The organism is Variovorax sucrosi (assembly GCF_051216635.1).
GTDB lineage: Bacteria > Pseudomonadota > Gammaproteobacteria > Burkholderiales > Burkholderiaceae_C > Variovorax.
This window is the reverse complement of record NZ_JBPJZU010000002.1, coordinates 559,531-615,309: the sequence shown is the minus strand read 5'-3', so window position 1 is coordinate 615,309 and position 55,779 is coordinate 559,531. Positions and strand designations below refer to the sequence as shown.

The following is a 55,779-nucleotide window of genomic DNA, read 5'->3' as shown; positions in this document are numbered from 1 at the left end:
CTGTCGAAAAGCTGCCAGCCGGTTAGGGCAGTACTGGCTTCGATACGCGCCACGCGCGCGCCGCAGCGCACGGTGACGCCGGGCTGCGCCAGCCATGCCGCCACAAGTCGCGCTGGCTTGGCCCAGCCGCCACCGGCATGCCAGAGGGCTGTCGTCTCGTCGGGCAGGCCGGCCGATCGCAGTTGCGCCGCATCGGCGCGCCACGATTCGTTCGGCCCTTCGGCCGACCAGCTCACCGGCAGGCGATCGTCGCCCGGCGCGCGGCGCTCGATGACGCCGCTGGCGCGCCAGTCGACACCTTCCTCGAGCCGGTCGTGCAACTGCTGCCAGGTCAGCCGCAGGCCGGCGCGCGTGAGACGCGAGAGCAGCGCATCGTCGGGCGACACGTGCGGCGCGAACACGGCGACCGGCACGCCCGAGGCCCCGGTGGCGGGCCGCTCGGCGGCGTCGAGCACCGTCACCCGCCAGCCGCGGCGCGCCAGGCTGGCCGCCACCGCCGCGCCCGCCAGGCCGGCGCCGATCACCGCGCAGTGACCCGGCATCACGGCCTCGGCCGCCGGCGTGCGCCGCCGCACCGTCCACGCCGGCGCGAACTCGCCCTCGAGGCCGTCGCGACCCGCCGACCCTCGCACGGTGAAACCGTTCTGCACCAGCGCGTCGCGCACCCCCTGCGCGCTGCTCGAGGTGGTGATGCGCGTGCCGAACCGGGCGAAGCGCGACACCGCCTTCAGCGTGTCGGGCGACCACAAAGTCGGGTTCTGCGCGGAGCCGGAGCCGTCGAGGCCGATGGTGTCGGCCTCGAAGCGCTGGGCGCGCAGCATCGTCTGCACCTCGCCGAGGCACAGCGTGAGCAGCACGTGGCCATCGTCGAAGGACAACCGATGGAAGCCGGGCAGCAGGCCGTGCCATTGCGCTGCGAGCAGCGCGGCGAGTTCGGCCAATTGGGGTTCGGCGGCCGCCGCGCGCAACAACTCGTCGCGCGACAGCGGATGCGCCTCGATGGCCACGACGTGCAGCATGTGTGGTCGCTGCGCGTCGTTGCGCCACGCCTGCCACGCCGCCAGGAAATGCAGGCCGAAGCCGAAACCGATCTGAAGAACGCGCCACTGCGGCCGATCGGCCCATGCCGCGGGCACGCCGTCGGCGCGCCAGGCGACCGGCTCGGCCACCGGGTCAGGCCGCGGGCGGCACGTAGCCCTGGGCGACGTCGGCGCCTTCGCCGAAGAAGTGCTTCTCCATCTGGCGCTTGAGGTACTCGCGGGCGCGCTGGTCGGCCAGGTTCAGGCGGTTTTCGTTCACCAGCATCGTCTGCTGCTTGAGCCAGGCGGCCCAGGCTTCCTTGCTGACGTTTTCCCACAACCGCTTGCCGAGATCGCCGGGGTAGGGCGGGAAGTCGAGCCCTTCGGCCTCTTTGCCGAGCTTGATGCACTGGACCATGCGTGCCATTTTGTTTGCCTTCGTGTGGGTTGTCGGGCGTGCCGCTGGGCGGAGCCTGCTTAGTTGATTTAGCTATTTAGAACTGAGAACTTGGTCGTTCCCTGTTCCTTATGCCGAATTCAGAATCGGTGACTTCATCGATATGCCCCTTGCGCAGAACAGAGAGCAGACCACCATGAGCCTTCGCCGCGACTTTATCAAGCTTTCCCTCGGCGCCGCCCTCGCGAGCGGCATGGCCCTCACGGCGGTGCCGGCCTTCGCCCAGACGGTGAACCTGCTCAACGTGTCCTACGACCCGACGCGCGAGTTTTACGTCGACTACAACAAGGCCTTCGCTGCCTACTGGAAGGGCAAGACCGGCAAGGACGTGGTGATCAAGCAGTCGCACGGCGGCTCGGGCAAGCAGGCGCGCTCCATCATCGACGGCATCGACGCCGACGTCGCCACGCTGGCGCTGGCCGGCGACACCGACGCGCTGGTCAAACACGGCGGGCTGGTCAAGGCCGACTGGCAGAAACGCCTGCCGCACAACTCGGCCCCCTACACGTCGACCATCGTCTTCCTGGTGAAAAAGGGCAACCCGAAGGGCCTGAAGGACTGGGACGACCTGATCAAGCCGGGCGTGCAGGTCATCACCCCCAACCCGAAGACCTCGGGCGGGGCCCGCTGGAACTACCTGGCCGCCTGGGAATTCGCCAAGCGCAAGTACGGTGGCGACGATAAGGCCAAGGACTTCGTCGGCAAGCTCTACAAGAACGTGCCGGTGCTCGACACCGGCGCCCGCGGCTCGACCATCACCTTCGTGCAGCGCGGCGTGGGCGACGTGCTGCTGGCCTGGGAAAACGAGGCCTACCTGGCGCTGAAGGAATTCGGTCCCGAGAAGTTCGACATCGTCGCGCCCTCGATCAGCATCCTGGCCGAACCCACCGTGGCGGTCGTCGACAAGGTGGTCGACAAGAAGGGCACGCGCGCCGTCGCCGAGGAATACCTGAAGTACCTCTACTCCGACGAAGGCCAGGACATTGCCGGCCGCAACTACTACCGCCCGACCTCCGACAAGGCCAAGGCCAAGTACGACAAGCAGTTTCCCAAGCTGACGCTGTTCACCATCGACCAGGCCTTCGGCGGCTGGGAGAAGGCGGACAAGGCGCACTTCGCGGACAACGGCTCCTTCGACCAGATCTACACCAACAAGTGATCGCCACCGAAAGCATCGTGTGACTGTTCTCCTGATTGCCGGTAGCCCGACTTCGCCCTCGCGATCGTCGGCCCTGCTCGAAGCGGTGGGCCAGCGGCTGGAAGGGCGCGGCGCCCGTATCGACCGCATCGCCGTGCGCGAACTGCCTGCGCAGCCGCTGCTGCATGCCGACTGGAGCCATCCGGCCGTCGAGCGCGTCATCGCGCAGGTTGCCGAGGCCCGCGTGGTGGTGATCGCCACGCCGGTCTACAAGGCAGCCTACAGCGGCGTCCTGAAGGTCCTGCTCGACCTGCTCGCGCAGGACGCGCTCAAGGGCAAGACGGTGCTGCCCCTGGCCACCGGCGGCAGCCCGCACCACATGCTGGCGCTCGACTATGCGTTGCGCCCGGTGCTGCAGGCACTTGCCGCCCGGCAGATCCTGCCGGGCGTCTACGCCACCGATTCGCAGGTCACGCTCACGCCCGAAGGCGCCTACCAGGTGCATCCGGACCTGGCGCGCCGGCTCGACGATGCGGCCGAGGCGCTGGCGGCCGAAGGCCTGAAGCTGGCGCCACGCCGCGGCTTCGACCCGGTGCCCTTCTCGCAGGTGCGATGTAGCGTCTGACGGGCGCGCCCGTCAGCACGTCTTTCTCTCCCATTTCACCGTTCCTTCGACAACGCCGCTGCATGCGGCGCGGGACAACGCACGCCGAAAGAAACCGAACCATGACCCGTCTTGCCATTCCTCGCCGCCGTCTGATCCAGGGCGCTGCCGCCGCCGTGATGCTGCCGGCGCTCGGCGCCTTCGCACAAGCGCCGGCGCGCACGCTGCGCATCGGCAACCAGAAGGGCATCCTGAGCCTGCTCAAGGGTCGCGGCACGCTGGAGAAGCAGCTCGCGCCGCTGAACGTGTCGTTGAAATGGACCGAGTTCACCGCCGGCCCGGTGCAGCTCGAGGCGCTGAACGTCGGCTCGATCGACTTCGGTGACGTCGGCGAGGCGCCGCCCATCTTCGCGCAGGCCGCCGGCGCGCCGCTGGCCTATGTGGCGGCAACGGTGCAGCGCCCGGCGGTGGAGGCCGTGATCGTGCCCAAGGGCTCTGCCATTCGCACGGTGGCCGACTTGAAGGGCAAGAAGATCGCGCTCAACAAGGGCAGCAACGTCCATTACTTCATCGTCAAGCTGGCCGAGAAGAACGGCCTCGCGTACAGCGACCTGAACCTGGTCTACCTGCCGCCGGCCGACGCCCGCGCCGCGTTCGAGAAGGGCTCGGTCGATGCCTGGGTCATCTGGGACCCGTTCCTCGCTGCCGCGCAGACCACGCTCGACGCACGCCTTTTGGCCGACGCGACCGGCGTGGTCGGCAATCGCGCCTACTACTTCTCGTCGCTCGACTACGTCGCGAAGAACGCCGACGTGCTGAAGATCGTCGTCGAGGAAATCAACCGCATCGACCAATGGGCCGAGGCCAACCAGGGCGCCTACGCCACCGAACTGGCCGCGTTGCTCGGGCTGCCCAAGCCGGCGCTCGACCTGTTCGTCGGCCGCAACCGCTACGGCACCACGCCGATCACCAAGGCGATCCTGGCCGAGCAGCAGCAGATCGCGGACACCTTTTTCGCGCTCAAGCTGATCCCCAAGAAAATCAACGTGCTCGACGCCGCTGCCGCCGGCATCGCCTGACGAGGAGGCCCCATGCAAGTCTTCTGGTTCCTCCCCACGCACGGCGACAGCCGCTACCTCGGCACGACCGAAGGCGCGCGCACGGTTGACCTGCCCTACCTGCAACAGATCGCCGGTGCGGCCGACCGGCTCGGCTACGAAGGCGTGTTGATCCCGACCGGCCGCTCGTGCGAAGACCCATGGGTCATCGCGTCGAGCCTGATCGGTGCGACCAGCAAGCTCAAGTTCCTGGTGGCGGTGCGGCCGGGCCTGCACCAGCCGAGCCTGGCCGCGCGCATGGCGGCGACCTTCGACCGGCTCTCGGGTGGGCGCGTGCTGGTCAACCTGGTGACGGGCGGCGACCAGGCTGAGCTGGAAGGCGACGGCGTGTTCCTCGACCATGCGTCGCGCTACGAGCAGTCGGCCGAGTTCATCCGCATCTGGCGCGAGATCATTGCGCGCAGCCACGACGGCCAGAGCTTCGACTACGAGGGCAGGCACCTGAGCGTGAAGGGCGCCAAGCTGCTGTTCCCACCGACGCAGAAGCCATACCCGCCAGTGTGGTTCGGTGGCTCGTCCGAAGCCGCGCACGAGCTGGCGGCCGAGCAGGTCGACACCTACCTGACCTGGGGTGAGCCGCCCGCCGAGGTTGCCAAGAAGATCGCCGACGTGAAGGCGAGGGCGGCGCGCAAAGGTCGCGACGTGAAGTTCGGCATCCGCCTGCACGTCATCGTGCGCGAGACCGACGACGCCGCATGGAAGGCGGCCGAAGAACTGATCAGCCGCGTCGACGATGCGACCGTGATCCGCGCCCAGGCGGCATTCGCGAAGATGGATTCGGTGGGCCAGCGGCGCATGGCCGCGCTGCACGCCGGCGGTGCCAAGCGCAAGCGCGAGGACCTGGAGATCAGCCCGAACCTCTGGGCCGGCGTTGGCCTGGTGCGCGGCGGTGCCGGCACCGCGCTGGTGGGCGATGCGAAGACGGTGGCGGCACGCATCGAGGAATACGCCGCGCTCGGCATCGACAACTTCATCTTCTCCGGCTACCCGCACCTGGAAGAGTCCTATCGCTTCGCCGAACTCGTCTTCCCGCTGCTGCCGCGCAAGCAACGCCCCGGGCTGCCGGGCCAGACGCTGACCGGGCCTTTCGGCGAGGTGGTCGCGAACCTCGATGCGCCGTCGCGCCTTCTTTCCCAAAGCTGAGATCCGCATGACCGAACAAGTACAACCCTTGCCGGCGACCCGTGCGCCATCTTTCGCCGGCCTCAAAGGCTTCGGCGCCAACGTCGCCGGGCGGCTCGTGCCGTGGATCGTGCCGGTGACGCTGATCGTCGTCTGGCAGATCGCGTCGTCGCTGGGCTGGCTGTCGACACGCGTGCTGCCGGCGCCACTCGATGTGCTCAAGGCCGCGTGGACGCTGACCGCCTCGGGCGAGCTTTGGACCCACGTCAAGGTGAGCGCCGGCCGCGCGCTGGCGGGGCTCGCGATCGGCGGCGGTCTGGGCCTCGCGCTGGGCCTGCTCACCGGCTCGGTCAAGTTCTTCGAGACGCTGCTCGACTCGACCATCCAGATGGTGCGCAACATCCCGGCGCTGGCGCTGATCCCGCTGGTGATCCTGTGGTTCGGCATCGACGAGACGGCCAAGCTCTTCCTCATCAGCGTGTCGGTGTTCTTCCCGATCTACCTGAACACCTTCCACGGCATCCGCAACGTCGACCCGCAGCTCATCGAGATGGGCCGCACCTACGGCCTCAGCCGTTGGCAGCTGTACCGCGAAGTGATCCTGCCGGGCGCGCTGTCGTCGATCCTGGTCGGCCTGCGCTTTTCACTGGGCCTGATGTGGGTGATCCTGATCGTGGCCGAAACCATCTCGGCGCAGGCCGGCATCGGCTACCTCACGATGAACGCCCGCGAATTTTTGCAGACCGACATCGTGCTGGTCGGCATCCTGCTCTACGCGCTGCTCGGCAAGCTGGCCGACCTGTTCGCGCGCGGCCTCGAACGCTGGTGGCTGCGTTGGCACCCCGGCTACCAGTCCAAGTGACGCCTGAGAGAAACACCCCATGACCTCATCGCTTTCAATCACACGCCGTGGCGCGCTTGGCACGTTGGCTGCGCTCGGCGCCGCCTCCACCTTCGCGCAGGCCCCATCGACCGTTCGCATCGGCTACCAGAAGTCGTCGACGCTGATCGTCGTGCTCAAGACGCAGGGCACGCTCGAACGGCAACTCGCGCCGCTGGGCGTCAAGCCGAGCTGGCACGAATTCACCAGCGGGCTGCCGCTGCTGGAGGCACTCAACCTCGACAACCTCGACTTCAGCGCCGACGTGGCCGACACCGTGCCGGTGTTCGCGCAGGCGGCCGGTGCGCAGGTCACCTTCGTCGCGCAGGAGGCACCGTCGCCATCGGCCCAGGCCATCCTGGTGCGCGAAGACTCGCCCATCAACACGTTGGCCGACCTCAAGGGCAAGAAGATCGGTTTTGCCAAGGCGGCCGGCGCGCACTACCTGCTGATCGCTGCGCTCGACAAGACCGGCCTCTCGCTCAAGGACATCGAGCCGGCCTACCTCACGCCGGCCGACGGCCGCGCGGCCTTCGAGAAGGGCGCGATCGATGCGTGGGTCGTGTGGGATCCGTTCCTCGCCGCCGCGCAGCGCCAGGCCAAGGTGCGCGTGCTGGCCGACGGCACGGGGATCGCGTCGTACCAGCGCTACTACCTCGCGAGCACCCAATTCGCGAACGCCCGTGCCGATGTGCTGGGCGTGATCTACGCCGAACTGGCCAAGGCCGGCCAGTGGGTCAAGGCGAACCCGAAAGACGCCGCGGCCTTGCTGGCGCCGGTGTGGGGCATCGACGCCGCCACCGTCGAGCAGGCCAACTCGCGTCGTAGTTACGCCGTGCGGCCAGCGGTGCCGCAGGGGTTGACCGAGCAGCAGAAGATCGCCGACGCCTTCTTCGCCGAGAAGCTGTTGCCGAAGAAGATCGACGCGCTCGCATCGCCGCTATTCAAGCTGGGAGCCGGCGCATGAGCGCCGTGTTCGACGCGCCGATCATCGCCGGCGGCGTGAAGCTCGAAGTGCGCAACGTGCACAAGCGCTACGGCGAACGCGAGGTGCTGCGCAACACGCAACTTACCATCGAGCCGGGCCAGTTCATCGCCATCGTCGGGCGCAGCGGCTGCGGCAAGAGCACGCTGCTGCGGCTGGTCGCGGGCTTGGAGCCCGCCACCGACGGCACGCTGTCGACCGACGGCCGCGCCATCGACGGCCTGCACGACGACACGCGGATCATGTTCCAGGAGGCGCGCCTGCTGCCGTGGCGCCGCGTGCTGGACAACGTGACGCTCGGCCTGCCGGCGCACCTGCGTGCACGGGGCCGCGAGGTGCTCGCTCAGGTCGGCCTGGCCGACCGCGAAAACGAATGGCCGGCGCGCCTGTCGGGCGGCCAGCGGCAGCGCGTGGCCCTGGCCCGTGCGCTGGTGCATCACCCGCGGCTGCTGCTGCTTGACGAACCGCTCGGAGCGCTCGACGCGCTGACGCGCATCGAGATGCACCGCCTCATCGAGCGCCTCTGGCAGACGCACCGCTTCACCGCCTTGCTGGTCACGCACGACGTGCAGGAAGCCGTGGCGCTGGCCGACCGCGTGATCCTGATCGAGGACGGCCGCATCGCGCTCGACGAGAACATCGCCCTCGCACGGCCGCGTTCGCAGGGCGACCCGGCCTTTGCCGCCATCGAGAAACGCATCCTCGACCGCGTGCTGCAGAAGCCCGCTGCCGAAGACCCGCAATCCGCCAACGACACGCGCTGGGCCGACGGCCCGGCCCACGTGCTGCGCTGGGCTGTCTGATTTTCAGTTTTCCATCCAACCGAAAGAACACCATGTCCATCCAAGCCATCAACGTCCGCAACCAGTTCAAGGGCAAGGTCAAGGAAATCATCCGCGGCGACGTCGTCTCCGAAGTCGATGTCGAGACGCCCTGGGGCATCGTCACCTCGGTCATCACCACGCGTTCGGTCGACGAACTGCAGCTCAAGCCCGGCTCCGACGTGGTCGCGCTGGTGAAGTCGACCGAGGTGTCGATCGCGAAACTCTGAGGCACTGCGAGGCGACCCGGGCTCGTTGACAGGCCCTAGAAGCGAAGGTCCGCCGTGGCCACCAGGCGCACGCGCGGGCCGAAGCTTTCGATATTGCTCAGCGTGATGTTGTGGTGCGCGATCACCTGCGGTGCCGAAAGCGCCGCGTTGCCGGCCGAGGTGTGTGCGTCTTCCACCAGCGTCACCGGATAGCCCAGCGCGAGGGCGCGCCGCGTCGTCGTGTCGACGCAGAACTCCGTGTGCATGCCGCAGATCACGAGTTCGGTGACGCCGTGCTGCTGCAGCAGCGCTTGCAGCGTCGTGCGATGAAAGGAGTCGGCAGCGGTCTTGCGCACGCGCAGGTCGGTCGACAGCGCCTCGAGGCCCTGCGCCAACTGCCAGCCGGCGCTGCCGTGCGCGAGCGCGCCGTCGCCCGACTCGTGCTGGATGAAGATCACCGGCCGGCCCGCGGCGCGGGCCTTGGCACTCACCTGGTTGATGCGCTCGATGGTCCGCGGCGCGTCGAAGGCAGCGCCTTCGCCCTCGCAGAGGCCTTGCTGGACATCGATGACGAGGACGGCGGTGTTCATGCCGCCGAGTATGGCAAAGACGTTCAGGCCTGCGTGGGCGCCTTCGTCCCCACGCCCCAGTAGAAGGTCGGCCGCGTGCCGTTCAGCGCGTTGTCGCCGATGGCGCGAGCCTTGTAGATCACCGGGTTGTGCGAGGCCAGCGTGCGCGCGTTGCGCCAGTGGCGGTCGAGCCGCCTGCTTTCCTGCAGCGCGGTCGCGCCGCCCACGTCGAACAGCCGGGTGGCCGCGCCCAGCACGGCGTCGGTGACGACGACCTGGGCCTTGCCGGCGCGCAGTTCCACGTCGATGAGCAGCGTTTCGGACAGCGGCTCGCCTTGCAGGCGCAGCCGGTCGATCTCGCCGAGCCCACGGGCCACCTCGCGCGCGGCGAGCGTGGCGACGAAGGCGGTGCTCGACAGCTGGCCGATCACCTGTTGCACCAGTGGGTCTTCGCGCGGCACCGCGCCGCTGCCGTGGCTGAACACGCGCTTGCGCGGCTGCACGAAGGCGACCGCGTCGCGCTCGATGGCGCGCGCGATGCCGGCCAGCGTGGCGATGTGGAAGAGCTGGAACACCGCGGTCATCGGCGTCGCGCCGGTGCGCGAGAAGTCGATGATGTGCGCGCCCTCGATCGGCACGCGGTCGAGGCGCGTGGTGCCTGAAGCCGTCAAACGTTGGCCGAAGCCGTTCCAGTCGTCGATGCGCGTCACGCCCGGCGCATCGGTGCGCACCAGGGCCAGGGTGCGCCACTGCGCCGGGTCGGTGTCGTCGCGCTGCACGGTGACGGCCACCCAGTCGGCATAGAGCGTGCCGGTGCTGTAGAACTTCTCGCCGCTCAGCAGCCAGGCGCCGTTCTCGCGGAACACGCGGGTCTGCAACTGGCCGAGCGCGCCGTCGCCCGCCTCGGTGGTGGCGTTGCCGAAGATCGCGCCGTCGGCCACGCGCCGCAGCCAGGGCGCGCGGTGCTCGGACGTGAATTCGACCAGCACGCGCTCGACGAAGCCGAAGTGCGCTCGCAGGGCCTGCGGCAGGTTGGAGTCGGCCTCTGCCAGCTCGATGATCAGTTCGTACAGCTGCTCGGGCGTGGCGCCCAGGCCGCCGTGTTCGCGCGGCACGCGCAGTGCGCCGAAGCCGGCCTCGCGCAGCCAGTCGATGGCGTCGTGCGCGAGGGCGCGGTCGTGTTCGCGCTGCGCCGCGCCTTCGGAGATGCGGGCAAAGACAGGACGGAATCGCGCGGCGAGTTCCGCGTCGTTGGGGGGGCGATGAGGCATGGGTGAGATCGATGTCAGACGGAAACGGAAACGAGGTGCCGCGCGGCAGAGGCATTCGGAGCGATGGGTTCCGTGGGCAGCAGGCGATGGCCCGGGTAGCCCGGCAGCGCGATGCCCAGGTGCTCGCGCAGCGTGCGGCCGCTGTACGCGGTGCGGAACAGACCGCGCTTCTGCAGGATCGGCACCACGCCGTCGATGAAGTCCTGCAGGCCGTCGGGCAGCTGGTCGGGCATCAGGTTGAAGCCGTCGGCCGCGCCGGCGCGGAACCAGTGTTCGATGTCGTCGGCGATCTGCTCGGGCGTGCCGACGATCACGCGGTGGCCGCCGCCTCCCGCCAGTTCGCGCACCAGCTGGCGCACGGTGAGGCCCCCGCGGCGCGCTGCGGCGACGGTGGCGTTGAAGAAGGTGTGGTTGCCGTTGCCGCCGCCGGGCAGGACCAGGTCGTCCGGCAGCGTCTTGTCGAGCGGCAGGCGATCCGGCGTGGTGCCGAGGATGCCGGCCAGCCGCGCGACGCTGTAGTCCCAGGGGATCAGGTCGACCAGTGCGTCGCGGCGCGCGCGTGCCTGCGCTTCGGTGGCGCCGATGATGGTCGTGAGCCCGGCGAGCACCTTGACCGCGTCGGGGCCGCGGCCTAGTTCGGCGGCACGCTGCTTCAGGCCGCGCGCGTAGTCCAGCGACTCCTCGAAAGACTGCGAGGCGGAGAACACCGCTTCGGCATGGCGCGCCGCCAGCTCGCGGCCATCGGCCGAACCGCCGGCCTGCACCAGCACCGGATGGCCCTGCGGCGTGCGCGGCAGCGTGCCGGGGCCCTGCACCGCAAAGTGCTCGCCGCGGTGCGCGATGGGCTTCACCTTGACCGGGTCGATGAAGCGGCCGTCGGCCTTGTCGCCGACGAAGGCGTCGTCGGCCCAGCTGTGCCACAGCGCCTTCACGACGTCGGTGAACTCGCTGGCGCGGCCATAGCGTTGCGCGTGGTCGGGTACCGCATCGCGGCCGAAGTTGCGGGCCGAGGGCAGGTCGGCGGTGGTCACGACGTTCCAGCCGGCGCGGCCGCCGCTCACATGGTCGAGCGTGGCGAAGCGGCGCGCGATGTTGAAGGGCTCGTTGTAGCTGGTCGAGGCCGTGCCGATCAGGCCGATGTGCGTGGTCGCCGCGGCGATGCTGGCCAGCAGCACCGTCGGCTCCAGCGCGGTGATCGGGCGGAAGTGGATCTGGTCGACGATGGCCGCGTTGTCGGCCAGGAACACCGCGTCGAGCTTGCCGGCTTCGGCAATCTGCGCCACGCGCACATAGTGAGCGACATCGACGAAGGCGTGCGGGTCGCTCTCGGGGAGCCGCCAGGCCGAGGGCACGAAGCCGGAATGCAGGATGTTGACGTTGAGGTGGAGCTGGCGAGGCGGTGCGGTGGAAGATCGGCTCATCGGGCGGTTCAGGAAGGTGGCGGCGGCCCGCGAAGGGCCGGACAGCGGGCCACTCTAGGACCGCGGCCGACGCCTTCCAACGAAGATTTGCGCACTTGCATATCTGCGGACCGCATAGGCGGGCCCGCGCATCGACTTCCGATTCAACCGCTTCACTGCGCCGGACAGGTCGCGCCGCTGGTGGCGATCAGGCCGCGCAGTTGCAGGGTGCTGGCCGTGTCTTCCGGTCCGAAGGTGTTGCGGGTGAAGGCGCAGCCATAGGTCGGCTGCGCCACGGTGGTCGGCGTCACCACATCGTCGCCGCTCGGCTTCACGCCGTCGCGTTCCCATCGCACCATCGCGTCGAAGGCTTCGGTCTGCTCGACGACGGTGAAGTCGCAGTGGGTGGCGCCGCGGATGGCGCGCTGCACCAGCCACTGGCTGTTGCCCTTGGCGGCGACCCGTTTCTGGTAGATCTGCTCCATGCTGAAGGGCACGTACAGGTCGCCCAGCGTGTGCAGCGTGACCACCGGAATCCTGATCTCGCCGTTCGTCACCGGGATCCAGCGCAGGCCGTCGCGCCGCAGGCGATTGGCCTCCGGGTTCGCCGTCAACTTCTGCGCAGCGCTGTTCAGTGCGGCGCTGGTGGCGGCGTCGTTGTCGACCGTGTAGACGAAGCGGCGGGTGTCGATCACCGGCTTGTTCAGAATGCCGTTGATCGTGCCGTCGCCCCCGAACACGCCCCACACGGCGGAGAACGAGCCGCCGTACGCCAGGCTCAGGTCGAACAGCGGGCGCTCGCCGCCCGTCAGGTTCTTGAGCACCGACTTGTAGCGGTTGCCCAGCGCGGTGGTGGTCACCGGCGCGGCCGGGAACTGGGTGAACAGCGTGGACGTGACCTGCGGCTGGATGTCGGTCCACTGCGTGAAGGGATGGTTCGGGACGCCGGCCAGGACCTGCGCCGTCACCTGGGCGCCGGCGAAGTAATCGAACAGTTCGGTGTCGCCGAGCACGCCGCACATCGGAACCGCGCCGTGATAGCGCACCCGGTTGTTGGCGGTGGCGTAGGCCTCGTCTTCGATGGCGGCGGCCGTGATGTGTCCGCCCATCGACACGCCCGTGATGTAGATGCGGCTCGGCGCGGCCAAAGGGCGGCCGTTGTCGGCGGCGATCTTGTTGAAGGCCAGGGCGAGGGCGTTGGTGTCTTCCACGCCGGCGCGCACGTCGTAGTAGTTCTTGGTGTAGCTCGAGGCGGCCCAGGCGTAGCCGTTGGCAATCAGGTAGCGGCGGATCTGCGGGTTGTTGACGATCAGCGTGTCGCCGGTGCCGGCATAGCCGTGGGCGTACATCACCAGCTTGCCGTTCCAGTTGAGCGGCACCTCGACGCGGTAGGCCGCGCCGCCCAGCACGCCGGCCCAGCGGCTGGTGCTGCCGGGGTTGACGGTGTCGCCGGTCGCGCCGGCCAGCGGGGCGAAGGTGGTGGCGCTCGGTTCGGCCGGCACGTAGGACTTGCGGCTGTCCTGCGCGCGTGCTTCTTCCGGTGCAGGCGACGGCGCGAACGAGCCGCCGTCGCTGCCGCCACCGCAGGCGGCGAGGGCGACGGTGGCCAGGAGGGCGAGTGCGAGGGGGCGGGCGCGCGTCGGTTGCATGGGGGATGTCTCCGTGGTGATGGGCGATGGGTCGGTGCGCCGGTGGCGGCTTCGGCACGACCGTGCTTTTGCGTGCCCAGCGTAGGGGCCCGAGGCGGCGGTGCGCCAAGGGCTTTCCCGGAGCCGGTATCGCGTGGGCGACAACCCGGCGCTACAGTGCCTGCATGCCCCGACTGCTTGCTTTCCTGCCTGTCCTCGTCCTGTGGGCGGCTTGTGCGGCCGACGATGCCGGCGCGCAGGTGGTCCGCTGCGTCGACGCGTCGGGCAGCGTGAGCTACACCGACGGCAGCTGCGCACGCGGCGACCGCCGCTCGGACCTGATGCTCGGCCCGGAGGCGACCCAGCGCGCCGGCGAGCCGGAGCGCGATCGGCGCCAGGAGCAACTCGACAGTGTCGAGCGTGCCACGCGGCTGCAGCGCGAGTCGGTCGAGACGGTGCAGCGCCAGTCGGCGCCCTCCGGCGGCAGCGGCCTGGTGGTGATCGATCCGCGGGCCGAGCAGCGTGCGCAAGCCGAACGCGAGCAAGCCGAGCGCCGGCAACGCGAAGCGCAACTGAGCGCCGACGAGCCCTGGCGCCAGGGCTATGCCGGGGGCGGCTACGACCCGCGCCCGGCGGCCCCGCCGCGCGACATGCGCCCGCGGCTGCGCCACTGCGATGCCGCCGGCTGTCGCGACAACATGGGCAACCACTACGACCCGAAGGGCAACGTCGACCGCTTCGTGCGGCCCGACGGCCGCACCTGCCGGCCGGTCAACACCACCGTGGTCTGCCAGTAGCGCGCTTTTGCGCTACAACCACGGGCTGTTCCTCATCGCCGCGCCTCGGGCGCGGAGCCGACCATGCATTCCTTCGACGTCGACGACATCGTTCGTGGCCTGCGCGAATCGCGCATTGCGTGGCGCGATTCGCAGAAGCGCTCACGCGAGCCGGTGGGCCGCGAATTCCCGTCCCGCGAAGGCCTCGCCACGATCGTCGAGGCGCTCAAGGGCGCGCTGTTCCCGATGCGGCTGGGCCCGCCCGATCTGCGCCACGAGAGCGAGGACTTCTATGTCGGCCACACGCTCGACGCCGCGCTGCTCGGGTTGCTCGGGCAAGCCAAGCTTGAGCTGCGCTACGTCGGTCGGCAGCAGGCCATCGACGAGGCGGCCATCGATGCGCGCGCCACCGCCGTGGTGCGGGCCTTCGGCGCTTCGCTGCCGACCATCCGTCGGTTGCTCGACAGCGACGTGCTCGCGGCCTACCAGGGCGACCCGGCGGCGCGCAGCGTCGACGAGGTGCTGCTGTGCTATCCGGGCGTGCTGGCGATGATCCACCACCGGCTGGCCCACCGGCTCTACGAGCTTGATCTGCCGTTGCTCGCGCGCATCGTCGCCGAACTCGCCCACGGCCAGACCGGCATCGACATCCACCCCGGCGCGACCATCGGTGCCGGCTTCTTCATGGACCACGGCACCGGTGTGGTCATCGGCGAAACGGCGGTCATCGGCGAGCGCGTGCGCCTGTACCAGGCCGTGACCTTGGGTGCCAAGCGCTTTCCGACCGATGCCGACGGCCACCTGCAGAAGGGCCTGCCGCGCCATCCGATCGTGGAAGACGATGTGGTGATCTATGCCGGTGCCACCATCCTCGGCCGCGTGCGGCTCGGCCAGGGCGCGACCATCGGCGGCAACGTGTGGATCACCGACGACGTGCCGCCCGGCGCCAGCGTGACGCAGGCCAGCCTGCAGAACCGACCCTGCCCCTGAGGGCGCCAGCGTGAGCCGGCGGCTCGGATTTCATCTGTCACACAGAGGGTCCCGGCGGTGTCGCCACTGACATGGAGGAGGGCCATACTGCATGGGTCACCTTCTTTGAGGACCTCGCCATGACTGCCGCCATGAACCCTCTGCTCGTGCCGGACCCGGCCACCGATCACATCATCGGACCCGTCGATGCGCGCGCCACACTGATCGAGTACGGCGACTTCGAATGCCCATCGTGCGTCCAGGCCTACCCGGCCGTGAAGATCATGCTGAACCAATTCGGCCGGCAGGTGCGCTTCGTTTTCCGGCACTTCCCGTTGCGTGAGGTCCATCCGCACGCGGAACTGGCCGCCGAGGCCGCGGAAGCGGCCGGCGCGCAGGGCAAGTTCTGGCCCTTCCACGATCTGCTCTTCACCCATCAGCACCGCCTGGGCGAAGCGCACCTGCGCGAGCATGCGCAGCAAGCCGGCCTGGACATGGCGCGCTTCGAGAACGAGATGCGCGACCATGTCTACCTGCAGCGCGTGCAGGAGCAGATGCAGGCGGCCGAGCAGCTGCGCGTGCGCGCCACGCCGACCTTCTACTTGAACGGTGCCTTCGTCGACGTGTCCTTCGGGCTCGCGCACCTGCAGCAGGCCATCGAGCGCGCGCTCGCGCCGGCATGAACACCCTCCTTTTCCAACCCCTCGTTCCGGAGCACCCATGAGCCAATACAAGATCGCCGTCCTCATCGGCAGCCTGCGCAAGGATTCCTTCAACCGCAAGCTGGCCCTGGCACTGGCGCACCTGGCGCCGTCGGACTTCAGCTTCGAGCACGTCACGATCGGCGACCTGCCGCTGTACAACCAGGACGACGATGGCAACCAGGCACCGGCGGTGAAGCGGATCAAGTCCGAGATCGCCGCGGCGCAGGGCCTGCTCTTCATCACGCCCGAGTACAACCGCTCCTTCCCCGGCGTCTTGAAGAACGCGATCGACCATGCGTCCCGGCCCTATGGGCAGAGCGTCTGGGGCGGCAAGCCCGCCGGTGTGATCGGCGTGTCGGTGGGCGCCATCGGGACCGCGCTGGCGCAGCAGCACCTGCGCAACGTGCTGGCCTACCTCGACGTACCGACGCTGGGCCAGCCCGAGGCTTTCATCCAGAACAAGGAAGGCCTGTTCGACGACAAGGGCCATGTGTCGGAGGCCAGCAAGCAGTTTCTGCAGGGCTGGATGGACCGCTACGTCGACTGGGTGAAGCGGCACAACCTGGCGAAGCTGGCCTGAGCGAAGCGGCACCGGGCGCGCGCGGCGCGGTGGCTGCGCGCTGACACGCGCACGGGCCCGACCATCACAGCCGCGAGCGCCGCGGCGGCCCGAGACTCGGCGCATTCCTCGACAGGAGTAGACCGATGACCGAGCCCACGCCCGACACACCGACTCTCACCCACGAAACTGGCGCGGAGCCCTCGCTGCACCGCGTGATGGGCCCCTGGCTGCTGCTGCTTTTCATCGTCGGCGACATCCTGGGCACCGGCATCTATGCGCTGACCGGCCAGGTGGCCAAGCAGGTGGGCGGCGTGGTGTGGCTGCCCTTCCTGGTCGCCTTTGCGGTCGCGCTCGTGACGGCGTTCAGCTATCTCGAACTCGTCACGAAATACCCGCGCGCCGCCGGCGCCGCGCTGTACACGCACAAGGCCTTCGGCATCCACTTCATCACCTTCATCGTCGCCTTCGCGGTGATGTGTTCGGGCATCACCTCGGCCTCGACCGCCTCGCGCGCTTTCGCGGCGAACCTGTCCAGCGCTTTCGGGCTCGGCATGGGTGCTGGCGGCTGGGGCGTCACGGCCGTCGCGCTGGGCTTCATGGCGATGGTCGCGTTGGTCAACTTCCGCGGCGTGGGCGAGAGCGTCAAGGCCAACGTGGTGCTGACCTGCGTGGAACTGACCGGCCTGCTCATCATCATCTTCATCGGTGCCTGGGCGATTGCGTCGGGGCAGGGCGAGGTGTCGCGTATCACGCAGTTCAAGGCGACGACGGACGGTGGCGGCGCCTTCTGGTCGGTGATCGCAGCGACGACGCTGGCCTTCTTCGCCATGGTCGGCTTCGAGGACTCGGTCAACATGGCCGAGGAATGCAAGGACCCGTCGCGCATCTTTCCGAAAGTGCTGCTGGCCGGGCTGGCTATCACCGGCGTGATCTATGTGCTGGTCTCGATCTCGGCCATCACGCTGGTGTCGCCGGAAGATCTGGGCGAGGGCGAGACGCCGCTGCTGAAGGTGGTGCAGGCCGGTGCGCCGAACTTTCCGGTGTGGATCTTCGGCTTCATCACGATGTTCGCGGTGGCCAACAGCGCGCTCATCAACATGCTGATGGCAAGCCGGCTGGTCTACGGCATGAGCCGTGAGAAGGTGCTGCCCGATGCACTGGGCAAGGTGCATGCGAAGCGGCGCACGCCCTACATCGCGATCGGGTTCACGACCCTGCTGGCCTTCGGTCTCATCGGCTTCGTGGGCGGCGTGCCCGCGCTGGGCGGCACGACGGCACTGCTGCTGCTGTGCGTCTTCACGGTCGTGAATGTCGCGGTGCTGGTGCTGCGGCGCGAGAAGGTCGCGCACCAGCATTTCCGCACGCCGACCTTCCTGCCGGTGGTCGGCGCACTGTCATGCGCGTTCCTGGTGGGGCCGTGGACGGGCCGCGCGGTGGTGCAGTACCAGATTGCGGCCGTGCTGCTGGCCATCGGCGTCGTGCTGTGGGGGCTGACCGTGCTGGTCAACCGCCACAGCCGGCGGCCAGGCGCTCAGGCGGCGAGCGTGGCGACGCCCTGATTCGCGGCTTCGGCGCTGGCGGTGCGGATCTCGGCGCGGGCCGATTCGATCGCCGCTGCCTTGGCCGCTTCGCCCATCGCCAGGCCTTCAGCCCGAACGATGCGCACGTCGGTGATGCCGAAGAAGCCGAAGACCACCTTCAGGTAGCTTTCCTGATGCTCCATGGCCCGGCCGCCTTCGCTGGTCGAATACATGCCGCCGCGCGTCGACGCGACGATGACCGTCTTGCCGCCGGCCAGGCCGACCGGGCCCTTCTCGGTGTACTTGAAGGTGCGGCCCACTTGCGCCAGGCGGTCGATCCAGGCTTTGAGCTGGCTGGGCACCGAGAAGTTGTAGAGCGGGGCGCCCACCACGATCACGTCGGCGGCCAGGAACTGGCTCACCAGCTTCTCGGACACGGCGTTCTCGCGCTTCTGCGCTGCGGTCGGCTCGGCCACGGCCACCTTGATGCCGAGGGCGTTGGCGTCGAAGTGATTGGGGGTGTCCACGGCGAGGTCGAGGTGCTCGACGGTGGTGTCCGGATGGACGCGGTGCCATTCGGCCACGATTTCGGCGGTCAATTGGCGGGAGACGGAGTTGGTGCCCAGCACGCTGGAATCCACACGCAGCAGTTTCATGATCGTTCGCTCACTTTCGGTTGAAGCGTCGGCGCGGAAGGCCGGCATGCGGACAATTCTATTTTTGTGGCGAGTCGGCGATAAGTCGGTGAATTTGCGCCAGATAGTCCTGAATTTGGGACAATCTTGCCGATGCAAGATCTCAATGACATGGTGTTCTTCGCCGAGGTGGCGGAGTGGGGTGGCTTCACCGCCGCCAGCAAGGCGCTCGGTGTGCCGAAATCCCGGCTGTCCCGGCGGGTGGCCGACCTGGAAGCGGGGCTGGGCGTGCAACTGCTCCAGCGCAGCACCCGCCGCCTGTCGTTGACACCGGCGGGCGAGGTCTACCTGCGCCACTGCGTCGAAATGCGCGACGCGGCCCAGGCGGCCGCCGAAGCCGTGTCGCAGGTGCAGACCGAGCCGCGCGGCACGGTGCGCATCAGCTGCCCGGTCACGCTGGCCCAGGCCAGCGTCGGGCCACTGCTGCCGCTGTTCATGCGGCGCTTTCCGCTGGTGCGGGTCCAGATGCGGGTGCTGAACCGGCCGGTCGACCCGGTCGAGGACGGCGTCGACCTGGCGCTTCGGGTGCGCACGGTGATCGAGGACAGCGCCACGCTGGCGGCACGCCGCTTCGGCATCAGCCGCGGACTGCTGGTCATTCAGGCCGAGCGCATGCGCCACCTGGGTCCCATCAAGGGGCCGGAGGATCTGATGCGCATCGACACGGTGGCCATGGCCACCAGCGATGGCCGCGCGACGCTGCCGCTGCACGGGCCCGACGGCACGCTGCACCAGGTGCCGCACCAGCCGCGCTACGTCGCGGACGACCTGTCGGCGCTGAAATCGGCCATCGTGCAGGGCGTCGGCGCCGGCATGCTGCCCGACTACATGTGCCGTGACGAACTGAGGTCCGGCGAACTGGCGGAGCTGCTGCCCGGCTGGACGCCGCCGGCCGGCATCGTCCACGCGATGTTCGCGCCGCGCCGGGCGCAGGTGCCGGCGGTGCGGCACCTGATCGATTTCCTGGCGGCGCACCTCGACGGCGACGAGCCGCACGCGCTGGCGCCCGGCAAGGAGCTGGAAGCGAAGGCCCGGCCTTATTCCTGAATCGGGATAAACAAACAAGTAGATATTCGTTTGTTATCCGAGCAAGACTTCCCACAATCGGCTCCCACCCATTGAGGAGACGACCATGGCCACTTTGCGACTCGGCGACACCGCCCCCGATTTTCAACAGGATTCCAGCGAAGGCCCGGTCAGCTTCCACCAGTGGGCGGGCGATTCCTGGGTGGTGCTGTTCTCCCACCCGGCCGACTTCACGCCGGTGTGCACCACCGAGCTGGGCAAGACCGCCGCCCTGGCGACCGAATTCGCCAAGCGCGGTGTGAAGCCGATCGCGGTCAGCGTCGATCCGGTCGACAAGCACCGGCAATGGATCGCCGACATCAACGAGACCCAGGACACCACGGTCAACTTCCCGATCCTGGCCGACGCCGACCGCAAGGTGGCGAACCTGTACGACATGATCCATCCGAACGCGTCGGCCACGGCCACCGTGCGCAGCGTGTTCATCATCGACCCGAAGCACGTCGTGCGGACCACGCTGACCTACCCGGCCAGCACCGGGCGCAACTTCGACGAGATCCTGCGTGTCATCGATTCGCTGCAACTGACCGACAGCCACAAGGTCGCGACGCCCGCGAACTGGAAGGACGGCGACGACGTCGTCATCATCCCGAGCATCCAGGACCCGGCGGAACTGGCGGAGCGCTTCCCCAAGGGCTTCACGGCGGTGCGTCCGTACCTGCGCGTCACCCCGCAACCGAACAAGTGACCCACCGCGTCGTCATCGTCCCCGGCTGGCGCGACTCCGGGCCCGGCCACTGGCAGAGCCTGTGGGCCGAGGGCCTGGACGGTGCCGTGCGCGTGGAGCAGGACGACTGGGTGTCGCCGCGTCGTGAATCGTGGGTGCGGGCGATCGGCGACCTGATCCTCGCGCAGGATGCGCCGGTGGTCGTGGCCGCGCACAGCCTGGGCTGCATCGCGACGACGCACCTGCCGCCCCAGGTGGTGGCGCGCATCGCCGGCGCGCTGCTGGTGGCACCGGCCGACCCGGAGCGCCGCGCCGCGCTCAACGACTTCGCGCCGGTGCCGTACGCCAAGCTGCCCTACCGCAGCGTGGTGGTGGCCAGCAGCGACGACCCCTTCTGTCCCGTGCGCCTGGCCGGCGCCTATGCCCGCGCCTGGGGCAGCGAATTCGTCCGCATGCAGAATGCGGGGCATATCAATGTCGACTCCGGACACGGCGACTGGCCCCTCGGGCTGGCGCTGCTTCAGTCGCTGACCGACACGCCGAGCCAGCTGCTGGCCGGCCACAACGCTACCGACAACCTGGCCACCCTATGACTTCCAGAATCAAGACGATCTTCGCCGCCGTGGCCTTCGCCGCGACCGCTTCCGGTGCGCTTGCACAGACCACGACGCTGCTCAACGCGTCGTACGACGTGGCCCGCGAGTTCTACAAGGACATCAACCCGGCCTTCATCGCCAGCTACAAGAAGGCCACCGGCAAGGACGTGAAGATCGACCAGGCCCATGGCGGCTCCAGCGCGCAGGCCCGTGCCGTGGCCGATGGCCTCGACGCCGACGTGGTGACGATGAACACCACCACCGACGTCGACTTCCTCGCCGGCGTCGGCGTGGTCGCCAAGGACTGGCAGAAGCGCTTCCCTGACAACGCGTCGCCGACCACCTCGACCATGCTGTTCCTGGTGCGCAACGGCAACCCCAAGGGCATCAAGGACTGGGAAGACCTGACCAAGCCGGGCGTGCAGGTCATCGTCGTCAACCCCAAGACCGGGGGCAACGGCCGCTACGCCTACCTGGCCGCCTGGGGCTATGTGAAGAAGAAGGGCGGCACCGACGCCCAGGCCGCCGAGTTCGTCGGCAAGCTCTTCAAGAACGTGCCGGTGCTGGGCAAGGGCGGCCGCGATGCGACCACCATCTTCCTGCAACGCAACATCGGCGACGTGCTGATCACCTTCGAATCCGAAGTGCTGTCGATCGACCGCGAATTCGGCGCCGGCAAGGTCGACGCGGTGTACCCGTCGATCAGCGTGCTGGCCGAGAACCCGGTGGCGATCGTCGAGCGCACCGTCGCCAAGAAGGGGACGGCCGAGGTGGCCAAGGCCTACCTCGATTTCCTGTACTCGGAAGAGGGCCAGGAGATCGCCGCCAAGCATGCGCTGCGCCCGCGCTCGCCGGCCGTGCTGAAGAAGTACGCCGGCACCTTCAAGCCAGTGCAGCTCTTCACCGTGGCAGAACTGTTCGGCAGCCTGGGTGAAGCGCAGAAGGTGCACTTCAACGACGGCGGCCAGTTCGACAAGATCTACACCCCCGGCGCGAAATGACCGCCGAAGTACGAACCGGAAGCGCCGCGCGATGAGCGGCGCCCCATCCTCGGCGCTGTCGTCTGCGGCAGCGCCGATTTCGCGTGCCGGCGGCACCCGTGGGGCCCGTCGGGTGCTGCCGGGCTTCAACCTGACGCTCGGCTACACGGTGCTGTACCTCAGCCTGATCGTGCTGATCCCGCTGTCGGCGCTGTTCGTACGCACCTTCTCGCTGACCTGGGAGCAGTTCTGGGTGGCCGTGACCGCGCCGCGCGTGATGGCGTCGTACCGCCTGACCTTCGGCGCGTCCTTCATCGCCGCGCTGGTCAACCTGGTGTTCGGGCTGCTGGTGGCCTGGGTGCTGGTGCGCTACAAGTTCCCCGGCAAGAAGATCGTCGATGCGTTGGTCGACCTGCCGTTCGCGCTGCCCACCGCCGTGGCCGGCATCTCGCTGACCGCGCTGCTGGCCGGCAACGGATGGGTGGGGCAGTACCTCGAGCCGCACGGCATCAAGCTGGCGTTCACGCCGGCGGGCATCGTGATCGCGCTGATCTTCATCGGCCTGCCTTTCGTGGTGCGCACGGTGCAGCCGGTGCTCGAAGACACCGAGAAGGAACTGGAAGAAGCCGCCACCTCGCTCGGCGCGACGCGGTTGCAGACCTTCATCCGCGTGATCCTGCCGTCGATCCTTCCTGCCCTGCTGACCGGCTTCGCGATGGCCTTCGCGCGCGCGGTGGGCGAGTACGGCTCGGTCATCTTCATTGCCGGCAACATGCCGATGATCTCGGAGATCACGCCGCTCATCATCATCGGCAAGCTGGAGCAGTACGACTACGCCGGCGCGACCGCGGTGGCATTGGTGATGCTGGTCATCTCCTTCCTGCTGCTCTTGGTGATCAACGCATTGCAAGGCTGGCAGCGCCGGCGCTCCGCGACCTGATGTTATGAGTGCTCCCCAAAAAGTCATCCGCCGCGCACGTGCCGGCACCACCGAGGCGCCGTGGGTCCGCTGGACGCTGATCACGCTGGCGCTGCTGTTCATGTTCCTGTTCCTGGTGCTGCCGCTCGCTTCGGTGGCGGCCGAGGCGCTGCGCAAGGGCTTCGGCGCCTACGTCGACGCGCTGAAGGAGCCCGACGCCTGGAGCGCGATCCGCCTGACGCTGATCACCGCCGCCATCGCCGTCCCGCTGAACCTGGTGTTCGGCGTCGCGGCGGCCTGGGCCATCGCCAAGTTCGAGTTCCGCGGCAAGGCCTTCCTCACGACCCTGGTCGACCTGCCGTTCGCGGTGTCGCCGGTGGTGGCGGGCCTGATCTACGTGCTCATCTTCGGCGCGCAGGGCTGGTTCGGCCCATGGCTCGCGGCGCACGACATCAAGATCATCTTCGCGGTGCCCGGCATCGTGCTGGCGACCGTGTTCGTGACATTTCCCTTCATCGCCCGCGAACTCATCCCGCTGATGCAGGCGCAGGGTACCGACGAGGAACAGGCCGCCATCGTGCTCGGCGCGACCGGCTGGCAGACCTTCTGGCGCGTCACGCTCCCCAACATCAAGTGGGGCCTGCTGTACGGCGTGATCCTGTGCAATGCGCGGGCCATGGGCGAGTTCGGCGCGGTGTCGGTCGTCTCCGGCCACATCCGCGGCCAGACCAACACCATGCCGCTGCATGTCGAGGTGCTCTACAACGAATACCAGTCGGTTGCGGCCTTTGCCGTCGCGTCGCTGCTGGCCATCCTGGCGCTGGTCACGCTGGTCATCAAGTCGGTGATCGAGTGGCGCCACGAGCGCGAGATGAAGGCCATCGCGGAACTGCCGCCCGAACGGCCGCCGTCGGCCACCGCGGCCTGAGGAGAACAGAAAAATGAGCATCGAAATCCGCAACGTCAGCAAGCAGTTCGGCGATTTCCGCGCCCTCAACGACGTCAACCTCGACATCCAGTCCGGCGAACTGGTCGCCCTGCTCGGCCCCTCGGGCTGCGGCAAGACCACGCTGCTGCGCATCATCGCGGGGCTGGAGACAGCCGACGCCGGCAGCATCCTGTTCTCGGGCGAAGACACCACCGACGTGCATGTGCGCGAGCGCCAGGTCGGCTTCGTGTTCCAGCACTACGCGCTGTTCCGCCACATGACGGTGTTCGAGAACGTGGCCTTCGGGCTACGCGTGAAGCCGCGCAAGGAACGCCCGTCGGACGCGCAGATCAAGCAGAAGGTGACCGATCTGCTCAAGCTGGTGCAGCTCGACTGGCTGGCCGACCGCTACCCGTCTCAGCTCTCCGGTGGTCAGCGCCAGCGCATCGCGCTGGCCCGTGCGCTCGCCGTCGAGCCGAAGGTGCTGCTGCTCGACGAGCCGTTCGGCGCATTGGATGCGAAGGTGCGCAAGGAACTGCGCCGCTGGCTGCGCCGCCTGCACGACGAACTGCACGTCACCTCGATCTTCGTCACGCACGACCAGGAAGAGGCGCTCGAAGTGGCCGACCGCGTGGTGGTGATCAACAAGGGAAAGATCGAGCAGGTCGGCTCGCCGCAGGAGGTGTGGGATCACCCGGCCAGCCCCTTCGTCTACGGCTTTTTGGGCGACGTGAACCTGTTCCACGGCCGCGCCCACGAGGGCGAGGTGCAGCTCGAAGGCATCCGCCTGCAGGCGCCCGAGCACAGTGGCGTGCAGGACAGCAAGGCGCTGGCCTATGTGCGCCCGCACGACCTGGCCATCGAGCGTTACGTGACCGGTTCGGCATCGGACAGCGCATCGCGCGGCCTGGTCGCCACGATTTCGCGTGCGATCGTGGTCGGACCGATCGCGCGGCTGGAACTCGAACCGGTCGAAACGAATCCTGATAATCCTGCGTCCGGAACCATCATCGAAGCGCAACTCCCTGCGCAACAGTTCCGGGACCTGGGCCTCGCCGAGGGCGACACCGTCGTCGCCACGCCGCGCAAGGCCCGGGTGTTCGTGGAAGAAGATTGGGTGTCTCCTTGATCGACTGGTATTTCGGCGCTCCGCGCCGTGCGTTCGCGCTGATCTGCCTGGCCTGCGTGGCCATGCTGGCTTTCGGCATGTACCTTCAGCATGTGGTCGGCCTCGAGCCGTGCCCGATGTGCATCGTGCAGCGCTATGCGCTCATCCTCGTGGCGGTGATCACCGGGCTGACCGCGTTGGCGCGCGGGCGCGGCCTGCAGGCGACCGGCGCCGCGCTGGCGCTGATCGTCGCCGTCGGCGGCGCCTACACCGCCGCGCGCCAGAGCTGGCTGCAGTGGTACCCGCCGGAATTCGGTTCCTGCGGGCGTGACATCTACGGAATGATCGAGACCTTCCCGCTGCAGCGCGCGATTCCGATGATCTTCCGCGGCAGCGGCGACTGCACCAAGATCGACTGGACCTTCCTGGGCCTGTCGATCGCCAACTGGTCCTTCGTCTGCTTCGTCGGCTTCGCGCTGCTGCTGCTCGTGCTGCTGCTCAAGCGCGGCCCCCGCCGCACCGCCTGAGCATCAGGCGCCGGCCACGGCCGGCAACAGCGCCCCGACCGCGGCCAGCGCCGCGTTGCGCCGGTCGAGCGGCGCCTGGGTCTGGGTGAGGTAGGCCGTGACCAGGATCGGCGTGTCGCGGCCCGGCGGCCAGACGATCCCCACGTCGTTGTTGGTACCGAAGGCGCCGGCACCCGTCTTGTCGCCGACCCGCCAGCCGGCCGGCAGCCGGGCCCGCAGGCGCTCGTCGCCGGTCTTGTTGGCCAGCAGCCAGTCGCGCAGCTGGTCGCGCGACGGGGGCTTCAGCGCCGCACCGAGCAGCAGCGTCTGCATCAGGCCGAGCATGGCGGCCGGCGTGGTGGTGTCGCGCGGATCGCCGGTCAGCGCCTCGTTGAGCGAGGGCTCGTTGCGGTCCAGCCGGGTGATCGGATCGCCCAGCGATCGCGCGTACGCGGTGAGCCCGGCAGGGCCGCCGAAGCTGGCGAGCATCAGGTTGGCGGCGGCGTTGTCGCTCTGCGTGATGGTCGCCTCGCACAGCGCGCCCATGGTCAGCGTGCCGCCGACGTGCGGCTCGGTCAACGGCGAGTGCGGCACGATGTCTGAGCGACCCACCGGAATGGCGCGGTCGAGCCGCTCCTGGCCCGCATCGACGCGGTGCAGCACCAACGCTGCGGCGAGCAACTTGAAGGTGCTGCACATTGCGAAGCGCTCGTCGGCCCGGTGCACGACGCGGCGGCCGGTCGCGGTGTCGAGGATGCACACGCCCAGGCGGCCGCCGCTGGCGCGTTCGATGCGCCGGAGTTCCGCCGCGAGTGCGCGGCCGGGGTCTCGGCCGTTCGGATCCTTGGCGCCCGCGCCCGCTGCCAGGGTGGCGAGCCCGGCGCCCAAAGCCATAGAAAAAATTCGTCTCTGCATGCGTTGCTTTTCTCGGAGAGTGGAGGGAGCGCTGGACGATAGCGAGCGATCGCCGTCGCATCCAATGCAAAGAATGAGGCCGAGCCATAAGAAAATTTGGGGCTAAAAAGCCTGACCATGCAACTTCCACTCAATGCCCTGCGTGCCTTCGAGGTGTCGGCGCGCCACCTCAGCTTCACCCGTGCGGCGCTCGAACTGCACGTCACCCAGACCGCCGTCAGCCAGCACGTCAAGAACCTGGAAGACCGCGTCGGCGCACAACTCTTCCGGCGCCTGCCGCGCGGCCTGGCGCTGACCGACGAAGGCACCGCGCTGCTGCCGGTGCTGGCGCAGTCCTTCGGCCGCATCGCGACCGTGCTGGCGCAGTTCGGCGAGGGCCGCGCGCGCGAGCCGCTGACACTCGGTGTGGTCGGCACCTTCGCGGTCGGCTGGCTGATACCGCGGCTGCAGGATTTCCAGCAGCTGCATCCCTTCGTCGATCTGCGGCTCTTCACCCACAACAACCGGGTCGACCTCGCCGGTGAGGGCCTGGACTGCGCCATCCGCTTCGGTGACGGCGCCTGGCACGGCACGGAGGCCGAGGCGCTGCTGCCGGCGCCCCTGTCACCGGTCTGCGCGCCGGCGCTGGCGGCCGGCCTGCAGAAGCCGGCGGACCTGTATGGTGCGACGCTGCTGCGCTCTTACCGCAGCGATGAATGGGCCGGCTGGTTCGCCGCCGCGGGCCTGGAATGCCCGGTGGTGCGCGGCGCAGTGTTCGACTCCTCGCTGACGATGGCCGAAGCGGCGGCGCAGGGCGCGGGCGTCGCGCTGCTGCCGGTGGCCCTGTTCGGCCGCGAACTGCGGCAGGGCCGGCTGGTGCGGCCCTTCACCGTCGAGACGCAGAACGGCCGCTACTGGCTCACGCGCCTGAAGTCCAAGCCCGAGAGCGTCGCGATGCAGGTGTTCCGCGATTGGTTGCTGCAGGCGGCCGCGGCCTGAACCGCGCGGCGCCTCAGAGCGGCAGCGTGTCGAAGGCCCCGTAGGCGGTGCCCAGCCAGGTCTTCACGCGCTGGCGCTCGAGCAGGCCGAGGGCGTGCGGGCCTTCGCGGTCGTTGACGGCCTTCCAGAAGCTGCTGTTCTGCGCATCGATCTTGCGCATGCTGGCGTCGTGCAGGCGCGGCAACGCGATCACGCGGGCGCCGTGGGCCACGGCCTTCTGCAGCGACTGCGAGCCGAGCAGCATGCCGAAGTCGCTGCCGCGGCCGTAGTTCTGCACCACGATGTAGTTGGGGCGGTCGCCGAAGGTGTCGATCAGCGTGCCCAGCAGGTCGGTGGAGTCCTTGCCGTCGTCCAGCACGTGCCAGAAATTGACCGCCACGCCGAGGTCGGCGAAGACGTCGAACAGGTCGGATTCCTTGATCCAGCGCGACAACGGCGCCAGGGTCTGCGCCGCCAGGTCGACGATCACGCTCTGCTGCGGGTTGTGCTCGAAGCCGTTGACCACCTTGTCGAGGCCCTCGAAGCTGTCGACCACCACCGGCGAGGCGAAGCCTTCGTAGAAGCGGGTGAAGGAACTGTGCGAACGGTCGGTGTCGAAGCCGGTGAAGGGCCGGCTGTGGTCGATGAAGTACTGCGCCAGCACCCGCGACGTGACCGACTTGCCGACGCCACCTTTTTCGCCGCCGATGAAATTGAGGGAGCTCATGAGTTGTGCCTGGAAGAAGAGGAAGAGGGGATGCAGAAGGCTGCAAAGCATTTTAGGTGCCACCTCGCGGCGCACCGACGGCCGCTAGGGCTTTGCCAGCGACAGGAAGGGCCCGAGGCTGCCCATGATCCAGCCCTGGGCGAAGTCGAGCGCCGCGCGCCGGTACTTCTCGTCGGCCTGCGCGGCCAGCAGATCCAGCCGCGCCACGACCTTCGAAAGCTCGCGGTCGACCAGCAGGTTGCGCCCGCGCTCGCTGATCTCGGTGGCCAGCAGCAGCGGCTGGCCGTCGGCGCCGGTCTTGGAGCCGATCAGCCACAGCGAGATCTCCATGTTGCGGGCGGCACGGTAGCTGTTCTCGGCGTTCACGCCGTCCACCATGGTCTGTTCCCAGGTGTTGCCGTTGGCTTCCTTGAGCATCGTCGCCCAGCCATAGACCAGTGCGGCGATGCGGTCGCCCGCGTAGCCGGGTTCGAAGGCGAGGCGCACGGCATCGATGCCGCTCTTGCCGTCCTTGCCGCCGAGGCCCGGCAACGGCGTGGCCTGCGTGACGGCGTCCCAGGTGCGTTGGATGGCGTCGTCCGCGCTGGCGGCGCTCTTGCGCCACTCGCGCGGGTTGCGCCGGTACAGCGACTGCTGCACCCGACGGAGCGACTGCAGGTTGTCGCGCAGCGCCAGGTTGGCGATGCGGTTCGCGCTGGACTGCATCCATTCGCGGCTGTCGTAGTTTTCGGCCCGTTCGGTGGAGCGGGTGGTTGCACAGCCGGCCAGACCGAGCGCCGCGGCAACGGCACCGGTCAGCAACGCACGACGACCGGTGAAAAATGGGCGCCGATCATGGGGCGGCAAGGGGGAATCGCGCATGGTGTGCACGGTATCATCGCGGGCTCGGGCGGCAGCCGGCGGGCTGTGCAAAATTCCTTACAAATCAATACCTTGGCCTCAGAGCCAAAGCGGAACGACCCCTCGTGCGTCTCAATTCCATCAAGCTTTCCGGCTTCAAGTCGTTCGCCGAACCTACCAATTTCCTGCTGCCGGGCCAACTGGTCGGCGTGGTGGGGCCCAACGGCTGCGGCAAGTCGAACATCATGGATGCAGTGCGCTGGGTGCTGGGCGAGTCGCGGGCGTCGGAGCTGCGCGGCGAGTCGATGCAGGACGTGATCTTCAACGGCACGACCACCCGCAAGCAGGCCAGCCGCTCCAGCGTCGAGCTGGTGTTCGACAACGCCGACCACCGCGCCGGCGGCCAGTGGTCGCAGTTCACCGAGATCGCGGTGCGGCGCGTGCTCACCCGCGACGGCAACAGCAGCTACTACATCAACAACCAGCCGGTGCGCCGGCGCGACGTGCAGGACGTGTTCCTCGGGACCGGTCTCGGCCCGCGCGCCTACGCCATCATCGGCCAGGGCACGATCAGCCGGATCATCGAATCGAAGCCCGAAGAGCTGCGCCTGTTCCTCGAAGAGGCCGCGGGCGTCTCCAAGTACAAGGAGCGCCGCCGCGAGACCGAGAGCCGCCTGGGCGACACGCGCGAGAACCTCACGCGGGTGGAAGACATCCTGCGTGAACTCAACGCCAACCTCGAGCGCCTGGAAAAGCAGGCCGAGGTGGCGCAGCGCTACAACACGCTCACGGCCGACGCCACGCGCAAGCAGCACCAGCTGTGGTTCCTCAAGCGCAGCGAGAGCGAGGCCGACCAGGCCAGGATCCAGGCCGACGCCGGCAAGGCGCTGAACGACCTCGAATCGCGCACCGCCGACCTGCGCCGCATCGAGTCCGAATTGGAAACGGTCCGCCAGGCGCACTACGCGGCCGGCGACCAGGTCAACCAGGCCCAGGGCAAGCTCTACGAGGCCAGCGCCGAAGTCGGCCGGCTCGAAGGCGAGATCCGCTTCGTGGTCGAAGGCCGCCAGAGGGTCGAGCAGCGCCTGATCCAGTTGCGCGAGCAGATCGGCCAATGGAGCGGCCGCAAGGAAGACGCCGAGGCCGAGATCGAGACGCTGGCGGGGCAGGGCGTCGATGCCGAGGAACAGGCCGAATTGCTGGCCGCGCAACTCGAAGAACACGACGCGCGCATGCCCGAGTTGGAAGACGCGCAGCAGCGCGCGCAGGACGAGGCCAACGCGCAGCGCGCGAGCGTCTCGCAGGTGCAGCAGCAAATCCAGGTGCTGGCCGCCGACCAGCGCAACATCGAGGAGCAGAGCCGCCAGTTGACGATGCGCAGCGAACGCCTGCGCGCCGACAAGCAGGCGCTGGCCGCGCCCGATGAAGCGAAGCTGCAGGACCTGCAGGCCCAATTCTCCGCCGCGCAGGAAGCCGCCGCCGAAGCCGACGCCCGCCTGCAGGACCTGCAGGAATCGGTGCCGCAGCTCGACGACGACCGCCGCACGAAGCAGCAGGCCGTCAACACCGAAGGCGCCCGCCACACCGAGCTGTCGGCGCGCCTCGAGGCGCTCAAGGCGCTGCAGGAAAAGGTCAAGACCGACGGCAAGCTCGCCCCCTGGTTGGCCAAGCACGGCCTCGACGGGCTGCAAGGGTTGTGGAGCCGCATCCACATCGAACAGGGCTGGGAGAACGCGCTCGAATCAGCGCTGCGCGAACGCCTGGGCGCGCTCGAGGTGTCGCGCCTGGACATGGTCCGTGCCTTCGGCAACGACGCGCCACCGGCCAAGCTGGCCTTCTACAACCCGCCGTCGGCCGGGGTGCCCTCGGGCAGCGCGACGCTGCCGCGCCTGTCGGACCTGCTGCGCCTGAACGATGCCGGCCTGCAGGCACTGCTGGTCGACTGGCTGCACGGCTGCTACACCGCATCGAGCTTCGAAGAGGCGTTGGCGCAGCGCGAGACGCTGCAGCCCGGTGAAGCCATCTTCGTGCAGAGCGGCCATGCCGTGACCACACACAGCGTGAGCTTCTACGCGCAGGATTCGGAGCAGGCCGGCCTGCTCGCGCGCCAGCAGGAAATGGAAAACCTGGAGCGCCAGCTGCGCGCCCAAACGCTGATCAGCGACGAGGCGCGGACGGCGCTGGTGCGTGCCGAAGCGGCCTACGCCGACGCGGCGCAGCGCCTGGTCAGCGTGCGTCGCGAGGCCGCCGAAACGCAATCGCGCTCGCACGAGCTGCAGGTCGAGACGCTGCGCCTCACGCAACTGGCCGAGCAGACCCGTGCCCGCAGCGAGCAGTTGGCCGCCGACCTCGGCGAGGTCGACGCGCAACTCGAGGAACTGCAAGAACGCCGCATCGCCGCCGAAGGCCGCTTCGAAGAACTCGACATGCAACTGGCCGACGCGCAGGAGCGGCATGCGCAGCTCGACGAGCGCGTGATCGAGGCCGGCCGCGCGCTGGCCGCCAGTCGCGACCAGCACCGCAGCCTGGAACGCCAGGCGCAGGAAGCCACCTTCACCCGGCGCAGCGTCGAGGCCCGCCGCGGCGAACTCAGCCGCGCCATCGAGACGGCGGCGCAGCAGACCGTGTCGCTGGCCGACGAGCAGGAGCGGGCGCAGGCCGAACTGGGGCGCCTGTCCGACGCGGCGGCACAGGCCGGCTTGCAGGACGCGCTGTCGCTCAAGCTCGAGCGCGAGACCGCGCTGGGCGCATCGCGCAGCCAGTACGACGATCTCACGATGAAACTGCGCGCCAGCGACGAACGCCGCCTTCAGCTGGAGCGCGAGCTCGATCCGCTGCGCCAGCGCATCACCGAATTCCAGTTGAAGGAACAGGCTGCGCGCCTGGGCGTCGAGCAGTACGCCACGCTGCTGGCCGACGCGCAGGCCGACCTCGAAGCGGTGGCTGCATCGATCGAGACCGACAAGGTCCGGCTGGTCGGCCTGCAAAGCGAGATCGAGCGCATCCACCGCGAGGTCGCGGCGCTGGGCGCGGTCAATCTCGCGGCACTGGAAGAACTGGCAACGGCCAGCGAGCGCAAGATCTTCCTCGACGCGCAGTCGGCCGACCTGAACGAGGCCATCACCACGCTGGAGGACGCCATCCGCAAGATCGACGGCGAAACCCGCGAGCTGCTCGGCGGCACCTTCAAGATCGTCAACGAGCACTTCAGCCGGATGTTCCCGGAACTGTTCGGTGGCGGCAACGCGCGGCTGGTGATGACGGGCGACGAAATCCTCGACGCCGGCGTGCAGGTGCTGGCGCAGCCTCCGGGCAAGAAGAACCAGACCATCCATCTGCTCTCGGGCGGCGAGAAGGCACTGACCGCCATCGCGCTGGTCTTCGCGATCTTCCAGCTCAACCCGGCACCGTTCTGCCTGCTGGACGAAGTGGACGCGCCGCTGGACGACGCCAACACCGAACGCTACGCCAAGCTGGTGACCGCCATGAGCAAGAGCACGCAGTTCCTCTTCATCAGCCACAACAAGATCGCGATGGAGATGGCCGAGCAGCTCATCGGCGTGACCATGCAGGAGCAGGGCGTGTCGCGCATCGTGGCGGTGGACATGGAATCCGCCGTGTCGATGGTCGAAGCCTGAACCAAGCCCCGCCATGAGCAGCCTCACCATCGCACTCGCCGTCCTCGGCGGTCTCTTTCTTGCCGGCGTGGTCGGCTACGACGCCTGGATGTCGCGCCGCAACGCACCGCGCCAGCCCGACGCGCCCCTTCCCACCGGCTTCGACGAGCCGCCGCCGACGAGCGCCGACGAAGAGCCCGTGCTGCATGTCGAGCCGCACCCCACGCCCGGCAACGAACGGCACGAGCCGCTGTTCGACCCCGACCTGCCGGCGCCCAGCGCCTTGCCGATGCCGCTGGCCGACCGTCGTGGCGGGCTCGATCCGCTGATCGACGTGATCGCGCCGGTGTCGCTCGATGGACTGGTCTCGGGCGATGCAGCCATTGCCGCCATGCCGGCGACCCGACGCGCCGGCAGCAAGCCGGTGGCGATCGAAGGCCTGAATGAACACAACGGCGAGTGGGAGCCGCCGGTGGCCGGCCAGCGCTACGGCGCCTTCCAGGTCGGCGTGCAATTGGCCAACCGCACCGGCGCGCTCAACGAGATCGAGTACTCCGAGTTCGTGGTGAAGGCGCAGGCCTTTGCCGATGCGCTGAACGGCGCACCGGAATTTCCCGAGATGCTCGACGAGGTGGCGCGCGCCCGCGAGCTCGACCAGTTCGCCAGCGCCCATGATGCGCAACTGGCCTTCGTGCTGCGCGCCCGCCACGCGGCCTGGAGCCCCGGCTATGTGCAGCAGAACGCGGCGCGGCTGGGTTTCGTCGCCGGGATGATCCCGGGCCGCATGGTGCTGCCCGCGGCCGAGGCCGGCCTGCCGCCGATCATCGGCCTGTCCTTCGACACCCAGGCCGCGTTGGCGGACGACCCGGCACAGTCGGCCATTCGCGAACTCACGCTGAGCCTCGACGTACCGCAGGTCGACCGCGGTGAGCGGCCTTTCGCGCGCATGCGCGACGCCGCCGCGACGCTGGCGCGGGAGATGGACGGCGTGGTGACCGACAGCGATGGTCAGCTGCTGCGCGAAGAGACGATGGACGCCATCGGCGCCGACCTCGAGCAGCTCTACGACACGCTGGATTCGCGCGACCTGGCGGCGGGGTCGCACCTGGCGCGGCGCCTGTTCAGCTGACATCTTTTCTGGAGACACCGCCATGACGACGCGTGAAGACGCGGCGCGCGAGGTCGCCGCCTTGAGCGACCAACTGCACCGCCACGCCCATCTCTACTACGTGCTCGACGCGCCCGAGCTGCCCGACGCCGAGTACGACAAGCTGTTCCAGCGCCTGCAAGCGCTCGAGGCCAAGTATCCCGAACTGCGTACGGCCGATTCGCCCACGCAACGTGTGGGTGGCCAGGTGCGCGACGGCTTCGTCAAGGTGCGGCATCGGGTGCCGATGCTGTCGATCCGTACCGAGACCGACATCACACCCGGCGGCGCGAGTGCCTTCGACGCCCGCGTGCGCAAGGAGTTCGGCCTGCTCGACGACGTCCCACAGGTCGAGTACGTCTGCGAGCTGAAATTCGACGGCCTGGCGATGAACCTTCGCTACGAAGACGGCGTGCTGGTGCAGGCAGCCACGCGGGGCGACGGCGAGGTCGGCGAGGACGTGACGCAGAACATCCGCACGGTCCGCGAGATTCCTCTGCGGTTGAACGGGCACGCACCGCCGGTGGTCGAAGTGCGCGGCGAGGTCTACATGAAGCGGGCCGATTTCGACGCGCTCAATGCGCGGCAACGCGAGCGGATCGCGGCCGGCCAGAAGAACGAGAAGGTGTTCGTCAACCCGCGCAACGCGGCCGCCGGCGCGGTCCGGCAACTCGACCCGGCCATCGCGGCGTCGCGGCCGTTGAGCTTCTTCGCCTATGGCCTGGGCGAGGTGAGCGCGCCTGAAGAAGGCGGCCCCGACCACCCCACCCAGTTCGACTGGCTGCAGCAGTTCCATGCCTGGGGATTCCCGGTCGCCAGCCAGACCGCGCGCGCACGGGGTGCGATCGAATTGATCGCCTTCCACGAGAACATCGGCCGACAGCGCGATGCCTTGCCCTACGACATCGACGGCGTGGTCTACAAGGTCGACAGTGTGGTGCTGCAGCGTCAGCTCGGTTTCGTCTCGCGCGAGCCGCGCTGGGCCGTGGCGCACAAGTACCCGGCGCAGGAGCAGCTCACCGAGGTGTTGGCGATCGAGATCCAGGTCGGCCGCACCGGCAAGCTGACGCCGGTGGCCAAGCTGGCACCGGTGTTCGTCGGCGGCGTGACCGTGACCAACGCCACCCTGCACAACGAGGACGAGGCCCGCCGGAAGGATGTGCGGGTGGGCGACACCGTGATCGTGCGGCGCGCTGGCGACGTGATTCCCGAGGTCGTGGGCGTCGCTCCCGACAGTCTGGCCAAGCCGGACGCCGAGCGGGGGGCGCTCTTCACCATGCCGCGCCAATGCCCGGTCTGCGGCTCCGATGCGCTGCGCGAGGAAGACGAGGTCGACTACCGCTGCACCGGCGGCTTGTTCTGCCCGGCGCAGCGCAAGGAGGCCATCCTGCATTTCGCGGCGCGCCGCGCGCTGGACATCGAGGGCCTGGGCGACAAGCTGGTCGAGCAACTGGTGGATGCGCAGTTGATCCGCACGCTGCCTGACCTCTACAAGCTGGGCTTCACGACGCTCGCGGGGCTGGACCGCATGGCCGACAAGTCGGCCGCCAACATCGTCGCGGCGCTGGAAACGTCCAAGCAGACGACGCTGCCGCGTTTTCTCTTCGGGCTCGGCATCCGGCATGTCGGCGAGAGCACTGCCAAGGATCTGGCGAAGCACTTCGGCAAGCTCGACGCCATCATGGATGCGCCCGAAGAGGCGTTGCTCGAGGTGAACGATGTCGGGCCGGTCGTGGCAACCAGTCTCCGTACTTTCTTCGACCAGCCTCACAACCGCGAAGTGGTCGAGCAGTTGCGCGCCAGCGGCGTGACCTGGGAAGAGGGCGAGCCGGCGGCGCGCACGCCCCGTCCCCTGGCGGGCAAGACCTTCGTCATTACCGGCACTTTGCCTACGCTCAGCCGCGACGAGGCGAAGGACAAGTTGGAAGAGGCAGGGGCCAAGGTGGCAGGATCGGTCAGCAAGAAGACCGATTGCGTCGTGGCCGGTGTGGAGGCAGGCAGCAAGCTCGACAAGGCCCAGGCGCTGGGCGTGAAGGTGGTCGACGAAGCGGGCATGCTCGCAATCCTGGCCGAGGGATGGCCCGAGGCGTGACGAAGTCCTGAGCCTGCCAAGTCGTTACCGCACGGTTACCTAACTTCACCGGACCGACGTCAACAACGCGATGTCCGGGGCGTTTACTAGGGAGCAGACAAGGAGTCAGTCATGATCAATATTCGATGGATTTCGGCCGGCGTCGCGATAGGCGGCGTGCTGTTGTTGAGCGGGTGCGTTGCGGTTCCCGGCTCGTACGGCTACGACAACAACGCCTACTACTCGCAGCCTTCGTATTACGGCGAACCGGTACCGGCGGTCGCCCCGTCCGTCTACATCCAGGGCGGTACCTATTACGACCGCGGCTACTACAACCGGGACAACCGGGGCTACTACGATGCCCACGATGGGCGGAATCGACGCGATGGACCGCCACGGGGCTACGACGGTGGTGGCCGCCGCTACGACGGACGCGAGCCCGACCGCGGTCCCCGGCCCAGTGTCAATCCGAGACCGAGGCCAGAAGTCAATGTCCCCGGACAAAGCCCCCGAGTGACCGGCTATCCCCCGTTCCAGAGTCCCGCCGATCGCGCGGCACAAACGAGTGTGCCGCGTTCAAGACCGGTTCCTGCTCCTGGGGACCAGCCGTAGCTCATGCGGGTCAACATGATCGACGAATGACGATTCGCGACATCCTGAAGATGGGCGACCCGCGGCTCTTGCGCATCGCGCAGCCGGTGGCCGCCTTCGACACCGACGAACTGCACCTGCTGGTGCGCGACATGTTCGAGACCATGCACGCCGTGAACGGCGCAGGGCTCGCAGCGCCGCAAATCGGCGTCGATTTGCAGTTGGTGATCTTTGGTACGGGCGGCATCAATCCGCGTTACCCGGACGCGCCGGTGGTGCCGCAGACTGTGTTGCTCAATCCCGTCATCTCCCCGCTCGGCAACGAAGAGGAAGAGGGCTGGGAGGGTTGCCTGTCGGTGCCGGGCTTGCGCGGCGTGGTGCCGCGGTTCTCGGCCATCCGCTACACCGGCTTCGACCCGTATGGCGATCCGATCGATCGCACGGTGAGTGGCTTTCACGCCCGGGTGGTGCAGCACGAGGTGGACCATCTGCTGGGCAAGCTCTACCCGATGCGGGTGCGCGATTTCTCGCGCTTCGGCTTCACCGAGGTGCTGTTCCCGGGCCTGGACGCGGCCACGGACGATTGAAAGCACGAAGCCCGCAGCGATGCGGGCTTCGTGTCTTTCAGTTGTACTTGCCGCTGCTGCCGCCGACGCTCAGGCGCCCCGCACCCAGCAGCGCAACGGCGATGGCTGCAAAAAGGAACATCCCTTGGAGTTCGAGCGCCCAGCCGCCGTTCTTGCCGAGCGTGAGCAGGTCCTTCGTGTGGACCAGCCAGATCGCCACCACCATGTTGATCGCGATGATCCAGGCCGCGGGGCGGGTGTACAGGCCGATGATCAACAGCACGGGCGCGACGATCTCGCCGATGTAGACCAGATAGGCGAGCGCACTCGGCAGGCCGTGCGACGCAAGCATGCCGCCGACGCCGCTGACGCCCGAACTCAGTTTGGCCACGCCGTGCAGCAGGATCAGGATGCCCAGGGCGAGGCGGAGAACGAGCTTGCCGGTGTCATCGGAACGGGTCATGAGAAAGTCCTTTCGAGCAGAGAAAGCCGGGATTGTGGTCGATGTTTGCGACATTTCACAGACCTGTGTCCGTAGGTTGCGGATCCGCCGATCGTCGGACCCGGACCGCGCCGCCCAACGTGCCGTTCAGGCCGACAAAACCTCGATGAGTTCGGTCTCGATCGCCAGCTGCGCGCGCTGCCCCTGCAGCTCCGGCCCGCTCAGCAGGAAGGTGTCTTCCACCCGCTCGCCCAGCGTCGTCACCTTGGCGAGTTGCAGGCTCAGGTGATGCCGCGCCAGCACGCGCGCCACCGAATAGAGCAGGCCCGCGCGGTCGCTGGCCGAGATGTTGAGCAGCCAGCGCTGCGCCTTCTCGTCCGGCAGCAGGCTGATGCGCGGCTGGATCGGAAAGCTGCGCACCCGGCGCGACACGCGGCCCTTGCTGGGTGGTGGCAGCGGGCCGGCTTCGGCCAGCGTTTTCGTGAGGCCGCTCTCGACCATGCTGATCAGGTCCCGGTAATGTTCCGGCGTGAAGGCCGTGACCACCTGGAAGGTGTCCAGCGCATAGCCATTGGTGGCGGTGTGGACCTTCGCATCGAGGATGCTGAAGGAGGCCTGGTCGAAGTAGCCACAGATGCGCGCGAACAGCTCCGGCTGGTCGGGCGTGTAGACCACCACCTGCAGGCCTTCGCCCACCGGCGACAGCCGGGCGCGCACGATCGGCGGCGCCTTCGGGTCGATCGGCACGCCCAGGTGCGGCACATGGCGGGACAGCTGCTTGGTGTGCCAGGCGATCTCGGAGGCGTCGTGCCGCATGAAGTAGCCGACGTCCAGCGTCTCCCAAAGCGCCTTGTGCACCTCGAAGGGCAAGGCATGCAGGGCGAGCTGCACCAGCGCTTCGCGCTTGCGCAATTCCACCTCGGCGTCGGGGTCGGGCATGTGGCCACCCAGTGCGCGCGAGGTGTAGCGGTAGAGGTCTTCGAGCAGCTTGCCCTTCCAGGCATTCCACACCCGCGGCGAGGTGCCCCGGATGTCGGCGATCGTCAACAGGTACAAGGCCGTCAGATAGCGTTCGCTGCCCACCCGCTTGGCGAAGTTGGCGATGACCTCGGGGTCGCTCAGGTCCTGCTTCTGCGCCACGGTGCTCATCGTCAGGTGTTCGGCCACCAGGAACTCGATGAGCTTGCTGTCTTCCCGTTCGATGCCGTGCTGCTGGCAGAAGCGGTGCACATCGCGCGCGCCGAGCGTCGAATGGTCGCCGCCGCGGCCCTTGGCGATATCGTGGAACAGCGCGGCCACGTACAGCACCCACGGCTTGTCCCAGCCGGCCGCGAGCTGCGAACAGAACGGATATTCGTGCGCATGCTCGGCAATGAAGAAGCGCCGCACGTTGCGCAGCACCATCAGGATGTGCTGGTCGACCGTGTAGACGTGGAACAGGTCGTGCTGCATCTGGCCGACGATGCTGCGGAAGGGCCGCAGGTAGCGGCCCAGCACGGACGTCTGGTTCATCAGCCGGAAGGCATGCGTGATGCCGCGCGGCTCCACCAGCATTCGCATGAAGGTGACGTGATTCACCCGGTCGTTGCGGAATTTGCTGTCCATCACCGAGCGGGCGTTGTAGAGCGCCCGCAGCGTGCGCGCCGACAGGCCCTTCACGCCGATCGTCTTCTGGTAGAGCAGGAAGGTTTCGAGGATGGCGTGCGGATCCTTCAGATACAGGTCGTCGCTCATCACCTCGATCATGCCGGCCTTCTCGAAGAAGCGGTCGTTGATGCGGGTCGGCTCCTCGGCCTGCGGCTGCAGCCGTTCGGCGATGTTGAGCAGCAGGATCTGCGTGAGCTGCGTGACCGCCTTGGCGGCCCAGTAGTAGCGGCGCATGAGCGCCTCACTGGCCTTGCGCTGTGACAGGGCCTCGTAGCCGAAGGTGGCGGCCACGGCCGTCTGCAGGTCGAACACCAGCCGGTCCTCGCGGCGGTTGGCCGTGACGTGCAGGCGTGCGCGGATCAGGCACAGCAGCGCCTCGTTGCGCTTGATCTGCTGCACCTCGAAGGCGGTGGCCAGGCCGTTCTTGGCCAGGTCTTCCCAGCGCCGGCCGAAGCCCGCGGCCTTGGTCATCCAGAGCACCGTCTGCAGGTCGCGCAGGCCGCCTGGCGATTCCTTGCAGTTGGGTTCGAGGGCGTAGGGCGTGTCGTCGAACTTGTGGTGCCGGTGACGCATTTCCTGCGACTTGGCGGCGAAAAAGGCTTGCGGGTCGATCGCGGTGCAGAAGCGCCTGCGGAAGGCGGCGTAGAGCTTCTTGTCGCCCGTGATCAGGCGCGATTCGAGCAGGGATGTCTGGACCGTGACGTCCTTGCCGGCTTCGTCCAGGCACTCGCCCAGCGTGCGCACGCTCGAGCCGATTTCCAGGCCGACATCCCAGCAGCGGCCGATGAAGGCTTCGAGCCGCGCCGGATCGATGTTCGATGCATGCACCTCCGGCAGCAGCAGCAGCACGTCGACGTCGGAGTAGGGAAACAGTTCGCCGCGCCCGAAACCGCCGACGGCGACCAGCGCCAGCTCGGAGCCGAAGCCGGCGTCGTTCCAGAGCGCGATCAGGGCCTTGTCGGCGCAGCCGGCGAACTCGCGCAGGGTGCCGTGCACGCTGCGGGTCGGCGCGTGGCCATGCCGCAGCGTCTCGAACAGCGCCATCTTCTGCGCGCGATAGGCCTCCCGCAGCGAGGAAACGTCGACTGCGTCAGCGACTTCGATCACGCCCTGGCTCCGCCGCTCAGGTGGCGGTCGACGACACGAAGGGGGGCAGTGGCGGGCTGCCGGCCGACAGGGTCAGCACCTCGTAGCCGGTTTCTGTGACGAGCACGCTGTGCTCCCACTGGGCCGACAGCGAATGGTCGCGCGTGACGATGGTCCAGCCGTCGTACTTGCCACCCTTGGCGTCTTCCTTGATGTCGCGCTTGCCGGCGTTGATCATCGGCTCGATGGTGAAGATCATGCCGGGCTCCAGGCGCTCCAGCGTGCCGGGGCGGCCGTAGTGCAACACCTGCGGTTCTTCGTGGAACTTGCGGCCTACCCCGTGGCCGCAGAACTCGCGCACCACCGAATAGCCGTGGCCTTCGGCGAACTTCTGGATCGCGTGGCCCACATCACCCAGGTGGGCACCCGGGCGCACCTGCAGGATGCCATGCCACATCGCTTCGAAGGTCACCTGGCACAGGCGCTTGGCGGCGATGGAGGCATCGCCGACGATGAACATCCGGCTGTTGTCGCCGAACCAGCCGTCCTTGATGACGGTGACATCGATGTTCATGATGTCACCCTTCTTCAGGGGCTTGTCGTTCGGGATGCCGTGGCACACCACGTGGTTGACCGAAGTGCAGAGCGATTTCGGGAAGGGCGTGCTGCTGGCGCCCAGGTAGCCCACCGTCGCCGAGGTGGTGCCTTGCTTGGCCATGTACTCGGCGGCCAGACGGTCGATTTCATTCGTGGTGACGCCGGGTTTCACGAACGGCGTGAGGTAGTCCAGCACCTCCGACGTCAGGCGGCCGACCGCGCGCATGGCCGCAATGCCAGCCGCGTCGTGTAGGGTAATGCTCATCACCCGATTATCCCATCCGGGACCTGCGCAAGCTGCCGGCCGCCCGCATGGCCTCTGCGGCCCTCGGCAGCGTCGGGGACGGCGTCTCGGGCGGTCCCCGGTCGCCTAAAATGCCGGGTTTCCACGGAGGGCCCCAGTCAGCGGCCCGCCAGCGTGTCTTCTTCATTCACCACCACCAGCCAGCTGGCCCCGCCAGCCCCTCCGACCGTGACGCAGCCATCCCACACCGCCCAACCCGTCGTGACCGTGTTCGAGGGCGGCAGCGCGCTCAGCGACTTCCGCGCGCGCCAGCTGCTGCCGAAACTGCAGGCCATCGAGCCGAAGATCGGCGCGATCTCGGCGCGCTTCGTGCACCTGGTCGTGACCGATGCGGCGCCCGACACCGCGGCCCGCGAGCGCTTCGCCGCACTCCTGACCTACGGCGAGCCCTTCGAGGCGCCCAAGGCATCGACGGAGATCATCGTCACGCCGCGCCTGGGCACCGTGTCGCCGTGGGCGTCGAAAGCCACCGACATTGCCCATAACTGTGGCCTGGCGCTGCGCCGGGTCGAGCGCGTCACGCTGTACCACCTGGACTTGAAGACGCCGCTCATTGGCAAGGCACCGACGCTCGATGGCGGCCAGCGGATGGCCGTGGCGGCGCTGCTGCACGACCGCATGACCGAGTCGGTGCTGCCTGGCATCGACGGCGCCGCGGCGCTGTTCGCCGAGCTGGAAGCCCAGCCGATGGCGCAGGTCGACGTGCTGGTCGGTGGCCGCGCCGCCCTCGTCGACGCCAACAGCACCTTCGGCCTGGCGCTGGCGGAGGACGAAATCGACTACCTGGTCGACGCCTTCACCCGGCTCGGCCGCAACCCCAGCGACGTCGAACTGATGATGTTCGCGCAGGCCAACAGCGAGCACTGCCGCCACAAGATCTTCAATGCCGACTTCGTGATCGACGGCGAGAAGCGGCCGATCAGCCTGTTCGGCATGATCCGCAACACCGAGAAATTGAGCCCGCAGCACACCGTCGTCGCCTACGCCGACAACGCGTCGATCATGGAAGGCACGCAGATCGAGCGCTTCGTGGCGGCCGATGGCGGGGCCAGCGGAAGCTACAAGAAGCAGCGTGCGCTGAGCCATGTGCTGATGAAGGTCGAGACGCACAACCACCCGACCGCCATCTCGCCATTCCCCGGCGCCTCGACCGGTGCCGGCGGCGAGATCCGCGACGAGGGCGCGACTGGCCGCGGCTCCAAGCCCAAGGCCGGGCTGACGGGCTTCACCGTGTCGAAGCTCTGGCCGGAAGAGGGTCACTACGGCAAGCCCGCGCACATCGCGAGCCCTTTGCAGATCATGACCGAGGGCCCGCTGGGCGGCGCGGCCTTCAACAACGAATTCGGCCGGCCGAACCTGCTGGGCTACTTCCGCGAGTACGAGCAGGCGATCACGAGTGATGCCGACACCGTGCAACGCGGCTATCACAAGCCCATCATGATCGCGGGCGGCCTGGGCAGCATCGATGCCGACCAGACGAAGAAAATCCTGTTCCCCGCCGGCTCGCTGCTGATCCAGCTGGGCGGCCCCGGCATGCGCATCGGCATGGGCGGCAGCGCTGCCAGCTCGATGGCGACCGGCGCCAACGCGGCCGAGCTCGACTTCGACTCGGTGCAGCGCGGCAACCCCGAGATCGAACGCCGTGCGCAGGAGGTCATCAACCACTGCTGGCAGCAGGGCGCGGCCAACCCGATCCTCGCGATCCACGACGTGGGCGCCGGCGGCCTGTCGAACGCCTTCCCCGAGCTGACCAACGACGCCGGCCGCGGCGCGCGCTTCGACCTGCGCGGCGTGCCGCTCGAGGAATCGGGCATGGCGCCGAAGGAAATCTGGTGCAACGAAAGCCAGGAGCGCTACGTGCTGGCCATCGCGCCCGAATCGCTGGACCAGTTCAAGGCCTTCTGCGAGCGCGAGCGCTGCCCGTTCGCCGTGGTCGGCGTGGCGACCGAAGAGCGCCAGTTGCGCGTGGTCGACGAAGGCGCCGAAGCGCAGCCCGTCGACATGCCGATGGACGTGCTGCTCGGCAAGCCGCCGAAGATGCTGCGCGACGTGAAGACCGTCGCGCGCCGGTTCAAGCCGCTCGACCTCACCGGCGTCGAGCTGCAGAAGGCGGCCATCGACGTGCTGTCGCACCCGACCGTCGCGTCCAAGCGCTTCCTCATCACCATCGGCGACCGCACCGTCGGCGGCATGAGCCACCGCGACCAGATGGTCGGCCCGTGGCAGGTGCCCGTGGCCGATTGCGCCGTCACGCTGGCCGACTACAGCGGCTTCGCCGGCGAGGCGATGAGCATGGGCGAGCGCACGCCGCTGGCCGCGCTCGACGCGCCGGCATCCGGTCGCATGGCGGTGGCCGAAGCCATCACCAACCTGTTGGCCGCACCGATCGAGCTGTCGCGCGTCAAGCTGTCGGCCAACTGGATGGCGGCCTGCGGCGAACCCGGCGAAGACGCCGCGCTGTACGAGACGGTCAAGGCGGTCGGCCTCGAACTGTGCCCGGCGCTGGGCATCTCGATCCCGGTCGGCAAGGATTCGCTGTCGATGCGCACCCAGTGGTCGGACGGCGACGAAAAGAAGAAGGTCACCTCGCCGGTGAGCCTGATCGTCACCGCGTTCGCCACGCTGGCCGACGTGCGCGGCACGCTCACGCCGCAGCTTGATAGAGACGAGGCCGACACCACGCTCGTGCTCATCGACCTGGGCCGCGGCCAGCACCGCATGGCCGGCAGCATCCTGGCACTGACGCTGGGGCAGAGCGGCTGCAACGTGAAGGACGGCGTGCCCGACCTCGACCATCCCGAAGACCTGGTGAACCTGGTCAAGGCCGTGAACGCGTTGCGCGCCGACGGCAAGATCCTCGCGATGCACGACCGCAGCGACGGCGGCCTGTTCGCCACCGCCTGCGAGATGGCCTTCGCCGGCCACGTCGGCGTGGCGCTCAATGTCGACATGCTGGTCACCGAAGGCGACGGCATTTCCGACAGCCGCATGGAAACCGGCGACGCCAAGAACTGGGCGCAGCAGGTCAGCGCGCGGCGCGAAGAGCTCACGCTCAAGGCGCTGTTCAGCGAAGAGCTGGGCATGGTGCTGCAGGTGCGCACCGCCGACCGCAACGATGTCATGCAGCTGCTGCGTGCACACGGCCTGAGCGCGCACAGCCACTTCGTCGGCAAGACGCGACCCGACAGCTCGACCATGGACGTCGGCAAGGGCAAGCTCGAAGTCTGGCGCGATGCCAAGTCGGTGTTCAGCGCCAGCCTGCACGACCTGCACCAGGTGTGGGACTCGGTCAGCTGGAAGATCGCCCGCGAGCGTGACAACCCGGCCTGCGCCGACGCGGAACACGCGGCGGCCGGTGTGCCGCAGGACCCCGGCGCGCATGTGGCGCTCGCGGCCGGTGCCATCGATGCATCGATCACCGCGCCCTTCCTCAATCTGGCGGCGCGGCCCAGGGTTGCGATCCTCCGCGAGCAGGGCGTCAATTCCCACGTCGAGATGGCCTACGCCTTCACAGAGGCCGGCTTCGAGGCGCACGATGTCCACATGACCGACCTGCAGACCGACCGTGCCGACCTGGCCGACTTCAAGGGCGTGGTCGCCTGCGGCGGCTTCAGCTACGGCGACACGCTGGGCGCGGGTATCGGCTGGGCGCGCAGCATCACCTTCAACCCGAAGCTCACCGAGCAGTTCCAGGCCTTCTTCGGCCGCGGCGACACCTTCGGTCTGGGCGTGTGCAACGGCTGCCAGATGTTCGCCGAGCTGGCCGACATCATCCCGGGCGCCGAGGCTTGGCCGCGCTTCACCACCAACCAGAGCGAGCGCTTCGAGGCGCGCCTGGCGATGGTCGAGGTGCTCGAATCGTCGAGCCTCTTCTTCGGCGGCCTGGCCGGCAGCCGCCTGCCGATCGCGGTGGCGCATGGCGAGGGCTATGCCAACTTCAAGCACCGCGGCGATGCGACCAAGGCCATCGCTGCGATGCGCTACGTCGACCACCAGGGCCAGCCGACGGAGCAGTACCCGTTCAACCCGAACGGCAGCGCCGGCGGGCTGACGGCGGTGACCACGGCCGACGGCCGCTTCACCGCCGTGATGCCGCACCCGGAGCGCGTGTTCCGCAACATCCAGATGAGCTGGACCTCGGGCGACAAGAACGACTTCAGCCCCTGGATGCAGATCTGGCGCAATGCGCGCAAGTGGGTGGGCTGACGCAGCCCGGGTTTTCTCTCGTTTCGTGTGCGTTGGCGCACCTCTTTTGGCAACCGGCACGGGCGCCTGCGCCGCGAGGAGATGCGGCGTGCTCGATGATCGAACCATGCTGAATCGCCGTGACTTCGTGGGCGCCCTGGGCGCCGTCCTTCCGCTGGCCGATGGGCTGGCGGCCGAGCCTTTCCGGGCGCTGAAGAAATCACCGCGCATGCCGGTGCTTTTTCTCGGCCACGGCAGCCCGATGAACGCGATCGGCGACAACGCCTACCGACGCAGCTGGCAGGCGCTGGGTACGGAGTTCGGCACGAAGTACCCGACACCGCAATTGATCTTGTGCGTATCGGCCCACTGGCTCACGCGCGGCGGCTGGTTCCTCACCGGCATGGCGAAGCCGAAGACGATCCACGACTTCGGCGGGTTCCCGCAGGAACTGTTCGACCAGCAGTTCCCTGCGCCCGGTGCACCCGCCGCGGCGGCGGAGATCGCCCAGGCGGTGCGCCAGCCGATGAGCGGCGCGGCGCTCGGCATCGACAGTGAGGAATGGGGCTTCGACCACGGCACCTGGTCGGTGCTCAAGCCCATGTTTCCGAAGGCGCAAACCCCGGTGGTCCAGCTCGGCATGGACTACAGCCGTGCGCCGGCTGAGCACGCCATGCTTGGCCAGCAACTCAAGGCGCTGCGCGAACGCGGCGTGCTGATCGTCGGCAGCGGAAACCTGGTTCACAACCTGCGTGTCAGCCGCCGCGGCACGGCATCGAACCAGGCCTACGACTGGGCGCACGAGTTCGACCGCGTCGTGACTGGCCAGCTGGAGAAGGGCGACCACGCCGCATTGCCGCGCTTCCAGTCGCTGGGTGCGCTGGCGCAGCAGGCTCATCCGACACACGAGCACTACTTGCCGCTGCTCTACGCCGCCGGGGCCGTTGATGCCGGCAAGGAAGCGCCGCGTTTCTTCAACACCGATTTCCAGTCGGCATCGATCTCCATGCGCTCGGTGGTTTGGGGCTGAAGCGCCTCCGGCCGTTTCCGATCAGCGTGTCCCGCAGTAGCACGCGAGCAGCGGCCGGGCCATCTGCGGATCGGTCGATTGCGCCGGATCCCACTTCCACATCGACAGGGTGCCCATGATGGCGGAGCGCTCCACGCCGCCGTGCTGGGCGTAGAAGCGCGTCTGCACGTTCTGGGCGCGGCGCCCGGCGCAGTCGATGGCGACGAGGTACGCCAGAGAGCGGTAGCTGCCGAGGATGCCGGCGCTGCGTTCGTTCGCCAGATCCACCAGCACCAGCACGGCGGGGTAGGCGCGGTCGTCGTCGGTGTTCAGGTTCTCCACCTCGGTCAGGCCGCTGCGATCGACGTGGATGCCGCGCACGTCGCGTCCGAACTGGATGGCTTCCAGCGGCTCCCAACGCGCAGCCGAGGGTGACGGCTGGGCGTGGGCGAGGAGACCCAGCAGACCGATTGTCAGTGGGGCGAGGCGCAGGCTGCGGTGAAACGGAGTCATGCGCTCTTCTCCATCTCCAAGGGTGGGTATAAAAGAAAAGGCGGCATCGAGCCGCCTTTGCGCATAAAGGAGCGCGTCGTTTACTCGACCTTCGCCTTGGCGCGCAGTTCTTCCTGGTACTTCTGCAGGCGCTGCTGTTGCAGCTGCTGCGTCACCTGCGGCTTCACTTCTTCCAGCTTCGGCAGTTGCGCCTGGCGGATGTCGTCGACGCGGATGATGTGGTAGCCGAACTGCGACTTCACCGGCGCCGGCGTGGTCTCGCCCTTGTTGAGCTTGATCATCGCTTGCGAGAACTCGGGCACGAAGCTCGCGGGGTTGGCCCAGTCGAGGTCGCCGCCGTTGGCGCCCGATCCCGGGTCCTTGCTCTGCTTCTTGGCGATGTCCTCGAACTTGCCGCCCTTCTTGAGGTCGGCCAGGATCTTCTTGGCCTGGTCCTCGGTCTCGACCAGGATGTGGCGGGCCTTGTATTCCTTGCCGCCGTTGGCAGCGACGAACTTGTCGTACTCGGCCTGCACGTCGGCGTCGGTCACCGGGTTGGTCTTGCGGTAGTTATCGAACAGCGTGCGAATCAGGATGGCCTGGCGCGCGAGTTCGATCTGGCTGCGGTAGTCGTCGCTCGCGTCCAGGCCTTGCTTCTGGGCTTCCTGCATGAAGACCTCGCGTGCGATGACTTCCTCGCGCAGCTGCGGTTCCATTTCGGGGGTGACGGGGCGGCCGGCACTGGCCAGCTGCTGGGCCAGCACGTCCATGCGGGCTTTGGGCACGGCCTTGCCGTTGACGATCGCCACGTTCTGCGCGAAGGCGCCAGCGGAGGCAGCGCTCAGCACGACGGCGGCCGCCAGGGTCTTCAGGGTGTGTTGCTTCATGGGAGGGGTCCTAAGGACTCGCAGGGTGAGGGCGCGAAAGGCGCAGGATGAAAGACGAGATCGGTGCCGCTGGCGCTGCCGTGCTGCTGTGAAAGGGACGAGAAAGACGGCAGGGAGTCAGAACGGGCAGGGAGTCAGAACACGGGCAGGGAGTCAGAGCGTTTCGATGGCGATGGCATGGACGCCGTCGGCGATGAAAAAGTGCAATGCATCATACACAAGCCGATGCCGCGCCACGCGGGGCTGGCCGGTGAAAAGCGGCGAGGCGATGCGGACCCGGAAGTGGGTGCCGTAGCCTTCGGCACCGGCACCCGCATGGCCTGCATGCGCGGCGCTTTCGTCGATCACTTCGAGCAGCGTGGGCTGCAGCTTCTCGCGCAGCGCGGCGTCCAGCTCGGCAGCAGTGTGCAGCGTCATGCGGCGGGCGTGTCTTCGGACTTCAGGTGCGGCGAGATGTACAGCCCCTGCGCGATCAGGAAGACGATCGGAAAGGCATAGCCCCAGAGCTTGAAGTTCACCCAGGCTTCGGTGCTGAAGTACAGCGCCACGTAGGCGTTGATGGTCGACATGAACAGGCAATAGCCGATCCAGGCGATGGTGAGGTGGGTCCAGATGCGCTGCGGCAACTGCAGCTGCGCGCCGAGCATCACCTGCAGGAAGTTCTTCCGGAAGCCCCACAGGGCGACGGTCAGCGCGATCGCCATGGCACCGTAGAGCACCGTCGGCTTCCACTTGATGAAGCGGTCGTCGTGCAGCAGCAGCGTCAGGCTGCCGAACAGCAGGATGAGCACCAGCGTCGCCTTCTGCATCGTCGGCAGCTTGCGGTCGATCGCATAGATGATCGCCGACTGCAGCACGGTGGCGCCCATCAGCACCGCGGTCGCCATGTAGATGTCGGCCAGCTTGTAGGCGCCGAAGAACAGCAGGATCGGGAAGAAGTCGAGGATCAGTTTCATGTCGGGGCGCTGCGCTCAGTCCTTTTGCGGCTCGAAGGCGAGCGACGCGGAATTCATGCAGTAGCGTAACCCGGTCGGCGTCGGGCCGTCCGGAAACACATGTCCCAGGTGCGCGCCGCAGTTCGTGCAGACGTTCTCGGTGCGCACCATGCCGTGCGAACGGTCGACGATGTCGGTGATGGCGCCGGGTACCGCCTCTTCGGAAAAGCTCGGCCAGCCGCAGCCGGCGTCGAACTTGGTGCCCGACTCGAACAGCTTGGCGCCGCAGCAGACGCAGTGGTAGCTGCCGTCTTCCCAGTGCGCTTCGTACTTGCCGGTGAAGGGGCGTTCGGTGGCGGCATGGCGGGTGACTTCGAAGGCGACGGGCTCGGCGCCCTTCTCGGCCAGGGCGGCCTTCCATTCGGCATCGGTCTTCTGGATCTTGGGGGTCATGAGGAGCAACTGATTTCGATGGTGGATGCCCAGTCGGGCGGGAATCCGGCGTAGGCCTCGTGGCCGGCATGGTCGTCACATGGGGACTCGAGCAGCATCAGCAAGGTCGCGACGCTGGAGAAGTCCTGGCGCTGCGCCGCTTCGATCGCCTCCTGCCCGAGGTGGTTCCGCAGCACGTACTTCGGATTGGCCGTGCGCATCAGCGCGGCCGACTCGGCGGCGCCGATGGCGCCGCGCCGCTCGGCGAAGGCCAGCAACCAGGCGTCGATGCCGGTGCGATCGATGAACAGTTCGCGCACCGGCTCGAAGTCCCCACCCGCGACCGCGTCCGACAGGCGGCGCCAGAAGATCGTCCAGTCGGTGCGTTCGGCGGCCAGCAGGCGCAGCACGTCGTCGATCAGGCCGCGGTCCTGGGCGTCGGCCGAAGGCAGGCCCAGCTTGCGGCCCATGCGCCGGTCGAACTCGCGCGGAAAGGCCGTCTTGTACGACTCGAGCGCGGCGATGGCGATGTCCTGTTCGCCGATCAGCGGCAACAGCGCCTGGGCCAGGCAGAAGAGGTTCCAGTACGCCACGTTGGGCTGCTGGTTGAAGGCATAGCGCCCGCCCGTGTCGCTGTGGTTGCAGATGTGGCCGGGGTCGAAGCCGTCGAGGAACTGGAACGGGCCGTAGTCGATGGTGAGCCCCAGGATGCTCATGTTGTCGGTGTTCATCACGCCGTGGCAGAAGCCGACCGCCTGCCATTGCGCCAGCAGCGCGGCGGTGCGCTCGCTCACCGCTTCAAGAAAAGCCGCGTAAGCGTTGCCGCCGAAGCGCGCGGTCGTGCGGCAGGCCGGGTAGTGACGGTCGATGACGTGGTCGGCCAGCTGGCGGAGTTCGTCGATGCGGTCGTTGGCGGCGAAGTGCTCGAAGTGTCCGAAGCGGATGAAGCTCGGTGCCACGCGGGTGACGACGGCTGCGGTTTCCAGTTCCTCGCGGCGCACGCGCTGGTCGGAGCCGGTGACGGCGAGCGCCCGGGTGGTCGGAATGCCCAGCCCGTGCATCGCCTCGCTGCAGAGGAATTCGCGGATGCTCGATCGCAGCACCGCCCGGCCGTCGCCCATGCGGGAATAGGGCGTTCGCCCCGCACCCTTGAGCTGCACCTCGAACCCGGCATCGGTTTCGCCCAGCAGGATGGCGCGGCCGTCGCCGAGCTGCCCGGCCCAGACGCCGAACTGGTGACCGCTGTAGACGCTGGCCAGGGGCGTCATGCCGGGCAGCAGCGCATTGCCGGTCAGCACTTCCAGTGCCTCGTCGGCACGGAACCAGTCGGGATCGAGACCCAGCAGGCGCGCCGCCGCCTCGCTGCGGCCGACCCAATACGGTGCGGGCAGCGGGGTGGGTTGCAGTTCGGTGAAAAAGGCGGGCCCGAGCGTGTGGAACCCCTCGGTCCAGCGCAGGCCGGTGGCCGTCGCGAGGCTGCTGTCGTCCGCAAGCAAGTTCATGGGTCGATTGTCCCGCAGTGCTCGAAACCCCATGCAACGAAGGCCATGGCCGCGCAGCCACCTGCGCGACCCGCTACGGGCATTCCCCCATCGGTCGCATGCTGCGGTGCGCAATACTCCGCAGCAATTCTTCCCCGATCCCTGGAACAAGGAGCCGCCCGATGCTGGGTTTGATGCAAGACCAACCGCTGATGATCTCGTCGCTGATCGAGTTCGCCGAACGCCACCACGGCGACGGCGAAATCGTCTCGCGGCGGGTCGAGGGCGACATCCATCGCTACACCTGGGCCGACGTGTCGCGGCGTGCCCGCCAGGTGGCGAACGCGCTCGACGGCGAAAGCCTGCTCTTCAGCGACCGCGTCGCCACGCTGGCCTGGAACGGCTACCGGCATCTCGAGCTTTACTACGGCGTGTCGGGCTCGGGTCGGGTGCTGCACACCATCAACCCGCGGCTGCACCCCGACCAGATCGCCTGGATCGCGAACCACGCCGAAGACCAGATCCTGTGCTTCGACCTCAACTTCCTGCCGCTGGTGCAGGCAGTGCACGCCCGCTGCCCGATGGTGAAGAAGTGGATTGCCCTGTGCGACGCCGACAAGCTGCCGGCCGACAGCGGCATCCCCGGTCTGCTGAGCTACGAAGCCTGGATGGGCGTCCAGTCGACCGACTACGACTGGCCGCGCTTCGACGAGAACTCGGCCTCGAGCATGTGCTACACGAGCGGCACCACCGGCAACCCGAAGGCTGCCCTCTACAGCCACCGATCGACCCTGCTGCATGCCTACGGCGCCGCGCTGCCCGACGTGATGAGCATCTCCGCGCGCGATTCGGTGCTGCCGGTCGTGCCGATGTTCCACGTCAACGCATGGGGCATTCCATACTCGGCCGCGCTGACCGGCTGCAAGCTCGTCTTCCCCGGCCCGGCGCTCGACGGCAAGTCGGTGTTCGAGCTGATCGAAGCCGAGGGCGTGACCTTCGCCGCCGGCGTGCCGACCGTCTGGCAGATGCTGCTGACGCACATGAAGCCCGGCGGCCTGCGCTTCTCGACGCTCAAGCGCACGGTGATCGGTGGCTCGGCCTGCCCGCCGGCCATGATCCACGCGTTCCAGCAGGACTACGGCGTGGACGTGTTGCACGCCTGGGGCATGACGGAGATGAGCCCGCTCGGCACCCTGTGCACGCTCAAGAACAAGCAGCTGACGCTGCCGGCCGATGCGCAGGATGCGATCCGGCAGAAGCAGGGCCGGGCCATCTTCGGCGTCGACATGAAGATCATCGACGGCAACGGCGCCGAACTGCCCTGGGACGGCAAGGCCTACGGCGACCTGCTCGTCAAGGGACCATGGATCGTCAAGGAGTACTTCAAGGGCGAGGGCGGCGACCCGTTGGTGCCCGACGGGCAGGGCCAAGGCTGGTTCCCGACCGGCGACGTCGCGACCATCGATGCCGACGGCTTCCTGCAGATCACCGACCGCAGCAAGGACGTGATCAAGTCCGGCGGCGAATGGATCAGTTCCATCGACATCGAGAACATCGCGGTGGCGCATCCGGCCGTGCTGATGGCGGCCTGCATCGGCGTGGCCCACCCGAAGTGGGACGAACGCCCGGTGGTGGCGGTGGTCAAACGGCCGGGTGCCGAGGTCACGCGCGAAGAGCTGCTGAAGTTCTACGAAGGCAAGACGGCCAAGTGGCAGATCCCCGACGACGTGCTTTTCGTCGAGGCGATCCCCCTCGGCGCCACCGGCAAGATCCTGAAGACCAAGCTGCGTGAGCAGTTCAAGGGCTACCGGCTGCCGGGGCTCTGACGACAGGAGGTGGCACGGCCGCGAGTTGCTACCGGGCGGTAGATCGCGCAGCCCGCCGACTGTCGCGCGCGCGATAGAAAGGGGCTCAGCCGCTGCAGCGTTGCGGGCAATCCCTGAGCGGCCCGCCTTCAAAGACTTGTAATCTCGATCGCGGTCGACCACCGACTCAGGAGACAAGACATGCAATTCCGAGTGAAGTTTCTCGCCGCCTCGCTCATCGCCGCCAGCGTGACCGGCGCATGGGCCCAGAACGGCGAAACCGTCAAGATCGCCTGGCTCGATCCGTTGTCGGGCCTCATGGCCGCAGTGGGCACGAACCAGCTCAAGACCTTCCAGTTCCTGGCGGAGGAGTTCAACAAGAAGAACGCCGCCGGTGTGAAGTTCGAGATCATCGGCATCGACAACAAGCTGAGCCCGCAGGAAACCACCAGCGCGTTGCGTTCGGCCATGGACCAGGGTGCCCGCTACGTGGTGCAGGGCAACGGCTCCGGCCCGGCGCTGGCCATCATCGACGCGCTCGAGAAGCACAACGCCCGCAACCCGGGCAAGGAAGTGCTCTACATCAACTATGCGGCGGTCGACCCCGACCTGACCAACAGCAAGTGCAGCTACTGGCACTTCCGGCTCGACGCCGACACTTCGATGAAGATGGAGGCGCTGACCACCTTCATGAAGGAGCAGCCCGACATCAAGAAGGTGTACCTGATCAATCAGAACTACTCGCACGGCCAGCAGGTCTCGAAGTTCGCCAAGGAAAACCTCAAGGTCAAGCGGCCCGACGTGGAGATCGTCGGTGACGACCTGCACCCGCTGGCCCAGGTGCGCGACTTCGCACCCTACATCGCGAAGATCAAGCAGTCGGGCGCCGACACGGTGATCACCGGCAACTGGGGCTCCGACTTGGCGCTGCTCATCAAGGCGTCGAACGACTCGGGCCTGAACGTCAAGTTCTACACCTATTACGCCGTGACTACCGGCACGCCGACGGCCATGGGCGCCGCGTCGGACGGCAAGGTCTACCAGGTGGGCTACAGCCACTACAACGCCCCGGGCGTCATGGTGCCGCTGATGACCGAGTACAAGAAGCGCTTCAACGACGACATGTACACGACCGACATCTATACCGTGTACGCGATGCTCAGCGAGGCTTTCGTGCGCACCAAGTCGACCGAACCGCTGAAGGTCGCAGCGGCGATGGAAGGCATGAAGTTCAAGAGCTTCAATGGCGATGTCGAGATGCGCAAGGCCGACCACCAACTGCAGCAGGGGCTCTACATCACGCGATGGCAGAAGGCCGACGCGAAGAACCCCTACAGTCCGGAGAACACCGGCTACACGCTGGCGCCAGTCAAGTATTACGAGGCCTACGTGGCGAGCACGCCGACCACCTGCCAGATGAAGCGGCCCTGACACGCGCGAGCGCAAGAGCGCGAAGGCCCGCTGTCGTGACGCGGGCCTTTTTGTTTTCAACCCGCCCCAGGAAATGATCGAACGTCGATGAACGTGGAATTCTTTGCCATCTCTCTGCTCAACGGCGTCAGCTACGGGCTGCTGCTGTTCATGCTCAGCTCCGGGCTCACGCTGATCTTCAGCATGATGGGCGTGCTGAACTTCGCGCACACCAGCTTCTACATGCTGGGGGCCTACCTGGCGTACACCATCTCGGGGCTGGTGGGCTTCTGGCCGGCGCTGGTGCTCGCGCCGCTGGTGGTCTTCGTGCTCGGTGCCGCATTCGAGCGCTACAGCCTGCGGCGGGTGCACAAGTTCGGCCATGTGCCGGAGTTGCTGGTCACCTTCGGCCTGTCTTACCTCGTCCTGGAGGTGGTGCAGTTGCTGTGGGGGCGCTCCACCGTGCCCTACGGCCTGCCGGCGCAACTGCAGGGTCCGCTCTTCACGCTCTACGGCACCCAGTTCCCCAAGTCGCGATCCTTCATCATGGCGGTGGCCCTGCTGATGCTGTTGGCGGTGTGGCTGCTGCTCACGCGCACGCGCATCGGGCTGGTGATCCAGGCGGCGCTGAAGCACCCCGAGATGGTCGAGGCGCTGGGCCACAACGTGCCGCGCGTCTTCATGGGGGTGTTCGGCGGCGGCGCGGCCCTGGCCGGGCTGGCCGGCGTGATCGGCGGTAACACCTACGTCACCGAGCCGGCCATGGCCGCCTCGGTCGGATCGATCATCTTCGTGGTGGTCGTGGTGGGGGGCATGGGATCGCTGGCCGGCGCCTTCCTGGCGTCGCTGCTGATCGGCATCATCCAGACCTTCGCCGTCGCCATGGACTATTCACTGGCCACGGCACTGCAGGGCTTGGGCATGGCTGTCACCGACCAGACCTTCGGCTACGAGCTGATGAAGCTCACCATCTCGCAGGTGGCCCCCATCCTGCCGTACCTGTTCCTCGTGCTGATCCTGATCTTCCGCCCCAAGGGGCTGTTGGGAACGCGGGAAGACTGACATGAATGCCATCGCAACCCCTTCGACCGCGTCGGCGCCTGTGCGCTACTACCGCTTCCGGCCCTGGAACATCGGCCGCTGGCTGATCTGGTCGCTGTTCGCCATTGCGCTCGTCGTGGCGCCGATGCTGTTCCGCAGCAGCCTGGCGCTGACCATGCTTTCTCAGATCGGCTACCTCATCATCATCTGCCTGAGCTACAACATGCTGCTGGGGCAGGGTGGGATGCTCAGCTTCGGGCATGCGGTCTACACCGGGCTGGGTTCCTTCATCGCGATCCACACGATGAATCTCGCGGCCAAGGGCAGCCTGCCGGTGCCGCTGGTGCTGATCCCGCTGGTCGGCGGGCTGGGCGGCATGTTCTTCGCCATCCTCTTCGGCTACGTGACGACCAAGAAGGCGGGCACCACCTTCGCGATGATCACGCTGGGCATCGGCGAACTCGTCGCCTCGATGGCGCTGATGTTCCCGACCTTCTTCGGCGGCGAGGGCGGCATCACCACCAACCGGGTGTACGGCGCGCCTTTCCTGGGCTTCACTTTCGGCCCGCAGGTCCAGGTGTACTACCTGATCGCGGTGTACTGCTTCGTCTGCACTGCGCTGATGTATGCCTTCACGGGTACGCCGCTCGGCCGCATCCTGAACGCAGTGCGCGACAACCCGGAGCGGGTGGAATTCATCGGCTACAACACCCAGCGGGTGCGCTACTTCGCCTTCATCATCGCGGGCTTCTTCGCCGGCATCGGCGGGGGGCTGGCGTCAATCAACTTCGAGATCGTGAACGCGGCCGACAGCCTCAACGGCATCCGCTCCGGCGGCTACCTGCTCTTCACCTTTCTGGGTGGCGCAACCTTCTTCTTCGGGCCGATCATCGGCGCAGTGCTGCTGGTGCTCGCGTCGATCCTGCTGTCCGAACTGAGCAAGGCCTGGCTGCTGTACCTGGGCCTGGTCTTCCTTTTCATGGTGATGTTCGCGCCGGGCGGCGTGGCCAGTCTGGTCATGATGAACCTGCGCGTCGCCAAGTTCGGCAGGTTCAAGCCTTTCTGGTCGCTGTACGCCGGGTTGATCGCCACGGGTGCCTTGCTGGTCGCGGGTGTGGCCGGCGTGGTCGAGATGATCTATCACATGCAGCTCAACGCCGCGCTCGGGCCGACGCTGCAATTCTTCGGGCTGACGCTCGACACGTCCAACCCGACAAGCTGGGCGATCGCGATCGGGCTGATGGTGGTGGGCGGTGGCTTGCTCGAGATCGTGCGCCGTCGCTTCGTCCGTGCCTGGGGGCAGGCGCAGGAAGAGATCGAACGCGAGATCAAGCGGCGGGAGGTCGTGGCATGACCTT

52 protein-coding genes (2 of these 52 cut by a window edge) are annotated in these 55,779 nt (G+C 67.8%); 33 read left to right on the top strand and 19 right to left on the bottom strand.

The window, feature by feature from the left end:
• Positions 1-1,169: the 5' portion of an FAD-dependent 5-carboxymethylaminomethyl-2-thiouridine(34) oxidoreductase MnmC1 gene (gene mnmC1 / locus ACSFBE_RS05935; protein WP_435489449.1), read on the bottom strand. Its footprint begins 622 nt before the window's first position; the window shows 1,169 of its 1,791 coding nt (coding positions 1-1,169); its start codon is at positions 1,167-1,169; its stop codon lies off the left edge, out of view.
• A gap of 4 nt (positions 1,170-1,173) precedes the next feature.
• On the bottom strand, positions 1,174-1,446 hold the full coding sequence (locus ACSFBE_RS05930) for an oxidative damage protection protein (protein ID WP_262078033.1): 273 nt from the start codon (positions 1,444-1,446) through the stop codon (positions 1,174-1,176).
• A gap of 166 nt (positions 1,447-1,612) precedes the next feature.
• Between ACSFBE_RS05930 and ACSFBE_RS05925 the strand changes: the two genes are divergently transcribed.
• The 8 genes from ACSFBE_RS05925 (at position 1,613) to ACSFBE_RS05890 (ending at position 8,374) form a co-directional block, all read left to right on the top strand.
• A complete protein-coding gene (locus tag ACSFBE_RS05925) occupies positions 1,613-2,635 on the top strand; it encodes a sulfate ABC transporter substrate-binding protein (protein WP_435489448.1) in 1,023 nt (340 codons plus the stop codon).
• 19 nt (positions 2,636-2,654) lie between these two features.
• Positions 2,655-3,239 (top strand): NADPH-dependent FMN reductase, encoded by a 585-nt coding sequence (gene ssuE, locus ACSFBE_RS05920; protein ID WP_435489447.1) that lies wholly within the window; start codon positions 2,655-2,657, stop codon positions 3,237-3,239.
• 101 nt (positions 3,240-3,340) lie between these two features.
• Positions 3,341-4,297 carry a sulfonate ABC transporter substrate-binding protein gene (locus tag ACSFBE_RS05915; RefSeq protein ID WP_435489446.1) on the top strand — a complete coding sequence of 319 codons (957 nt, stop codon included), beginning with the start codon at positions 3,341-3,343 and terminating at the stop codon, positions 4,295-4,297.
• A gap of 12 nt (positions 4,298-4,309) precedes the next feature.
• Complete coding sequence (ssuD, locus tag ACSFBE_RS05910; protein ID WP_435489445.1) at positions 4,310-5,479, top strand: FMNH2-dependent alkanesulfonate monooxygenase; 1,170 nt, start codon at positions 4,310-4,312, stop codon at positions 5,477-5,479.
• 7 nt (positions 5,480-5,486) lie between these two features.
• Positions 5,487-6,320 carry an aliphatic sulfonate ABC transporter permease SsuC gene (gene ssuC / locus ACSFBE_RS05905; RefSeq protein WP_435489444.1) on the top strand — a complete coding sequence of 278 codons (834 nt, stop codon included), beginning with the start codon at positions 5,487-5,489 and terminating at the stop codon, positions 6,318-6,320.
• 19 nt (positions 6,321-6,339) lie between these two features.
• Positions 6,340-7,305: an aliphatic sulfonate ABC transporter substrate-binding protein gene (locus ACSFBE_RS05900; RefSeq protein ID WP_435489443.1), complete on the top strand. Its 966-nt coding sequence runs from the start codon at positions 6,340-6,342 to the stop codon at positions 7,303-7,305.
• Complete coding sequence (locus ACSFBE_RS05895) at positions 7,302-8,126, top strand: ATP-binding cassette domain-containing protein (protein ID WP_435489442.1); 825 nt, start codon at positions 7,302-7,304, stop codon at positions 8,124-8,126. Before ACSFBE_RS05900 ends, ACSFBE_RS05895 begins: the two co-directional genes overlap by 4 nt.
• Before the next feature lie 32 nt (positions 8,127-8,158).
• On the top strand, positions 8,159-8,374 hold the full coding sequence (locus ACSFBE_RS05890; RefSeq protein ID WP_183026473.1) for a TOBE domain-containing protein: 216 nt from the start codon (positions 8,159-8,161) through the stop codon (positions 8,372-8,374).
• Positions 8,375-8,409: 35 nt separating this feature from the next.
• Here ACSFBE_RS05890 and ACSFBE_RS05885 read toward each other — a convergent pair whose 3' ends face one another.
• The 4 genes from ACSFBE_RS05885 to ACSFBE_RS05870 form a co-directional block, all read right to left on the bottom strand.
• Entirely contained in the window at positions 8,410-8,943 is a 534-nt protein-coding gene (locus tag ACSFBE_RS05885; protein WP_435489441.1) for a cysteine hydrolase family protein, read from the bottom strand.
• A gap of 23 nt (positions 8,944-8,966) precedes the next feature.
• Positions 8,967-10,193, bottom strand: coding sequence for an acyl-CoA dehydrogenase family protein (locus ACSFBE_RS05880; RefSeq protein ID WP_435489440.1), 1,227 nt, complete (start codon positions 10,191-10,193; stop codon positions 8,967-8,969).
• A gap of 14 nt (positions 10,194-10,207) precedes the next feature.
• Positions 10,208-11,614, bottom strand: a complete 1,407-nt coding sequence (locus ACSFBE_RS05875) for an LLM class flavin-dependent oxidoreductase (RefSeq protein ID WP_435489439.1) — start codon at positions 11,612-11,614, stop codon at positions 10,208-10,210.
• A 152-nt stretch (positions 11,615-11,766) separates the two neighbouring features.
• The gene (locus ACSFBE_RS05870) at positions 11,767-13,242 is read right to left on the bottom strand and encodes an alpha/beta hydrolase family protein (protein WP_435489438.1); all 1,476 of its coding nucleotides are present in this window, start codon (positions 13,240-13,242) and stop codon (positions 11,767-11,769) included.
• Positions 13,243-13,406: 164 nt separating this feature from the next.
• On the opposite strand from ACSFBE_RS05870, the gene ACSFBE_RS05865 reads away from it, so the two are divergent.
• The 5 genes from ACSFBE_RS05865 to ACSFBE_RS05845 all read left to right on the top strand — a co-directional run bounded on the left by ACSFBE_RS05865 (position 13,407) and on the right by ACSFBE_RS05845 (position 17,791).
• Positions 13,407-14,018: a hypothetical protein gene (locus tag ACSFBE_RS05865; RefSeq protein WP_435489437.1), complete on the top strand. Its 612-nt coding sequence runs from the start codon at positions 13,407-13,409 to the stop codon at positions 14,016-14,018.
• Between the two features lie 63 nt (positions 14,019-14,081).
• On the top strand, positions 14,082-14,987 hold the full coding sequence (gene epsC / locus ACSFBE_RS05860; protein ID WP_435489436.1) for a serine O-acetyltransferase EpsC: 906 nt from the start codon (positions 14,082-14,084) through the stop codon (positions 14,985-14,987).
• A gap of 131 nt (positions 14,988-15,118) precedes the next feature.
• Positions 15,119-15,649 (top strand): DsbA family protein, encoded by a 531-nt coding sequence (locus tag ACSFBE_RS05855; protein WP_435489435.1) that lies wholly within the window; start codon positions 15,119-15,121, stop codon positions 15,647-15,649.
• Positions 15,650-15,686: 37 nt separating this feature from the next.
• On the top strand, positions 15,687-16,250 hold the full coding sequence (locus ACSFBE_RS05850) for an NADPH-dependent FMN reductase (protein WP_435489434.1): 564 nt from the start codon (positions 15,687-15,689) through the stop codon (positions 16,248-16,250).
• Positions 16,251-16,375: 125 nt separating this feature from the next.
• Positions 16,376-17,791, top strand: coding sequence for an APC family permease (locus tag ACSFBE_RS05845; RefSeq protein ID WP_435489433.1), 1,416 nt, complete (start codon positions 16,376-16,378; stop codon positions 17,789-17,791).
• On the opposite strand, the gene ACSFBE_RS05840 is transcribed toward ACSFBE_RS05845, so the two are convergent.
• Positions 17,764-18,408, bottom strand: coding sequence for an FMN-dependent NADH-azoreductase (locus ACSFBE_RS05840; RefSeq protein ID WP_435489432.1), 645 nt, complete (start codon positions 18,406-18,408; stop codon positions 17,764-17,766). The two genes, ACSFBE_RS05845 and ACSFBE_RS05840, sit on opposite strands and share 28 nt — an antisense overlap.
• Positions 18,409-18,540: 132 nt before the next feature.
• On the opposite strand from ACSFBE_RS05840, the gene ACSFBE_RS05835 reads away from it, so the two are divergent.
• From ACSFBE_RS05835 to ACSFBE_RS05800, 8 genes are all read left to right on the top strand, one after another.
• Positions 18,541-19,494, top strand: a complete 954-nt coding sequence (locus tag ACSFBE_RS05835) for a LysR family transcriptional regulator (RefSeq protein ID WP_435489431.1) — start codon at positions 18,541-18,543, stop codon at positions 19,492-19,494.
• Between the two features lie 85 nt (positions 19,495-19,579).
• Positions 19,580-20,221 carry a peroxiredoxin gene (locus ACSFBE_RS05830; protein WP_435489430.1) on the top strand — a complete coding sequence of 214 codons (642 nt, stop codon included), beginning with the start codon at positions 19,580-19,582 and terminating at the stop codon, positions 20,219-20,221.
• Positions 20,218-20,793, top strand: coding sequence for an RBBP9/YdeN family alpha/beta hydrolase (locus ACSFBE_RS05825; RefSeq protein WP_435489429.1), 576 nt, complete (start codon positions 20,218-20,220; stop codon positions 20,791-20,793). The genes ACSFBE_RS05830 and ACSFBE_RS05825 overlap by 4 nt, the downstream gene beginning before the upstream one ends.
• On the top strand, positions 20,790-21,797 hold the full coding sequence (locus ACSFBE_RS05820; protein ID WP_435489428.1) for a sulfate ABC transporter substrate-binding protein: 1,008 nt from the start codon (positions 20,790-20,792) through the stop codon (positions 21,795-21,797). The genes ACSFBE_RS05825 and ACSFBE_RS05820 overlap by 4 nt, the downstream gene beginning before the upstream one ends.
• Positions 21,798-21,828: 31 nt before the next feature.
• Positions 21,829-22,716 (top strand): sulfate ABC transporter permease subunit CysT, encoded by an 888-nt coding sequence (gene cysT / locus ACSFBE_RS05815; protein ID WP_435489427.1) that lies wholly within the window; start codon positions 21,829-21,831, stop codon positions 22,714-22,716.
• A gap of 4 nt (positions 22,717-22,720) precedes the next feature.
• On the top strand, positions 22,721-23,623 hold the full coding sequence (cysW, locus tag ACSFBE_RS05810; RefSeq protein WP_435489426.1) for a sulfate ABC transporter permease subunit CysW: 903 nt from the start codon (positions 22,721-22,723) through the stop codon (positions 23,621-23,623).
• A 13-nt stretch (positions 23,624-23,636) separates the two neighbouring features.
• On the top strand, positions 23,637-24,752 hold the full coding sequence (locus ACSFBE_RS05805; RefSeq protein ID WP_435489425.1) for a sulfate/molybdate ABC transporter ATP-binding protein: 1,116 nt from the start codon (positions 23,637-23,639) through the stop codon (positions 24,750-24,752).
• A complete protein-coding gene (locus ACSFBE_RS05800) occupies positions 24,749-25,258 on the top strand; it encodes a disulfide bond formation protein B (protein ID WP_435489465.1) in 510 nt (169 codons plus the stop codon). Before ACSFBE_RS05805 ends, ACSFBE_RS05800 begins: the two co-directional genes overlap by 4 nt.
• Before the next feature lie 3 nt (positions 25,259-25,261).
• Here ACSFBE_RS05800 and bla read toward each other — a convergent pair whose 3' ends face one another.
• A complete protein-coding gene (gene bla, locus ACSFBE_RS05795) occupies positions 25,262-26,131 on the bottom strand; it encodes a class A beta-lactamase (RefSeq protein WP_435489424.1) in 870 nt (289 codons plus the stop codon).
• A 138-nt stretch (positions 26,132-26,269) separates the two neighbouring features.
• Between bla and ACSFBE_RS05790 the strand changes: the two genes are divergently transcribed.
• The gene (locus ACSFBE_RS05790; RefSeq protein WP_435489423.1) at positions 26,270-27,130 is read left to right on the top strand and encodes a LysR substrate-binding domain-containing protein; all 861 of its coding nucleotides are present in this window, start codon (positions 26,270-26,272) and stop codon (positions 27,128-27,130) included.
• A gap of 13 nt (positions 27,131-27,143) precedes the next feature.
• Here ACSFBE_RS05790 and ACSFBE_RS05785 read toward each other — a convergent pair whose 3' ends face one another.
• Together ACSFBE_RS05785 and ACSFBE_RS05780 are read right to left on the bottom strand one after the other, a co-directional pair.
• Positions 27,144-27,836, bottom strand: a complete 693-nt coding sequence (locus ACSFBE_RS05785; protein WP_435489422.1) for a P-loop NTPase family protein — start codon at positions 27,834-27,836, stop codon at positions 27,144-27,146.
• An 84-nt stretch (positions 27,837-27,920) separates the two neighbouring features.
• On the bottom strand, positions 27,921-28,697 hold the full coding sequence (locus ACSFBE_RS05780) for a hypothetical protein (protein ID WP_435489421.1): 777 nt from the start codon (positions 28,695-28,697) through the stop codon (positions 27,921-27,923).
• A gap of 104 nt (positions 28,698-28,801) precedes the next feature.
• Between ACSFBE_RS05780 and smc the strand changes: the two genes are divergently transcribed.
• The 4 genes from smc (at position 28,802) to def (ending at position 36,689) form a co-directional block, all read left to right on the top strand.
• Entirely contained in the window at positions 28,802-32,314 is a 3,513-nt protein-coding gene (smc, locus tag ACSFBE_RS05775) for a chromosome segregation protein SMC (protein WP_435489420.1), read from the top strand.
• A 13-nt stretch (positions 32,315-32,327) separates the two neighbouring features.
• Entirely contained in the window at positions 32,328-33,422 is a 1,095-nt protein-coding gene (locus tag ACSFBE_RS05770; RefSeq protein ID WP_435489419.1) for a cell division protein ZipA C-terminal FtsZ-binding domain-containing protein, read from the top strand.
• Between the two features lie 22 nt (positions 33,423-33,444).
• Positions 33,445-35,532, top strand: a complete 2,088-nt coding sequence (gene ligA, locus ACSFBE_RS05765) for an NAD-dependent DNA ligase LigA (protein WP_435489418.1) — start codon at positions 33,445-33,447, stop codon at positions 35,530-35,532.
• A gap of 617 nt (positions 35,533-36,149) precedes the next feature.
• Positions 36,150-36,689 carry a peptide deformylase gene (def, locus tag ACSFBE_RS05760; RefSeq protein WP_435489417.1) on the top strand — a complete coding sequence of 180 codons (540 nt, stop codon included), beginning with the start codon at positions 36,150-36,152 and terminating at the stop codon, positions 36,687-36,689.
• Positions 36,690-36,726: 37 nt separating this feature from the next.
• On the opposite strand, the gene ACSFBE_RS05755 is transcribed toward def, so the two are convergent.
• From ACSFBE_RS05755 to map, 3 genes are all read right to left on the bottom strand, one after another.
• Positions 36,727-37,131 (bottom strand): DoxX family protein, encoded by a 405-nt coding sequence (locus tag ACSFBE_RS05755; RefSeq protein WP_435489416.1) that lies wholly within the window; start codon positions 37,129-37,131, stop codon positions 36,727-36,729.
• A gap of 126 nt (positions 37,132-37,257) precedes the next feature.
• Positions 37,258-39,864, bottom strand: coding sequence for a [protein-PII] uridylyltransferase (locus ACSFBE_RS05750; RefSeq protein ID WP_435489415.1), 2,607 nt, complete (start codon positions 39,862-39,864; stop codon positions 37,258-37,260).
• Positions 39,865-39,880: 16 nt separating this feature from the next.
• Positions 39,881-40,705, bottom strand: coding sequence for a type I methionyl aminopeptidase (gene map, locus ACSFBE_RS05745; protein WP_435489414.1), 825 nt, complete (start codon positions 40,703-40,705; stop codon positions 39,881-39,883).
• A gap of 207 nt (positions 40,706-40,912) precedes the next feature.
• On the opposite strand from map, the gene purL reads away from it, so the two are divergent.
• The gene (gene purL / locus ACSFBE_RS05740) at positions 40,913-44,950 is read left to right on the top strand and encodes a phosphoribosylformylglycinamidine synthase (RefSeq protein WP_435489413.1); all 4,038 of its coding nucleotides are present in this window, start codon (positions 40,913-40,915) and stop codon (positions 44,948-44,950) included.
• A 106-nt stretch (positions 44,951-45,056) separates the two neighbouring features.
• Entirely contained in the window at positions 45,057-45,959 is a 903-nt protein-coding gene (gene ygiD / locus ACSFBE_RS05735; RefSeq protein ID WP_475539660.1) for a 4,5-DOPA-extradiol-dioxygenase, read from the top strand.
• A 21-nt stretch (positions 45,960-45,980) separates the two neighbouring features.
• Here ygiD and ACSFBE_RS05730 read toward each other — a convergent pair whose 3' ends face one another.
• From ACSFBE_RS05730 to ACSFBE_RS05705, 6 genes are all read right to left on the bottom strand, one after another.
• The gene (locus ACSFBE_RS05730; protein ID WP_435489412.1) at positions 45,981-46,451 is read right to left on the bottom strand and encodes a hypothetical protein; all 471 of its coding nucleotides are present in this window, start codon (positions 46,449-46,451) and stop codon (positions 45,981-45,983) included.
• Between the two features lie 80 nt (positions 46,452-46,531).
• Positions 46,532-47,317: a foldase protein PrsA gene (locus ACSFBE_RS05725; RefSeq protein WP_435489411.1), complete on the bottom strand. Its 786-nt coding sequence runs from the start codon at positions 47,315-47,317 to the stop codon at positions 46,532-46,534.
• A gap of 153 nt (positions 47,318-47,470) precedes the next feature.
• Entirely contained in the window at positions 47,471-47,734 is a 264-nt protein-coding gene (locus ACSFBE_RS05720) for a BolA family protein (protein WP_435489410.1), read from the bottom strand.
• Entirely contained in the window at positions 47,731-48,273 is a 543-nt protein-coding gene (locus ACSFBE_RS05715; protein WP_435489409.1) for a septation protein A, read from the bottom strand. The genes ACSFBE_RS05720 and ACSFBE_RS05715 overlap by 4 nt, the downstream gene beginning before the upstream one ends.
• A 15-nt stretch (positions 48,274-48,288) precedes the next feature.
• On the bottom strand, positions 48,289-48,705 hold the full coding sequence (msrB, locus tag ACSFBE_RS05710; protein ID WP_435489408.1) for a peptide-methionine (R)-S-oxide reductase MsrB: 417 nt from the start codon (positions 48,703-48,705) through the stop codon (positions 48,289-48,291).
• On the bottom strand, positions 48,702-50,186 hold the full coding sequence (locus ACSFBE_RS05705) for a protein adenylyltransferase SelO (RefSeq protein ID WP_435489407.1): 1,485 nt from the start codon (positions 50,184-50,186) through the stop codon (positions 48,702-48,704). The genes msrB and ACSFBE_RS05705 overlap by 4 nt, the downstream gene beginning before the upstream one ends.
• Positions 50,187-50,347: 161 nt before the next feature.
• Between ACSFBE_RS05705 and ACSFBE_RS05700 the strand changes: the two genes are divergently transcribed.
• From ACSFBE_RS05700 to ACSFBE_RS05680, 5 genes are all read left to right on the top strand, one after another.
• Positions 50,348-51,991 carry a 3-(methylthio)propionyl-CoA ligase gene (locus tag ACSFBE_RS05700; RefSeq protein ID WP_435489406.1) on the top strand — a complete coding sequence of 548 codons (1,644 nt, stop codon included), beginning with the start codon at positions 50,348-50,350 and terminating at the stop codon, positions 51,989-51,991.
• Positions 51,992-52,171: 180 nt separating this feature from the next.
• Positions 52,172-53,401: a branched-chain amino acid ABC transporter substrate-binding protein gene (locus ACSFBE_RS05695; RefSeq protein ID WP_435489405.1), complete on the top strand. Its 1,230-nt coding sequence runs from the start codon at positions 52,172-52,174 to the stop codon at positions 53,399-53,401.
• 87 nt (positions 53,402-53,488) lie between these two features.
• Positions 53,489-54,442, top strand: a complete 954-nt coding sequence (locus tag ACSFBE_RS05690; RefSeq protein ID WP_435489404.1) for a branched-chain amino acid ABC transporter permease — start codon at positions 53,489-53,491, stop codon at positions 54,440-54,442.
• A 1-nt stretch (position 54,443) separates the two neighbouring features.
• Positions 54,444-55,775, top strand: a complete 1,332-nt coding sequence (locus ACSFBE_RS05685; protein WP_435489403.1) for a branched-chain amino acid ABC transporter permease — start codon at positions 54,444-54,446, stop codon at positions 55,773-55,775.
• Positions 55,772-55,779 carry the beginning of an ABC transporter ATP-binding protein gene (locus ACSFBE_RS05680; RefSeq protein ID WP_435489402.1) on the top strand. Its footprint extends 760 nt past the window's final position, so the window shows 8 of its 768 coding nt (coding positions 1-8); the start codon lies at positions 55,772-55,774; the stop codon falls past the right edge of the window. Before ACSFBE_RS05685 ends, ACSFBE_RS05680 begins: the two co-directional genes overlap by 4 nt.

What these genes read in the sequence shown, in the direction of transcription:
- ACSFBE_RS05885 (WP_435489441.1), bottom strand. Translation starts at nt 8,943, where the DNA reads ATGAACACCGCCGTCCTCGTCATCGATGTCCAGCAAGGCCTCTGCGAG.
- ACSFBE_RS05685 (WP_435489403.1), top strand. Translation starts at nt 54,444, where the DNA reads ATGAATGCCATCGCAACCCCTTCGACCGCGTCGGCGCCTGTGCGCTAC.
- msrB (WP_435489408.1), bottom strand. Translation starts at nt 48,705, where the DNA reads ATGACCCCCAAGATCCAGAAGACCGATGCCGAATGGAAGGCCGCCCTG.
- cysW (WP_435489426.1), top strand. Translation starts at nt 22,721, where the DNA reads ATGAGTGCTCCCCAAAAAGTCATCCGCCGCGCACGTGCCGGCACCACC.
- ACSFBE_RS05780 (WP_435489421.1), bottom strand. Translation starts at nt 28,697, where the DNA reads ATGCGCGATTCCCCCTTGCCGCCCCATGATCGGCGCCCATTTTTCACC.
- ACSFBE_RS05840 (WP_435489432.1), bottom strand. Translation starts at nt 18,408, where the DNA reads ATGAAACTGCTGCGTGTGGATTCCAGCGTGCTGGGCACCAACTCCGTC.
- ACSFBE_RS05915 (WP_435489446.1), top strand. Translation starts at nt 3,341, where the DNA reads ATGACCCGTCTTGCCATTCCTCGCCGCCGTCTGATCCAGGGCGCTGCC.
- ACSFBE_RS05830 (WP_435489430.1), top strand. Translation starts at nt 19,580, where the DNA reads ATGGCCACTTTGCGACTCGGCGACACCGCCCCCGATTTTCAACAGGAT.
- epsC (WP_435489436.1), top strand. Translation starts at nt 14,082, where the DNA reads ATGCATTCCTTCGACGTCGACGACATCGTTCGTGGCCTGCGCGAATCG.
- ACSFBE_RS05850 (WP_435489434.1), top strand. Translation starts at nt 15,687, where the DNA reads ATGAGCCAATACAAGATCGCCGTCCTCATCGGCAGCCTGCGCAAGGAT.
- ACSFBE_RS05870 (WP_435489438.1), bottom strand. Translation starts at nt 13,242, where the DNA reads ATGCAACCGACGCGCGCCCGCCCCCTCGCACTCGCCCTCCTGGCCACC.
- ssuD (WP_435489445.1), top strand. Translation starts at nt 4,310, where the DNA reads ATGCAAGTCTTCTGGTTCCTCCCCACGCACGGCGACAGCCGCTACCTC.
- ACSFBE_RS05720 (WP_435489410.1), bottom strand. Translation starts at nt 47,734, where the DNA reads ATGACGCTGCACACTGCTGCCGAGCTGGACGCCGCGCTGCGCGAGAAG.
- cysT (WP_435489427.1), top strand. Translation starts at nt 21,829, where the DNA reads ATGAGCGGCGCCCCATCCTCGGCGCTGTCGTCTGCGGCAGCGCCGATT.
- ACSFBE_RS05875 (WP_435489439.1), bottom strand. Translation starts at nt 11,614, where the DNA reads ATGAGCCGATCTTCCACCGCACCGCCTCGCCAGCTCCACCTCAACGTC.
- ACSFBE_RS05770 (WP_435489419.1), top strand. Translation starts at nt 32,328, where the DNA reads ATGAGCAGCCTCACCATCGCACTCGCCGTCCTCGGCGGTCTCTTTCTT.
- ACSFBE_RS05785 (WP_435489422.1), bottom strand. Translation starts at nt 27,836, where the DNA reads ATGAGCTCCCTCAATTTCATCGGCGGCGAAAAAGGTGGCGTCGGCAAG.
- ACSFBE_RS05705 (WP_435489407.1), bottom strand. Translation starts at nt 50,186, where the DNA reads ATGAACTTGCTTGCGGACGACAGCAGCCTCGCGACGGCCACCGGCCTG.
- ACSFBE_RS05925 (WP_435489448.1), top strand. Translation starts at nt 1,613, where the DNA reads ATGAGCCTTCGCCGCGACTTTATCAAGCTTTCCCTCGGCGCCGCCCTC.
- def (WP_435489417.1), top strand. Translation starts at nt 36,150, where the DNA reads ATGACGATTCGCGACATCCTGAAGATGGGCGACCCGCGGCTCTTGCGC.
- ACSFBE_RS05690 (WP_435489404.1), top strand. Translation starts at nt 53,489, where the DNA reads ATGAACGTGGAATTCTTTGCCATCTCTCTGCTCAACGGCGTCAGCTAC.
- bla (WP_435489424.1), bottom strand. Translation starts at nt 26,131, where the DNA reads ATGGCTTTGGGCGCCGGGCTCGCCACCCTGGCAGCGGGCGCGGGCGCC.
- ACSFBE_RS05730 (WP_435489412.1), bottom strand. Translation starts at nt 46,451, where the DNA reads ATGACTCCGTTTCACCGCAGCCTGCGCCTCGCCCCACTGACAATCGGT.
- ACSFBE_RS05895 (WP_435489442.1), top strand. Translation starts at nt 7,302, where the DNA reads ATGAGCGCCGTGTTCGACGCGCCGATCATCGCCGGCGGCGTGAAGCTC.
- ACSFBE_RS05855 (WP_435489435.1), top strand. Translation starts at nt 15,119, where the DNA reads ATGAACCCTCTGCTCGTGCCGGACCCGGCCACCGATCACATCATCGGA.
- ACSFBE_RS05880 (WP_435489440.1), bottom strand. Translation starts at nt 10,193, where the DNA reads ATGCCTCATCGCCCCCCCAACGACGCGGAACTCGCCGCGCGATTCCGT.
- ACSFBE_RS05865 (WP_435489437.1), top strand. Translation starts at nt 13,407, where the DNA reads ATGCCCCGACTGCTTGCTTTCCTGCCTGTCCTCGTCCTGTGGGCGGCT.
- ACSFBE_RS05930 (WP_262078033.1), bottom strand. Translation starts at nt 1,446, where the DNA reads ATGGCACGCATGGTCCAGTGCATCAAGCTCGGCAAAGAGGCCGAAGGG.
- ygiD (WP_475539660.1), top strand. Translation starts at nt 45,057, where the DNA reads ATGCTGAATCGCCGTGACTTCGTGGGCGCCCTGGGCGCCGTCCTTCCG.
- ACSFBE_RS05900 (WP_435489443.1), top strand. Translation starts at nt 6,340, where the DNA reads ATGACCTCATCGCTTTCAATCACACGCCGTGGCGCGCTTGGCACGTTG.
- ssuC (WP_435489444.1), top strand. Translation starts at nt 5,487, where the DNA reads ATGACCGAACAAGTACAACCCTTGCCGGCGACCCGTGCGCCATCTTTC.
- map (WP_435489414.1), bottom strand. Translation starts at nt 40,705, where the DNA reads ATGAGCATTACCCTACACGACGCGGCTGGCATTGCGGCCATGCGCGCG.
- ACSFBE_RS05845 (WP_435489433.1), top strand. Translation starts at nt 16,376, where the DNA reads ATGACCGAGCCCACGCCCGACACACCGACTCTCACCCACGAAACTGGC.
- ACSFBE_RS05715 (WP_435489409.1), bottom strand. Translation starts at nt 48,273, where the DNA reads ATGAAACTGATCCTCGACTTCTTCCCGATCCTGCTGTTCTTCGGCGCC.
- ACSFBE_RS05835 (WP_435489431.1), top strand. Translation starts at nt 18,541, where the DNA reads ATGCAAGATCTCAATGACATGGTGTTCTTCGCCGAGGTGGCGGAGTGG.
- ACSFBE_RS05695 (WP_435489405.1), top strand. Translation starts at nt 52,172, where the DNA reads ATGCAATTCCGAGTGAAGTTTCTCGCCGCCTCGCTCATCGCCGCCAGC.
- ACSFBE_RS05805 (WP_435489425.1), top strand. Translation starts at nt 23,637, where the DNA reads ATGAGCATCGAAATCCGCAACGTCAGCAAGCAGTTCGGCGATTTCCGC.
- ACSFBE_RS05755 (WP_435489416.1), bottom strand. Translation starts at nt 37,131, where the DNA reads ATGACCCGTTCCGATGACACCGGCAAGCTCGTTCTCCGCCTCGCCCTG.
- ligA (WP_435489418.1), top strand. Translation starts at nt 33,445, where the DNA reads ATGACGACGCGTGAAGACGCGGCGCGCGAGGTCGCCGCCTTGAGCGAC.
- ACSFBE_RS05790 (WP_435489423.1), top strand. Translation starts at nt 26,270, where the DNA reads ATGCAACTTCCACTCAATGCCCTGCGTGCCTTCGAGGTGTCGGCGCGC.
- ACSFBE_RS05890 (WP_183026473.1), top strand. Translation starts at nt 8,159, where the DNA reads ATGTCCATCCAAGCCATCAACGTCCGCAACCAGTTCAAGGGCAAGGTC.
- ACSFBE_RS05820 (WP_435489428.1), top strand. Translation starts at nt 20,790, where the DNA reads ATGACTTCCAGAATCAAGACGATCTTCGCCGCCGTGGCCTTCGCCGCG.
- ACSFBE_RS05700 (WP_435489406.1), top strand. Translation starts at nt 50,348, where the DNA reads ATGCTGGGTTTGATGCAAGACCAACCGCTGATGATCTCGTCGCTGATC.
- ACSFBE_RS05725 (WP_435489411.1), bottom strand. Translation starts at nt 47,317, where the DNA reads ATGAAGCAACACACCCTGAAGACCCTGGCGGCCGCCGTCGTGCTGAGC.